This window comes from Runella sp. R5_40 (genome assembly GCF_057652295.1).
The window spans coordinates 413917-471587 of record NZ_JBYFCH010000004.1; the positions used below are offsets into that span (position 1 = coordinate 413917).

General features: G+C 43.7%; 46 protein-coding genes (1 of these 46 running past the window's edge). 30 read left to right on the plus strand and 16 right to left on the minus strand.

The window, feature by feature from the left end; genetic code table 11:
• Positions 1-260: 260 nt before the first annotated feature.
• Entirely contained in the window at positions 261-2369 is a 2109-nt protein-coding gene (locus tag AC23N5_RS11050) for a peptidylprolyl isomerase (RefSeq protein ID WP_183976700.1), read from the minus strand.
• 161 nt (positions 2370-2530) lie between these two features.
• A complete protein-coding gene (locus AC23N5_RS11055; RefSeq protein WP_487755615.1) occupies positions 2531-5095 on the minus strand; it encodes a T9SS type A sorting domain-containing protein in 2565 nt (854 codons plus the stop codon).
• Between the two features lie 203 nt (positions 5096-5298).
• Between AC23N5_RS11055 and AC23N5_RS11060 the strand changes: the two genes are divergently transcribed.
• Together AC23N5_RS11060 and AC23N5_RS11065 are read left to right on the plus strand one after the other, a co-directional pair.
• A complete protein-coding gene (locus tag AC23N5_RS11060; protein ID WP_183976703.1) occupies positions 5299-7062 on the plus strand; it encodes a DNA polymerase III subunit gamma/tau in 1764 nt (587 codons plus the stop codon).
• A gap of 81 nt (positions 7063-7143) precedes the next feature.
• Positions 7144-8229 (plus strand): Gfo/Idh/MocA family protein, encoded by a 1086-nt coding sequence (locus AC23N5_RS11065; protein WP_472486461.1) that lies wholly within the window; start codon positions 7144-7146, stop codon positions 8227-8229.
• 127 nt (positions 8230-8356) lie between these two features.
• Here AC23N5_RS11065 and AC23N5_RS11070 read toward each other — a convergent pair whose 3' ends face one another.
• From AC23N5_RS11070 to AC23N5_RS11085, 4 genes are read right to left on the minus strand one after another with little or no spacing between them, the layout of a single operon-like run.
• A complete protein-coding gene (locus tag AC23N5_RS11070) occupies positions 8357-8548 on the minus strand; it encodes a hypothetical protein (RefSeq protein WP_028526947.1) in 192 nt (63 codons plus the stop codon).
• A gap of 56 nt (positions 8549-8604) precedes the next feature.
• On the minus strand, positions 8605-9738 hold the full coding sequence (locus tag AC23N5_RS11075; RefSeq protein WP_487755616.1) for a hypothetical protein: 1134 nt from the start codon (positions 9736-9738) through the stop codon (positions 8605-8607).
• The gene (locus AC23N5_RS11080) at positions 9738-10394 is read right to left on the minus strand and encodes an ABC transporter ATP-binding protein (RefSeq protein WP_487755617.1); all 657 of its coding nucleotides are present in this window, start codon (positions 10392-10394) and stop codon (positions 9738-9740) included. Before AC23N5_RS11080 ends, AC23N5_RS11075 begins: the two co-directional genes overlap by 1 nt.
• Before the next feature lie 14 nt (positions 10395-10408).
• A complete protein-coding gene (locus AC23N5_RS11085) occupies positions 10409-11746 on the minus strand; it encodes a vanadium-dependent haloperoxidase (protein WP_487755618.1) in 1338 nt (445 codons plus the stop codon).
• Between the two features lie 198 nt (positions 11747-11944).
• Here AC23N5_RS11085 and AC23N5_RS11090 point away from each other — a divergent pair, with 198 nt between their 5' ends.
• From AC23N5_RS11090 to AC23N5_RS11105, 4 genes are all read left to right on the plus strand, one after another.
• Entirely contained in the window at positions 11945-12898 is a 954-nt protein-coding gene (locus tag AC23N5_RS11090) for a PhoH family protein (protein ID WP_028526951.1), read from the plus strand.
• A gap of 26 nt (positions 12899-12924) precedes the next feature.
• Positions 12925-14247, plus strand: coding sequence for a M43 family zinc metalloprotease (locus tag AC23N5_RS11095; protein ID WP_487755619.1), 1323 nt, complete (start codon positions 12925-12927; stop codon positions 14245-14247).
• Positions 14248-14309: 62 nt separating this feature from the next.
• Entirely contained in the window at positions 14310-16373 is a 2064-nt protein-coding gene (locus tag AC23N5_RS11100; protein ID WP_487755620.1) for a ComEC/Rec2 family competence protein, read from the plus strand.
• Positions 16374-16478: 105 nt separating this feature from the next.
• Positions 16479-16748 carry an ACT domain-containing protein gene (locus AC23N5_RS11105; RefSeq protein ID WP_183976716.1) on the plus strand — a complete coding sequence of 90 codons (270 nt, stop codon included), beginning with the start codon at positions 16479-16481 and terminating at the stop codon, positions 16746-16748.
• Between the two features lie 25 nt (positions 16749-16773).
• On the opposite strand, the gene AC23N5_RS11110 is transcribed toward AC23N5_RS11105, so the two are convergent.
• On the minus strand, positions 16774-17232 hold the full coding sequence (locus AC23N5_RS11110) for an FKBP-type peptidyl-prolyl cis-trans isomerase (protein ID WP_183976718.1): 459 nt from the start codon (positions 17230-17232) through the stop codon (positions 16774-16776).
• 175 nt (positions 17233-17407) lie between these two features.
• On the opposite strand from AC23N5_RS11110, the gene AC23N5_RS11115 reads away from it, so the two are divergent.
• From AC23N5_RS11115 to AC23N5_RS11130, 4 genes are all read left to right on the plus strand, one after another.
• Positions 17408-18694 carry an asparagine synthetase B gene (locus AC23N5_RS11115; protein WP_487755621.1) on the plus strand — a complete coding sequence of 429 codons (1287 nt, stop codon included), beginning with the start codon at positions 17408-17410 and terminating at the stop codon, positions 18692-18694.
• A 116-nt stretch (positions 18695-18810) separates the two neighbouring features.
• The gene (locus AC23N5_RS11120; protein WP_487755622.1) at positions 18811-19956 is read left to right on the plus strand and encodes a hypothetical protein; all 1146 of its coding nucleotides are present in this window, start codon (positions 18811-18813) and stop codon (positions 19954-19956) included.
• Positions 19957-19977: 21 nt separating this feature from the next.
• Positions 19978-20394: a DUF1801 domain-containing protein gene (locus tag AC23N5_RS11125; RefSeq protein WP_487755623.1), complete on the plus strand. Its 417-nt coding sequence runs from the start codon at positions 19978-19980 to the stop codon at positions 20392-20394.
• A gap of 99 nt (positions 20395-20493) precedes the next feature.
• Positions 20494-20862 (plus strand): DUF1304 domain-containing protein, encoded by a 369-nt coding sequence (locus tag AC23N5_RS11130; RefSeq protein ID WP_122930279.1) that lies wholly within the window; start codon positions 20494-20496, stop codon positions 20860-20862.
• A gap of 44 nt (positions 20863-20906) precedes the next feature.
• On the opposite strand, the gene AC23N5_RS11135 is transcribed toward AC23N5_RS11130, so the two are convergent.
• A complete protein-coding gene (locus AC23N5_RS11135) occupies positions 20907-21839 on the minus strand; it encodes a 2-hydroxyacid dehydrogenase (RefSeq protein WP_487755624.1) in 933 nt (310 codons plus the stop codon).
• A gap of 93 nt (positions 21840-21932) precedes the next feature.
• Here AC23N5_RS11135 and pdxA point away from each other — a divergent pair, with 93 nt between their 5' ends.
• Positions 21933-23018 (plus strand): 4-hydroxythreonine-4-phosphate dehydrogenase PdxA, encoded by a 1086-nt coding sequence (gene pdxA / locus AC23N5_RS11140; RefSeq protein WP_183976726.1) that lies wholly within the window; start codon positions 21933-21935, stop codon positions 23016-23018.
• Positions 23019-23067: 49 nt separating this feature from the next.
• Positions 23068-23955 carry a YicC/YloC family endoribonuclease gene (locus tag AC23N5_RS11145; protein ID WP_183976728.1) on the plus strand — a complete coding sequence of 296 codons (888 nt, stop codon included), beginning with the start codon at positions 23068-23070 and terminating at the stop codon, positions 23953-23955.
• A 50-nt stretch (positions 23956-24005) separates the two neighbouring features.
• Here AC23N5_RS11145 and AC23N5_RS11150 read toward each other — a convergent pair whose 3' ends face one another.
• A complete protein-coding gene (locus AC23N5_RS11150) occupies positions 24006-25169 on the minus strand; it encodes an aminotransferase class V-fold PLP-dependent enzyme (protein WP_487755625.1) in 1164 nt (387 codons plus the stop codon).
• A gap of 153 nt (positions 25170-25322) precedes the next feature.
• On the opposite strand from AC23N5_RS11150, the gene AC23N5_RS11155 reads away from it, so the two are divergent.
• The 5 genes from AC23N5_RS11155 to AC23N5_RS11175 are packed head-to-tail and all read left to right on the plus strand — an operon-like array spanning position 25323 to position 28950.
• Positions 25323-26204: a cell division protein FtsX gene (locus AC23N5_RS11155; protein ID WP_487755626.1), complete on the plus strand. Its 882-nt coding sequence runs from the start codon at positions 25323-25325 to the stop codon at positions 26202-26204.
• A gap of 30 nt (positions 26205-26234) precedes the next feature.
• Complete coding sequence (locus AC23N5_RS11160; protein ID WP_028523007.1) at positions 26235-26435, plus strand: DUF3098 domain-containing protein; 201 nt, start codon at positions 26235-26237, stop codon at positions 26433-26435.
• A gap of 35 nt (positions 26436-26470) precedes the next feature.
• Positions 26471-27265: an undecaprenyl-diphosphate phosphatase gene (locus AC23N5_RS11165; protein WP_487755627.1), complete on the plus strand. Its 795-nt coding sequence runs from the start codon at positions 26471-26473 to the stop codon at positions 27263-27265.
• 34 nt (positions 27266-27299) lie between these two features.
• Entirely contained in the window at positions 27300-27998 is a 699-nt protein-coding gene (gene truB, locus AC23N5_RS11170; protein ID WP_028523005.1) for a tRNA pseudouridine(55) synthase TruB, read from the plus strand.
• Positions 27999-28020: 22 nt separating this feature from the next.
• A complete protein-coding gene (locus AC23N5_RS11175; RefSeq protein WP_183976735.1) occupies positions 28021-28950 on the plus strand; it encodes a bifunctional riboflavin kinase/FAD synthetase in 930 nt (309 codons plus the stop codon).
• A gap of 50 nt (positions 28951-29000) precedes the next feature.
• On the opposite strand, the gene AC23N5_RS11180 is transcribed toward AC23N5_RS11175, so the two are convergent.
• The 3 genes from AC23N5_RS11180 to AC23N5_RS11190 form a co-directional block, all read right to left on the minus strand.
• Positions 29001-30425: an alanine/glycine:cation symporter family protein gene (locus tag AC23N5_RS11180; RefSeq protein ID WP_487755628.1), complete on the minus strand. Its 1425-nt coding sequence runs from the start codon at positions 30423-30425 to the stop codon at positions 29001-29003.
• 96 nt (positions 30426-30521) lie between these two features.
• On the minus strand, positions 30522-31319 hold the full coding sequence (locus tag AC23N5_RS11185; protein ID WP_122930269.1) for a queuosine precursor transporter: 798 nt from the start codon (positions 31317-31319) through the stop codon (positions 30522-30524).
• Positions 31320-31413: 94 nt separating this feature from the next.
• The gene (locus tag AC23N5_RS11190; protein ID WP_487755629.1) at positions 31414-33417 is read right to left on the minus strand and encodes a thioredoxin domain-containing protein; all 2004 of its coding nucleotides are present in this window, start codon (positions 33415-33417) and stop codon (positions 31414-31416) included.
• 141 nt (positions 33418-33558) lie between these two features.
• Here AC23N5_RS11190 and AC23N5_RS11195 point away from each other — a divergent pair, with 141 nt between their 5' ends.
• The 3 genes from AC23N5_RS11195 (at position 33559) to AC23N5_RS11205 (ending at position 36956) form a co-directional block, all read left to right on the plus strand.
• Positions 33559-35769, plus strand: a complete 2211-nt coding sequence (locus tag AC23N5_RS11195; RefSeq protein WP_487755630.1) for a heavy metal translocating P-type ATPase — start codon at positions 33559-33561, stop codon at positions 35767-35769.
• 2 nt (positions 35770-35771) lie between these two features.
• The gene (locus AC23N5_RS11200; RefSeq protein WP_122930266.1) at positions 35772-35981 is read left to right on the plus strand and encodes a heavy-metal-associated domain-containing protein; all 210 of its coding nucleotides are present in this window, start codon (positions 35772-35774) and stop codon (positions 35979-35981) included.
• 81 nt (positions 35982-36062) lie between these two features.
• Positions 36063-36956: an Rpn family recombination-promoting nuclease/putative transposase gene (locus AC23N5_RS11205; protein WP_487755631.1), complete on the plus strand. Its 894-nt coding sequence runs from the start codon at positions 36063-36065 to the stop codon at positions 36954-36956.
• Between the two features lie 28 nt (positions 36957-36984).
• On the opposite strand, the gene AC23N5_RS11210 is transcribed toward AC23N5_RS11205, so the two are convergent.
• The gene (locus AC23N5_RS11210) at positions 36985-37482 is read right to left on the minus strand and encodes a GNAT family N-acetyltransferase (protein ID WP_122930265.1); all 498 of its coding nucleotides are present in this window, start codon (positions 37480-37482) and stop codon (positions 36985-36987) included.
• A 242-nt stretch (positions 37483-37724) separates the two neighbouring features.
• Between AC23N5_RS11210 and AC23N5_RS11215 the strand changes: the two genes are divergently transcribed.
• The 4 genes from AC23N5_RS11215 (at position 37725) to AC23N5_RS11230 (ending at position 42784) form a co-directional block, all read left to right on the plus strand.
• Positions 37725-38501, plus strand: coding sequence for an ABC transporter ATP-binding protein (locus AC23N5_RS11215; RefSeq protein ID WP_487755632.1), 777 nt, complete (start codon positions 37725-37727; stop codon positions 38499-38501).
• Positions 38502-38529: 28 nt separating this feature from the next.
• A complete protein-coding gene (locus tag AC23N5_RS11220; RefSeq protein ID WP_487755633.1) occupies positions 38530-40197 on the plus strand; it encodes a hypothetical protein in 1668 nt (555 codons plus the stop codon).
• Positions 40198-40289: 92 nt separating this feature from the next.
• Positions 40290-41282: a formylglycine-generating enzyme family protein gene (locus tag AC23N5_RS11225; RefSeq protein WP_487755634.1), complete on the plus strand. Its 993-nt coding sequence runs from the start codon at positions 40290-40292 to the stop codon at positions 41280-41282.
• A gap of 155 nt (positions 41283-41437) precedes the next feature.
• Positions 41438-42784, plus strand: a complete 1347-nt coding sequence (locus tag AC23N5_RS11230) for a Gfo/Idh/MocA family protein (protein ID WP_487755635.1) — start codon at positions 41438-41440, stop codon at positions 42782-42784.
• Positions 42785-42876: 92 nt separating this feature from the next.
• On the opposite strand, the gene AC23N5_RS11235 is transcribed toward AC23N5_RS11230, so the two are convergent.
• From AC23N5_RS11235 to sufB, 3 genes are all read right to left on the minus strand, one after another.
• On the minus strand, positions 42877-46647 hold the full coding sequence (locus tag AC23N5_RS11235) for a putative Ig domain-containing protein (RefSeq protein ID WP_487755636.1): 3771 nt from the start codon (positions 46645-46647) through the stop codon (positions 42877-42879).
• A gap of 200 nt (positions 46648-46847) precedes the next feature.
• Positions 46848-49154 (minus strand): FdhF/YdeP family oxidoreductase, encoded by a 2307-nt coding sequence (locus AC23N5_RS11240; RefSeq protein WP_487755637.1) that lies wholly within the window; start codon positions 49152-49154, stop codon positions 46848-46850.
• Between the two features lie 92 nt (positions 49155-49246).
• The gene (gene sufB, locus AC23N5_RS11245) at positions 49247-50692 is read right to left on the minus strand and encodes a Fe-S cluster assembly protein SufB (protein ID WP_183976760.1); all 1446 of its coding nucleotides are present in this window, start codon (positions 50690-50692) and stop codon (positions 49247-49249) included.
• A gap of 274 nt (positions 50693-50966) precedes the next feature.
• On the opposite strand from sufB, the gene AC23N5_RS11250 reads away from it, so the two are divergent.
• From AC23N5_RS11250 to AC23N5_RS11275, 6 genes are all read left to right on the plus strand, one after another.
• Positions 50967-51692: a hypothetical protein gene (locus AC23N5_RS11250; protein ID WP_487755638.1), complete on the plus strand. Its 726-nt coding sequence runs from the start codon at positions 50967-50969 to the stop codon at positions 51690-51692.
• Between the two features lie 541 nt (positions 51693-52233).
• A complete protein-coding gene (locus AC23N5_RS11255) occupies positions 52234-54123 on the plus strand; it encodes a DUF4365 domain-containing protein (RefSeq protein ID WP_487755639.1) in 1890 nt (629 codons plus the stop codon).
• Between the two features lie 160 nt (positions 54124-54283).
• Positions 54284-54766, plus strand: a complete 483-nt coding sequence (locus AC23N5_RS11260; protein WP_487755640.1) for an SMI1/KNR4 family protein — start codon at positions 54284-54286, stop codon at positions 54764-54766.
• Between the two features lie 778 nt (positions 54767-55544).
• Positions 55545-56078: a hypothetical protein gene (locus AC23N5_RS11265; RefSeq protein ID WP_487755641.1), complete on the plus strand. Its 534-nt coding sequence runs from the start codon at positions 55545-55547 to the stop codon at positions 56076-56078.
• A 465-nt stretch (positions 56079-56543) separates the two neighbouring features.
• A complete protein-coding gene (locus tag AC23N5_RS11270) occupies positions 56544-57587 on the plus strand; it encodes an SDR family oxidoreductase (protein WP_487755642.1) in 1044 nt (347 codons plus the stop codon).
• On the plus strand, positions 57584-57671 hold the start of the coding sequence (locus tag AC23N5_RS11275; RefSeq protein ID WP_487755643.1) for an NAD-dependent epimerase/dehydratase family protein. Its footprint extends 557 nt past the window's final position; 88 of the gene's 645 nt are visible here — the first part of the coding sequence; the start codon lies at positions 57584-57586; its stop codon lies beyond the right edge, outside the window. The genes AC23N5_RS11270 and AC23N5_RS11275 overlap by 4 nt, the downstream gene beginning before the upstream one ends.

A 57671-nucleotide genomic window follows, 5' to 3' on the forward strand; every position in this document is an offset into this window, starting at 1 on the left:
ATGTTGCGCCTCTGCCGAGGCTCTTTGGATGCTGCTAAAACTCTTGATTAATCTACAAATGTTGCGCCTCTACCGAGGCTCTTTGGATACTTCTAAAACGTTTGATTAATCTACAAATGTTGCGCCTCTGCCGAGGCTTCGTTGGATGCTTCTAAAACGTTTGCTTAAATACCACAAATACCAATGCTTAAAAATAGACGCATAAAAAAATCCTCGCTTTCTCAAGCGAGGATTTTTTTATGATTTTGGCTGATTCTTTCTTAGAAGAATTTCGCGCGGTTATCTACTACTTTCGCATTTTCGCGGATTGCCTCATTCAACAAGTAACTTGCTTGAAGGTTCTTTGATTGCAAATTGGCTTTGTACATAGAGTAATCGGCAATTGCTGGTGCTGGCGTATCAGAAACTTTCTCCATGATAAACACACCGTTTTCTCCCGTAAATACTTTTGATTTCTTGCCAGCTTTCAAACCGAAGCCTTTTCCAAGCGCAATTGGATCTAGTCCTGCACTTGTCAAGAAACCTGTCGCTAATGAGATTTCATTTGCAGCTTCTACCAATGCACCTGCACCGTATTTTTGGGCAATCGCCTCAAGCGTTCCACCTTGGATACCGCTCAATTTCTTTGTGATTTGCTCTGCTTTAACTTCATTGCGTACTTTCAAAGTAAGTTCGTCACGGAAGTCGTTGATAGATGGGCTGTCTTTTGATGACTTTCCTGTCAAAATAGCCACCACATATTGCTCATCTGTTTCAAACACTGGAGAAACTTGGTCAGTCTTGGTATCATCGTTAAATGCCCAGCGAACAATTTCACGCGCGTTTTGAATCGTGTTCACGTTGCTCGCCGATTCTGGGATACGGTTGGCCGTTTGAACAAGCAAACCTTTATCTTTTTTCACGTTCTCATCAAATGCTGCCTTTGATTTAGACTCAATTGAGAATTGGTCCGCTTTCGCATAAATCGCATCACGTGTTGCTTGACTTGGCGTCATTGTCTTACCAATTGCCGCAATTTTGTAAAGAACGTTCGTTTTAGGCTCTGTTACTTTAATAATGTGGAAACCGAAATCTGATTCAATCAAACGACCAATCAAACCTGTACCACTCATTGCAAATACGGCGTCGTTGAATGGCTTCACCATGGCACCTTCACTGAAGAAGCCTAAGTCACCACCACGCTGTGCCGAACCTGGATCAGCGCTGTTTGCAGTGGCCAATTGCTCAAAATTAGCACCACCTTGCAATTGCTTCAACAAATCAGCAGCTTTGGTACGCGCCTCTGCTTTGGCAGAATCGCTTGTTCCTTGCGTACGAATCAAGATGTGGCTGGCACGTGCTGTATAGGCGGTGTCAATTTTAGTACCGCCGTACTTATAGATAAAATACGTATTTCCTTCGCGATAAGGGCCATTTACACTACCTGGAATAAATGACTTCACCGCCGACTTCAACTGATCTGGCATGTCTGAATACGACCAGTAAAGTTTTGTAGGTACGTCCGAATTTACACGAGCGTAAGTAGAGTCGCTAGTTGCGGTTGCCAATCCACGCGCCAATTCTTTAATTTTATTGTACATTTCCACGCTATCTTCTTTGGTAGCAATAATTGGGAAAGTTACGTATTGAATGGTGCGAGAGTCAAAGCCTTTGTATTCGTCTTTGTGCTTGGCCAAATAATCTTGCAATTGCGAATCTGTTACCTTAATCGTCGTGTCAACCACTGAATAATAAGGTACGTACAAATAGCGAAGTGATGCTTTAGCCGTTTGTGCTTGGTATTCTTTCTCTGCTTCAGCACGTGTTACGTAGCTTCCAACGCGGAGTAAGTTTTCGTATTTCTGACGAAGACGATCTTCGGCCAAGCTCTTCTCAAAATTTTGCCAAGCTTGTTGTTGCTCTACTGGCAAGTTTTTAAGGTTTTTGAGGTAGCTTATCACTTGAGTTTTGTCAAAAACACCCGTTTGAGGGTTAGTAAATGACTGTTGAACGGCTGGGCTCACATTGTTCCCTTGTACCATATCAACTAACTCGTCGCTACTTACTTTTAGTCCCAAGGCATCGTATTCTTTTTTGTAAGCATAGTCGATGATGTACTGATTCCAAACCTGCTCACGAAGGCTTTGTTGTTCTGGTTCGGTCGCAGCGCGACCACTTTGAGCTTCAAACGCCTGACGGGCTTGGTCTAATTTGAGTTGGAAATCCTTGTAACTAATGGTTTCACCTGCGATTTCACCGACGTTCTGATTGTTTCCAAACAATGCCTGCGAACCTAAAATGTCACCTCCGACAATAAATAGAATCAAACTGGCGGCAATAACCACTACCGCAATACCTGATCGCTCCCTGATTTTGTTGATTAACGCCATAGTTGCTTGCGCGTTATTAAGTTTAAAGTTAATTGTTTAATTAAATGTTCTAAGGAAAAGAAAGGGTTTCCAAAAATTGACCCGCAAAATAACATCATTTACTGGTACATTCCAACACTGATTCATTCTTTGTCAATTTTCGTGCCAAGGTTTTCTCGTTTTTAGCGGATTACAAGCAGTTTTTTGGTAACTATTGGCTTCCCAAAACTACGGACTTTCAGCAAGTACGTGCCCGAGGGCAGCGGTGTTAGCCGAAGGGGTTGTGAGTTTGACAACAAGGGGGTTTCTTGTTCCAACATCAATTTCCCATTCAAATCCATTACTTGCATTTTTACGTCGGTCAAATCTTCAAAACTTTCCAAAAGGAAAACCCCATCTAAACTTGGATTAGGATATACATTCACTCCATTGCCCGACACATCCAAAACGAAGTCAAAAGGCTCAGAAGTCAGGGATGAACAAGCCCTGCCTGGTTCTAAGAAATAAAAAGCGGTTACGGTGTATGGTCCTGATTTTTGAGCTTTGAGGTATTTTTCTGCAGTAATGGTTTCTTCTGCCCCATAATTCCACTTAAACTGAATGTCTGACAAATAATCTCCTTTCACGTTTAGAATATAATTACCCGTTTTTTCAATGCTAGGCTGCGTAGGAATGGGGCTTACTTCTACCTCTACTTCTTTCGATGGAGCAGAGACGCACCCGTGCTCATTAGTCGCAATAACACTGTATTTACCCGATTGCCGAACCAGTAAGTTAGATGAGGTTGCACCATTGTTCCAGAATACAGATGATGACGTATTAGCATACAAAGTCACGGCTTCACGCTCGCAGAAACGAACCAAACCGCTTGGCGAAATGACGGGAGTTTCGGGAATTGGATGCACCGTTACTGTTACTGGAACCGAAAACTGAGAGAAGCAATTGTATTGATTGACTGTTCTTGCAGAAAAACGTCCTGATTCACGAACAGTAATGGACGTGGCATTTTGCCCTGAATTCCACAAAAAGCTATTGGTCGTTGAAAGAGTAGTTCCATTTTCAATCTCTAGCACGACATTTTTATCGTTACAAAATTCCAACGGTCCTTTGGCAATAATGGTTGGGACGGATGGTCGAGGGTTTCTCACTGTGGAAGTAACTGCTGAATACCCAGACCAACACTCGTTTGCATCTTTTATTCGTACGGTATATTGATTTGTCTCCGATACGTCGATGGTTCGGCCGTTGGCACCGTTACTCCACTGATACGCTGAAGCTTCGGGTGCTGAGAGCGTAATTTGATCTCCTTCACAAAAAGAAGTACCTCCACTCGCCGAAATGATGGGAATCGCTGGTTTTGGTAAAGCTTCAAACGTCTGTTGATTAATTTCAACAGTGGGAGAATACACAAAATTTCCATTAAAATCCCTCACCTTTACCCGATACGTCCCATTCTCAACCGTAATTTCTCGCGAACCTCCTCCCACTTGATTCCAATTTACTTCTGGGTAATTAGTGGCTTGAATGGATAACTTTATCCGATTTTCTCCCGCACAGCTTACTTTAAAGGTAGGTATTGGAAAAGGATTCCGAGGCTGTGAACTTTGGAAAAACGAATCGGTCAGCGAATTGTTCCACGCCTCTCCCAACAAATTCAATCCAGTACCTTGCATGTGAACGCCATCAGGTCGAGGAATTTGAATATTGTCCGTAACTGGCCCTGCAAAGACATTATATACCGACCCAATGACTCGGTTTTGAGCATTAACGACCGAAACATTGCTTCCCTTTTCGCTAAACGAAACCCGTGATACTACCCAACTCAAATTATGTCCAAAATCATTGCGACTTTGTCCAATAATTTGTTGGAGATTACTCACAATTTCATCTTCGGGGATGTTAAAGCTCGTATCAGACTCCCCTTGATGCCATAAAATAGCCCTAATTCCCGTTAAACTCGCAAATTCGCGAAGTGTCACCCGAAGCTGAGAATAGGGCAATTGGTTTCCATAAAAACCACCCACGTATGGATTACTTGCATTTCCGTAGAGGCTTTCGCGCCATGCACGGCTTGTAGTACCTTCTAAAGCTGCATTGTAAAACAAAATTGGAACGTTAAGCCTTCTGACCAACAAATCCCCCAATACCCCCCAAGACCAAGCAGAATATCCATAAGGTGCAATGTAACTATCGGCATTTAAGTGCGAAAAAGTGGGTTGTGGTAGCTCATTCGGTTCAAAATTGGAATTTAAGTAATTAAAACAGCTCACTCGGTCATCTATTGCTGCCGAAGCTCCGTAGTTTTGAATCCCACGCGCATTGGATTGGCCTGCTACCACAAACACCTCGCCTATTCCTACGCGGTCAACTTCGGCCGTTTCAGCTACTTGCCCATTTCTAACCAACCGTACTTCTAACTTATACCATCCTCCTTCTGCTGATATTTCTCCTGAAAAAATACCACCTACTGGCGCATTTTCAAGCACCTGCCAACCAGTAGCCGTACCTTGACCCGCATTGAGAGGTGTCAAAGCCGCTTCAACTCTTTCAGGAATGGACTGTTTGTATGTCCCAGTGACGACAAATGATGCCTTATTGGCTTGTGAGCGTTGAAAAACAATGCGAGATGTTGGAAAACTAACGGTTACTTGAGAAAATGCGGGCAGAGCGGTTAAAATAAAAACGACCACCCTTACACAATGGTGCCTCAAACTTCCAAACACTCCGTTAACGTAGGGCTTTGGCATTCGATAATGAATAGGTTACTCCGAAAAAGCTGCAAAATTACGCATTTGCCGCATGAAGGCCAAACCGACAAATCAATCAGTCTCGGTTTTAATGGTATTTCAATGTTTTTTGTGGGTTTGTTAACTTCCTGATTTACCCTATTTTAGAAATTAGCGGGCATTTTTCTGTTTGATTTGACCGTCGCTCTTGCTAACTTGCGGCCATGGCAGACAATTTTGTAGTTTCGGCGCGGAAATATCGCCCCATTACTTTTGACTCAGTTGTTGGGCAGTCACACATTACGACTACCCTCAAAAACGCCATTCGTACCAACCACCTCGCCCAAGCGTTTTTGTTTTGTGGGCCACGTGGCGTAGGAAAAACAACCAACGCCCGTATTTTGGCCAAAACCATTAATTGTCAAAGCCTTACTGACGAGATTGAGCCTTGCGGAGCGTGCGAAAGTTGTGTGGCTTTTCAAAACAATGCTTCATTTAACGTTCACGAATTGGATGCTGCCTCCAATAACTCCGTGGATGATATTCGTAACTTGATTGATCAAGTACGCTACCCGCCCCAAACGGGTAAGTACAAAATATACATCATTGACGAGGTGCACATGCTTTCGTCGTCGGCTTTTAATGCTTTTCTAAAAACGTTGGAAGAACCGCCGAGCTATGCCATTTTTATTTTGGCAACTACCGAAAAGCATAAAATCCTTCCAACGATTTTGTCGCGTTGCCAAATCTTTGATTTTAACCGCATTCAACCACGCGACATTGCCGATCATCTTGAGCACATTGCCCAAAAAGAAGGGATTTCGACCGAACGAGAGGCACTCGAACTGATTGCCCAAAAAGCGGATGGAGGGCTTCGAGATGCCCTTTCGATGTTTGACTTAAATGTCACTTTTTCGACAGATGATACTGTTCGGTATAAAGATGTTCTCGAAAATCTTCACATTCTTGACTACGACTATTATTTCCGATTGACAGATGCCCTACTTACAAGTGAAGTTTCGCAAACGTTGTTGATTTTTAATGAAATCATCAAAAAAGGTTTCGACGGACACTTGTTTGTGGTAGGGATGCTGGAGCATTTCCGTAATTTGCTGGTAGCCAAAGACCCTGCAACAGTTCAGCTGCTCGAAGTATCAGAAACGGCCAAAAACAAATACCTAGACCAATCGGCGCGGGCTTCCGTATCGTTTCTTCTTTCTGCATTAAGCGTTGGAAGTCAGTGTGATATAAATTACAAAGCGGCCAAACAGCAGCGACTGCACGTGGAAATATGCCTGATGAAACTGGCAAAAATCCCTGAAGTTTTGGATTTGAATACGCTATCGGGCGACGAAAAAAAAAAGCCTAGTCTGACCGAAAATAGCCAAGTAGCAGTTCCAACGACTGCTACTCCAAAGCCCATTGCGTCCCTTCCAAGTCCTAGTGTTGCGGCCGAAACACCTCCTCCTTACCCTCAAAATGGCTTACCAGGTGCCTTGGGCAAACTCCGTTCGACGGTCAATATTTCTGCGCAACCCCAGCCAGTAGAGGAGACAAAACCAGTAGCAAAAACCCAAGAAGACCCAACGGTTACGGCAGATTTGCCAACAAATTGGAAGGACCAACCTTTTACGACCGAAGAACTTCAGCAAACGTGGGATGCCTTTTCTCGTTTTCGGGAGCAAAATGGTGGTGCCGTCAGCGAGCAAATTATGCTTAATCGTGAATTTAAAATTGAGGGAACCACGATTGAATTAATTTTAGACAACCTTCACCAAGAGGTTCTGCTCAACGATGTGAAACCCGAATTGCTGGGGTATTTGCGTCGCCATCTTAAAAATCGGCAAATTCAAATTTCTTACCGCATTGCGCCCAACGAAGTAAAGCGCAACCCCTACACACCGCTCGAAAAATTCAACACCTTAGCCGAGAAAAACCCTTCTCTTCTCGACCTCCAGCGCCTCCTTGGTTTGGATGTTGATTTTTAAGGAGTACTTTAGAGTATATTGTCACCCGAAAGTCATATATTAGGAAACAGTATCACTTCAAAACCCAAACCTTCACATCTTATGTTCACGCGTCGTGATTTTCTAAAAAGCACTGCCATCGGTGGGGCTTCTTCTTTGATTTCGATAAATCCACTTTTGGCGGCGACTCGCCCCAAAAAAGATAAATTAGGAATCGCCTTGGTGGGTCTCGGTTATTACAGCACCGATTTGCTCGCACCTGCCCTTCAACTTACCAAAAACTGTGAGCTGATGGGCATTGTCACAGGGACTCCTTCCAAAGCAGAAACGTGGCAAAAGAAATTTAACCTCAAGGACAAAAACATCTACAATTATCAGAACTTTGACCAAATCGCCAACAATCCTGATATTGACGTAGTGTATGTCGTACTTCCTCCAAGTATGCACCGCGAATTTGTCGTTCGGGCTGCCAAGGCTGGAAAACAGGTATTTTGTGAAAAACCCATGGCACCTAGTGTAGCCGATTGTGAAGCAATGATTAAAGCCTGTGCCGATAACAAAGTAAAACTCGCCATCGGATACCGCTGTCAACACGATCCAAATACGCAAGCTTACATGAAGTTTGCCAAAGAAAAAACGTTTGGGAAAGTTCGTATGGTGACATGTGGCGCAGGGTATTTTGACGCCCGTACGACCCATTGGAAACAAAACAAAGCCCTTGGCGGTGGCGTAATGGGCGACATGGGTGTGTATGCCATTCAAGGTGCGCGCTTGGCCGTAGGTGAAGAACCAACGTCGGTTTCGGCTCAATTCCACACAACTCGCCCAGACATTTACAAAGAAGTGGAAGAAACAGCCACGTTCCAATTGGAGTTTCCGAGTGGCGCCTTAGCCGCTTGCCATACCAGTTTTGGTATCAATATGAACTACTTGCAAGCGAACTGCGAGAAGGGCTGGTTTAAAATGGAACCGTTTTCGAGCTACACGGGCAACAAAGGAAGCAGTCCTCAAGGGCCAATTGATTTCCCTTTACAAAGTCAACAAGCCAAGCAATTGGACGATGATACAGACGCACTTATCAAAGGTATTCCACTAATAGCGCCAGGTGAAGAAGGGCTACGGGATATTCGCATCGTTGAGGCCGTCTATAAGTCGGTGGCAAATGGTGGGAAGAAGATTACCATTTAGTGTTTTTCCACACAGAACGGCACGGATTAAATGCACACAGATGACAGAGGAATAATTTCTGCGACATCTGTGGGTTGTTTAATCTGTGCGCATCTGTGTGAAAGTTTTACCTGTTGTAGAGAAGCAATTAATCAGCCACTTTGCCCAATAAATTTACCCCAACTAATAAAAAGAGCACACCAACCAAAAAAGGAACAATAGTTTCCCATTTTGTAAGGGTGAAGCCTATCACCGCCTTGTCTGACATAAAGGCGATGCAGGCAAAAAGAATAAAAATAACGCCAATTCCCGTTAAAATACTTCCAAACGTACGTTTCATGTGAGCGCGAGGTTTTATATAGGTTGCAAAACTACCAATTTATACAAAAAATTATCCTACTCTTCGGGTCGGATTTTAAGCCCTTCTTGATGAATAATATATTCGGAGGTGTAATAAAATCGGTGGCATAGCCAAAGCCCAATCCCCCAACTTCCCAAAGCTAGTATCAAGGTCGGGACTTTGAACATTATCAAGAAAAATCCCATAAAAAAGGCGTAGAACCCTTGGCGAAGCAACGTATCCATCACATAATGCTTTTGCAAAAATCGCCCAAAAAGCAAAAACAGCATCCCAATGACTAACATTGACCATTCCAAAATATACCCCCAATTCAGACCAATTGGCATGTAGCGAACGAGAAAAACAATTTCTGGCAACATCATGAGGACAAAAAGCAGTCCGTATTGCTGTAGGCGTTGTCCCATTTTCATTGGCATATTTCGCAACAAAGGCAACTGTAAATGTTCAAATTCGTAGAGGTGTAACATCAGCACCGAATGAACCATCCCAATCGTCAGCGCTCCCAACGAGAACAAGCGCTCATCGTAGCTGTCGGTGGGGTAAATTTTGCAAATTCCCACGACAACAAAACAGGAAAAGCCTTTCGTCAGAAACAATAAAACGGGGTTTTCGGAAAACAAATACAGAATAAAATACGACCACTGAGGCTTGTTAAATCGTCGGTTTAAGTACGTAGTAACTATACTCAAACGGGTATCAGGGTTAGGCCGTTGTAGGCGATATTCGTAGGCCGCAACCCCCGTTACAGGCACCAATAGGAGGTAAATCATCGTTGCAATAACTGACAATCGTTGCCCAGTCCACCAGCCATAATACCCCACAAAAATCACGTACAGCGCCACAGGCAACCAAAGCATCCATTGTACGTACAACCAAGCCGCCAAACGGTAAGGTTTGGCAATTAACAATAAGTTATAGAGAAAACTGTGGGAATCCCACAAGAGCCTTTGGCGAACAAAAAAAACCGTTTTGAAGTGATACAAAGCAAATACAACGCCCATTAGCGCCAACAAAAATGGGGATGCAAACACATAAGAGGCCAGAGCGATGTGGTCTTCGGGGCGTAATATACCGAAAGCAAACATGGCAACTAAGAAGAGAAAGCCAGTATTGAGTCGGTAATATTCGGTAACGAGGGTTTTGCGGAGAATGTGGAGTACGGCTAACATCAGTGGCGGTCATTTTCGCCCCGAGGAGGCGGCAGTTCCGTGATTTTTTTGTCTTTTACTTCAAACAATTGCTTGATGGGAAGGGCTTCAAATCGAAAATCTTGGTGCGAAGAAAGTAAAAAAGTTACACCTTGGGCATGGTACTTTTGCACAAGTTCATACACCTTTTGGACGGTTGCATCATCAATCGTAATCAATGGTTCATCCAAAATAATCACTTTGGGTTGCCCCAAAAACGCAACTGCCAACGATGTCTTTTTAAGCATTCCGCTCGAATACGTTCCTGATGGTTGGTACAAAAAGGGCTCAATACCAAGCAGCTCAATCAACTCATCCACTTGTTTTTGGGACGCTTTTTTGGCCTTTGCCACAAATTGAATCAAATCATTGGCGGTCAAAAACTCAGGATAATCAGGTTCAGCTTCACCATAATTGATGTGCAATCGGTAGTCAATGGGGTTTTTACGAATATCCCACGTACCCATTTTAATTTCACCCTCAAAAGGCAACATACCCGCCAACGTCCTAAAAAATGTCGTTTTCCCCGACCCATTCGCCCCTTTAAACCAATGGATTCCTTCTTTTAAAAAGAGAGAGGGCACCTGAAGTACCAGATGCCCTCCGTAAGATTTGTGTAGATTGGTAATTTGAAGCATACCTTCTTTACAACTTATTTTCTTGTTTTAGCCACGCTTAATACGTGTTGGCCAATTTTAGTTCCTGCTTTATTGCCTTCATCACAACCCGAACGGTAGTGAATACCTCCATACAGGCGACTGACATTCACACTTAGCGCTGCTTCTCTAAACGACTTAAAGGACATTACGCCGTGTCCATGTTTGTGTTCCGTCGAATCTGTAAATGCGATATTATCACCGTGTACAAACGTCAATACTTCCGCAGAAGCGGCCGAAATTGTACTGTGCCCACTGGTATATTCGGGGAAAGGTGGGGTTTGCAAAAACGGTTGCCATTTTGGGTCAATGTCTGAGTTGATCACCGTTTCTGGACGTACTTTACGGCTACGGTATTTTTCTTCCCAACAACCGATAAATCCGTCTAATAATGCGATAGACGTCAGGGTATATCCTTCAACACTTCGATCAAATGGGGCTTTTTGGTTACGGCTCACCGTTGAATGAATGGCCAACCAATGACCACCAGGCGTCATTTTTTTATTGGCAAACATCACGTGCCCAACTACATTCATCACAAACGGGTTGTCATCCCAAAACCAAGCCGTACGCTTTTGTTCTTCCGTCAAGTTTTTGCCTACTTCATACACCTCACGCGTTTCGTCCCAAAACTTAGAGTTCTTGTTTTTAGTCCACATGGGAGGAGGCGGAGGTGAAAATTGGCGTGCCGAATCCAATGACAATGAGCGGATTTTGTGCCATTCTGGTTCACACGCATCGGCATAGGCTGGTGGAGTTGGCACCCAAGTGCCTGGCTCATTTGTTACCGTAAAACGAACCCCACGGGTCTGTTTGTACTTGTCACCCGTTGAGTACTTGATCACGTGCGCAGCCACACTGTCGCCGTAAGCCATCGAACGCTCAATTACGTCTGATGGGACACCCATATCTTCGTATTTTTTGTAGAACGTTTTTTCGTATTCATCAAAAAAACTAGCCGAAAAAGTCAGGGTTCTCGCTACTTTCAAAAAAGCACGGGTGCTGGCCAAAGGAAAGCAATATTCTTTGCCTGCTTCTGGCTGTAGGGGCGTCTTAAAGCCGTTTAATTTACCACCCAACGATTCGTAGGCAGGGAAGCCCGGTACCATGGCCTCATAGCCTGCCAAGTTTGAATACGCATAAATTCGACTTGCAACGGGTGGTTTGAAGATGTCATGGATAATTACCTCAGTCAACAATTCCACCGATTTATGGTATAATTCAGGATCAGCTGCTTTGGCATTATACTCTTCTGGTTTAGCTTTGGGCTTGCACGAAACCATCCAAAAAGAAATACCAGCGACCAACACAAAAAGAAGTTTCTTTTTCAGCATAAGTTTCAAATTTGAAAAACAATTGAATTAAAAAATATCCTAAGAAAATGCAAATGTAAAAAACCACACCATCAAAAAATTGATTTCCATCAGTTATTTTCCCTCGTCGAGAACCATCCCACGGGCTTTTAATGTTTGTTTTTTGTAATTTTAAAAGAATAGCGCTATTTTTCCACAAACTTAAACTCTTTAAAGCATTTGGTCGAAAAAGTAATTTCCTTAGAAAATGTGTCGCTCTTAGACTTTTTGGGCGTTGAAAACAACCACATTAGAGAAGTAGCCGCCGCCTTTCCGATGAGTAAAATCATTTCGCGCGGCAACGAAATTAGGGTGATGGGCACTCCCCCCGAAATCCTTCGCATTAGTGATATTCTTGAGTCATTGATTCAGCACTACCAAAAGTACGGCAAAATTACCCACGAAAACGTACGTCATTATCTTACTGCTAATGGTGGCTCCATTGCCCCCCCCCACGTTCTTCAAGACGAGAAAGATGTGATTGTGTATGGAACGCGTGGGATTGTGGTACGGGCCAAAACTGCCAACCAGCAACTGATGGTGGAAAAAGCAGCCCAACACGATTTGATGTTTGCCGTTGGCCCAGCAGGTACAGGAAAAACCTATACCGCCGTGGCCCTTGCTGTTCAGGCCCTGAAAGAAAAAAAAGTCAAAAAACTCATCATTACTCGTCCTGCGGTAGAAGCTGGAGAAAATCTTGGGTTTCTCCCAGGTGACCTCAAAGAAAAAATAGACCCTTATTTGCGGCCTATTTATGATGCCTTGGAAGACATGATTCAAAGCGAGAAGCTGAAGTTCTATTTGGAAAACAATATCATTGAGATTGCCCCGTTAGCCTACATGCGGGGGCGTACGCTCAATAATGCCTTCATTCTTTTGGATGAGGCCCAAAATACGACTCCTTCGCAAATGAAAATGTTTTTGACACGGATGGGCCCTAGCTCAAAAGTCATCATTACGGGAGATAAAACGCAAGTGGACCTTCCTAAAAACCAACAATCAGGTTTACGGGATGCCCTTGAAACCCTCCGCCACGTCAAAGATATTGCTTTTGTAGAGTTGGACGGACGCGATGTCATTCGCCACCGTTTGGTGAAAGACATTTTGGATGCGTACGAAAAGAAAGAAAAATAATTGTTTTCTCGTTTGCATTGACAACTATGATTCAAAGTGTACGGTGGGTTGCCTGTTGGGCCTTTTTGTGGTTTAGTTTAGGTATTTTTGAGGCAAGTGCGCAACGTTGCTCAGCAGTTCAGTACGATTCGGTACTGGCCAAACGGTATCCTTATTGGAAACTAAAACGCCAAATGCTCGAAGATTCTGTTCAGACTTTTTTGCGATTGCCAAAGCGTGCGGCCCGTTTAGGAGCCATTTGTTCAACCATTCGGATTCCTGTGGTAGTGCATGTTGTGCATTCAACGGCTACAGGGGCGATTGGGGGCGCTGGAAATGGCAATATTTCGGACGAACAAATCAAAGAACAAATCAGAATACTCAACGAAGACTACCGCCGCAAAGCTGGTACGCGGGGCTTTAACACCAACGCCGTAGGAGCAGATACAGGCATCGAATTTTATTTGGCCAATATCGACCCCGATGGTAAATCAACCAACGGAATAACGCGTCATTATTATGCTCAAAAAACAAATTTTGACGTTTTTAATGACGACCAACTTTTGGCCGACATCACTACCCAACAAAAAGAATGGCCCACCGACCGCTATTTAAACATTTGGGTGACTCGGTTTGCCAATAATTACCTCGGAATTGCCCAATTTCCGTCTGTTACGGGCGTGAATGGCCTCGATAACAGTACAGAACTACAAGTACGTACCGACGGGGTATTTATTGATTACCGCGTTTTTGGCGTTGGCCCAACTGTCACCAGTCGTCTGTATAATTTGGGACGCACCACCACCCACGAGGTCGGTCACTGGTTAGGGTTAATTCATACGTGGGGAGACGACAACTGTGGCAATGATTATTGTGACGATACCCCTCGTTGTGAAAGCGGCAATCAATCTACCAATTGCGGCCCCGTGTTTTCTTTTTGTTCGGGTGTTCGTACCCAAAACATGACCGAAAACTACATGGACTATTCACCTGATTCTTGCATGAATGTTTTCACCAAAAATCAGACCGAACGAATGATGGCCGTGATTGAAAAATCAACCCGACGAAACAGTTTGGTCAAGTATTGGTGTTCGCAACTCCCCTTTGGCAACAACCTCGCCATTGAGATTGCCCCCAATCCTGCCCAAAACGTTGACGTTACGTATGTGAGGGTTACTTTAAAGGAATTTAGTACGTTCACGGTTGAATTGTTCACGCTAAGTGGCCAGCTCTTGCACCAAAAAGCATTTGAAAACTATCCGAGCTGGGATGTCCCCATCTCCACGGTAGATATACCACCAGGAACTTATTTAATACGGGTCAAAACCAAAGATGAGACCGTCACCCAACGCCTTGTTGTAATTCGATGATAAAAAAATGTCAGGTTGCTCCCAATCTGACATTTTTGTTTTAAAACCCAACGCCAACAACCATGAATCCACTTTTGCGCGTCACCATTGCTTTTGTTATCGGTATATTAGTTCCACAACACTGGCCACTGCCAACGCCTATGCTATGGGCTTTGGGGACATCATTAGGCATTCTTTGGTTTATTGGCTTGGCTCGGTTACACAATCGTTACCTACTCGGCGCTACCACTTTTGGGGTATTTGTCTATTTGGGCGTGCTGGCAACCACCTTAAAAAACGAATCCCTCGCCCCTACCCACCTTGTACATTTTCGTTTGGACAGTATCCAAGCTTATCGCGGACAAGTAATCACGTTTCCCGAAACACGAGGAAAAACGCACCGCGCCGTTTTGGAGATAACCCACGTTAAATTAAACCATCATTGGCGAGCAGCGACAGGAAAAATTCAGGTATATATTGATAAGTCAACCCCACGCCCTGCTTACGGTGCGGAGTTAGTTGTGCTTGGCGCACCGCAGCAAGTAGCACCTCCTTTAAATCCAAATCAATTTGATTTTAAGCAATTTTTGGCGCATAAACAGATTCACTTCCAACATTATTTACGCCGCACCGATTTTGCGACAACTGGTAACAATTTTGCACAATGGTACACCCGTTGGCCTTATCAGTTAAGTCAGTGGAGCGACGACGCCCTGAAAAAACTCGTCCCTATCGAGCGTGAATATGCCGTAGCGAAAGCCATGATTTTGGGACTGCGCGACGATATGGACTCCGAACTTGTACAAGCCTATTCGGCGGCGGGCGCCGTTCATGTGCTTTCGGTATCTGGCTTTCATATTGGCGTATTTGTGGCGATTATTGCCTTTTTACTCCAAAAACTCAAAGCCCACCGCCGAGGACGTTGGCTGTACGTGGCGCTAACTTTTGGAATACTTTGGTTTTATGCCATCCTTACTGGACTCTCAGCACCTGTTGTTCGTTCGGCATTAATGTTCAGTTTGTTTCTTTTGGCCGAGCCACTCGGTAAAAAACCAAACGGGGAAAATGCGCTTTACGGTTCTGCCTTGATTTTACTGGCCTACGACCCTTTCCTTCTCTTTTCGGTCAGTTTTCAACTATCTTATGCTGCGCTTGCGGGAATTATTTTTTGGCAGCCAACGATTTATCAATGGGTGGCAGCCAAGGATTGGTTTTTAGACAAACTTTGGGCAATCACCGCAGTTGCACTTGCTGCTCAGTTGGCCACCTTTCCCCTGTCAGTTTATTATTTTCATCAATTTCCCACCTATTTTTTGGTGGCGAATCCCCTCGTTGTAGCGCTCTCTACCGCCATGATTCCCGTTGCGTTGGTAGCGTTGGCGCTCTCCGCTGTACCCTTTGTTGGATCCGTAATCGGTTGGGTTTTAACAGGAATTACGTGGTTGCTCAACCAATCCGTGGTTTGGATTGAACAGCTTCCAAGCGCGACCCTCACTGGTATTACTTTTGGTAAATTGGAAGTAGCGATTGTCTATGCTATCATTGGGATACTTGCTTATTGTTGGTATCAAAAAGAAGTTTTTTTGGTAAAGGTAGCCTTGGCAATGAGTGCCATTATCGTTGTGATACAAGGCATTCATTTGTACGAAAACAACACCCAAAAGCTCTTTATTGTACACGACATACCCAAACAAACGGTCGTCAGCTTCATTGAAGGCACACGTGCTATTCTCGTGGCTGATTCGTCGTTTTTTGCTTCCAATCAACAGCCTTTTTCATTTTATCTTAAAAACTTCTATGACCTCCACGGGATACGCGAAATCACAAACATTTCGTTGGACAAAGCCACCAATTCAGGAATGGTCCGCCCCCTTCCTTTTGGAAAACTTATTGTGTGGAAAGGTCAGGAATTAATCATTGCCGAACGGCCAATTTCTACACTGCCCGCTCATTTTACCTCTTCAATCATCGTACGAAAGGGAGCCATCAAAAGCATTCAGAAAAATGCTTACTTTGAGCAAGTTCCCCTCATTTTCGACAGTTCGGTTTCCTCTTATTACCTCAAATCTCTTGCCCAAAAGTCACCTTCCAGCCTTCATTCTTGGTATTTTACGTATCAAAAAGGCGCTTATATCCGTAAAATTTAAGGCTTTTGCCAAAATTAGTCCCCTGAAAGTTTGGCTTGAAAGAAAATAAGGGCCTATATTTGCATAGTTAATCAATAGATATTATTCTAAATTATTTTCAACGACATGAAACCAGCTATTACACCCAATTTTACCCTTACTCAACTTGAAATATTAGGATTTGACCGTGTCGGTTTTGTAGAAGAGGTGACGAGATTTGTCTCTGCCTATGGTCACATTGTTAGCGTACGATTTGAAGCTGACGGCGTGCGCTCGCAAGGATTTCTCAAAATTAAACTAGACCAGCTCGAACGACTCGAAAGTCTCTTGGTTCGACTCAAGGCTATTACAGGTCTGGTACGCGTCAAAAAAGTGGAGGCAAGCCCTCATAAGTAAGGCTATTTGCCTCCACTTTTCAGGTTTATTTGGCAGAAACTACTTCGATTTCAAACAAAAGTGGGGAGTTTCCTGGAATATCTGCCCCCGCTCCTCTTGAGCCATATCCCAACGAAGAAGGAAAAATAAGCGTTGCTTTTTCACCAACTTTCATTTTCGCAATGCCTTCATCAAAACCCTCAATCACCTGACCAGCTCCTAAATAAAAACTAAACGTGCCCGCATCAAACGTACGGTCGGTGAGTAGTTTTCCCGTGTATTTGACAGTTACCGATTGCCCTGATTTAATACTTGCCCCCGTAGCATTGGCCTTGGTTAAAATATAGCGCAGTCCCGTAGCTGTCTTTTCCGTGACTACCAAGTTGTTATTTTTGATGTAATTCTCAATTTGTTGCTCTTCAGTTCCCGATAAATCTTCTCGGTTACAACTTACTACCAAGGCAAAAACCGCCAAGAATCCAACCAAACGAAATAAAGCTTTCATAGATACATGTAAAAAGTAAGCGACAAAATTACGCAAGATATTGGCGCAATTTGCATATTTGACCAAAACGCTAAAAAAGCCTCCCAACAAATACGGACAACTCCTTGACAATCTGAATCTTTCTGCTAATTTTGTTTTGCTTACTGATTCCACCCACTCTTTGACTTTTCAACTTATGAATGCTGTTCTTACCAAAGCGCATCTTTTCAGAATTGTGTTGTTTTTTATTGTCAGTTGCACAACGTCCCTGGCGAATTCTATCCTAATTACCATGGACGATAAGCAAACCAATCACCTCAAAGCCTACGGGGTGGCATATTGGGAACTGAAAGCCGACCGCGAAGTGGATTGGTTGCTCAACTACCGAGGTGGAAGTTTTATGATGAACTATTCAAGCGCCCTTGAGCGTGAGTGTCGGCTGCGTGGGGTGTCGTATGAGGTCATTTCAGATGCCAACGTAAAGGCTATTTTAGCCCAAATTGCCCACCCTGATGTCAACATGGATGCTGTTAAACTTCACAAGGCTGCCCGAATTGTGGTGTATAGCCCCATCAAAGTCAGCACTTCATCCTTTGAAGATACGGATGCCGTTTTACTGGTGTTGAAGTACGCAGAAATTCCGTTTGAAATCGTCTATGACGAAGAAATCTTAAAAGGCGATCTCGCCAAATACGACTGGCTGCACCTTCACCATGAAGATTTTACGGGGCAATTTGGCCGAAACCGCCGCCGTATGACCGTTGCCGATGTGCAAGCCCAAGAAAATATTGCCAAAAAATACGGTTACAAAAAAGTGTCACAGCTCAAGCTCGACGTCGCCCGAAGCATCAAAGGTTTTTGCGCGGGCGGTGGGTATTTGTTTGCCATGTGTTCGGGCGCAGAGTCGTTGGATGTCGCCCTCGCAGCCGAAGGGGTTGATATTGTTCCTTCTATTTTTGACGGAGATGGCGTAGATCCTAAAGCCCAATCTAAGCTTGATTTTGGTAAAACTATTGCCTTTGAAAATTTTGTCCTCGAACTCAACAATGACGACGATTACCGTGGTGGTGGTATGTCGTTTTCGAGCATCAACTCTTCTTCAGGACAAGGCTGGGGCGACGAAACCACTAACTATTTTTCGTTGTTTGACTTTTCGGCCAAATGGGATGTTATTCCTTCTATGTTGGTTCAAAATCACGAAAACCTTATCCGTGAGTTTTTTGGGCAAACCACGGCTTTCAACAAAAAAACAGTCAAATCTAGTGCTTTGGTCATGGGTCAAAGCAAATCGTCGGATCGTTATATTTATGGTGAGTTAGGACGCGGGCAGTGGACTTTTTACGGTGGCCATGACCCCGAAGGACAACGCGGTTTTCATCGGATGCCGACCGACCTCAACCTCCACCCGCATTCGCCTGGATATCGGCTCATTCTTAATAATGTTTTGTTTCCGTCGGCAAAAAAGAAAAAACGCAAAACCTAACATTCACACGGTTCATAAACCCAAAACGACATTTCAAAACCTTTGCTTAACCATTGGTAGAGTTAGGCAAACCTTCGCATCAAAGGCGTGTAGTTTTGTTCAAAAAACGTACGCCAATGAAAAAATCCCCCCTCATTACCTCGGTTGTATTTGCAGCAGGACTACTTACCAGCCAAGCCCTTTTTGCGCAAAAGTTTTTGCAGAAAATCAAAGAAAAAGCGCAAGCCGCTACCGAAGGACTAAATGGCAGCTCGTCGTCCCGTCCAACCAAGGCATTATACGAAAAACAACAAGCTGATGCCGCTAAAACTATACTAGAAGAAAAAACCATTGCCAAAGATTCTTACGGACTTGGCGGTATTTATTATACACGGGAATTGTTTGTGTGTGGCAGTGAAACCAACAACCTCGACAAAGCCATCGGAAAGTTTTTGGTAAGTTTTGAAAAACAAACCAACGCCGTAAAGTTAAAACTCACGCCAAGTTACGAGGCGGAGGGCGTTTCAAGTCTAGTATTAGGGAGAGATGACTTCCCTGCCGACTTAAATTTGAAAGTCAGTGCGGCCATTAAACAACCTCGTTTTGACGCAACGCTCAGTAAAGGAGCCTATTATGGATTTTATGCCAAACAGACGCAGGTAGAAGACGGTAAAGTTGTCAAAGACACCAAAGAGACACTCCGCGATTGCTCGGTCATGCACATCGTGCTTATTGAGCCAGGTATTTTGTTGATGACCAATGGCAGTGGCCTCTATTACATTCCCAAAGGTGGACGAACTCCCGACGACGTTGCCAGAGAGAAACTTGACCCCGTGGCGGTGTTATATACCAAAGACAAAGAAAGTAAAGCCAAAAGCCTGACCGATGAGCAATTGTATGACCTACTCGTTACCCATCAAAAGGCGTTTCAAAAACGATACGATTTACAGATTGATGGTCAAAAAGAAGCTTTAAGAGAGCTGGAGGGTGCAACCACGCCGCGCACCAGTAACAACGGCGGAAGCAATACCAGCACGAGCACAAATAAAGAAAAACCAGCAAAAACTACCGAAAAAACGTTTAAAATTGAATTACAAAACTTAACTTCGGAAGATGTTTATTTCACAGTAAAAGGAATGAGTAATTCGCTACAACGAATTGGAAGCAAATTCATTAGTAGTGTATATGTAAAACCTGGGGTAACGATTGTTACCAAAAGTGGCAAGCTTATTGCAACCATCACCGAAGATACCAAACCAAGTACCCGATTTAAAATTGAGTAATGCTTTTTACCATTCAGCATCATGTCAAAAAATAAAACTACCGAAACCAACGCCAGTGTCAGCGACTTTTTAAACGCCGTCAAAGACGAGACCAAACGCGCTGATAGCTTCAAGTTGGTCGAACTGTTCGAGTCAATTACGGGCTCACCCGCCAAACTTTGGGGGCCAAGCATTGTTGGTTTTGGTAGTTACCATTACAAATACGAAAGTGGGCGAGAAGGAGAAGCACCCTTGGTGGCTTTTTCTCCACGAGCGGCGGCGCTTACGGTCTATTTTTCTTCATCATTTGACCAACGAGAAGAGCTTTTATCTCAGCTTGGTAAGTATAAAACCGAAAAAGGCTGCATTTATATCAAAAGGCTCAGCGAAGTCAATCTGGATGTGTTGGAAGAATTAATTATCAAACAAATCGAACACACCCAGCAACTTTACAATTAAGTACTCAGGCACCATTAGCCGTTATCAGGTCAAAATCAACGAATTAAATCAAAAACGCCCTAAATACTTTGCTTTGTGAGAAGCAAAAACAATTCATTCATGCAAATTCTTGCCACAATCGCCATCGTCCTCGTTGCAGTAGAGCACCTTTACATTTTGTATCTTGAAATGTTTGCGTGGGAAACCCTCGGCAAAAAGACGTTCAAAGGTTCATTGCCAGACGAACTGTTTAAACCTACCAAAACACTGGCGGCCAATCAGGGGCTTTACAATGGCTTTTTAGCCGCAGGACTTTTATGGAGTTTGACCGTTTCAGAACCCGAATGGAGTAGCAAAATCGCCATTTTCTTCCTCTCGTGCGTCATTGTAGCAGGAGCCTATGGTGCCTTCAGTGCCAGCAAAAAAATATGGTTTGTGCAAGGTTTACCCGCACTTATCGCCCTAGGACTGGTACTTTGGTCACGCTAAACAGGCAAGTTAATTGTTTGCCTCATTTAATTCGGCTTTGTTAATCAAGCCTTAACCAGACTCCGAATTTGCTTCATCAATGCTTCATTGATTTTTACGTAGCTTTCTTGTGTCCAACCCGCCACGTGCGGCGTAAGAATGACGCGATTGGAAGCCCGTAAATAATCAAAAGCTGCTTGTTGTGCTGGCGTAAGTGTTTTTAATTTTTCATTTTCTAGCACGTCCAAACAAGCTCCGCGAATTTTTCCGCTCTCCAAACCTCTTACAACGGCCTCAGTATCCACGATTTCGCCCCGTGCCACATTCATCAAAAAGAATGGACGAGCTACGTCTGCCACAAACGCGTCGTTTACCCAATGCCTGGTTTCTTCCGTCAGCGGTACGTGAAAGCTAATTACGTCGGCTTGGTTCTTAATCTCATTGAGGGTTGCTTCTTCCGCATGAGCATTTCCGTAGTTGGTCAAATACTTATCGTAGGCCAGCACACGGCACCCAAAACCGCTCAACCGCTGGGCAGTAGCACTGCCGTTAAACCCAAAACCAATCAAACCTACGGTCTTGCCCATCAGTTCAATCCCACGGTTTCCTTCTCGGTCCCATGTTCCCTGTCGCACCTCGCGGTCAGCTTTGGCAATGTTGGCAAACAACCCCAATAACATGCCCAATGCGTGTTCGGCCACGGCATCGCGATTGCCTTCGTTGGCCGCAAACACCTGAATATTCCGCCGTGCGGCGGCCTCCAAATCAATCAGGTCAAGCCCCGCCCCTGCCCTTGCAATAAAACGCAATTTTGGTGCTTTTTCTAAAATTTCTTCGTCGATGTATGTTTTACTTCTAATGACTAACCCTTCGTATTTGGCAAGGTTTTCGAGAATGTCGGCACGTTTGAAAGTAGGTTCATAACAATAGGATACGCCAAGCGTAGTGAGCATATCGAAGAGGGAAGGATGAATGTCGTCGGCAATTAAAATCGTCATATCAAAATGTCAGCGTGAGTCTGGTTACAAAAATAGTGCGCTTTATTCGTAAATTGCGGCACATTGCACAAATCTCATTTATTATTTTGAATCATGAGTGAATTACTTTCTGATAAACCAGTCATTGGAATTACGTTAGGAGACTACAATGGTATTGGCCCCGAAGTCATTCTTAAAGTATTACATGGCAACCAACTTAATCGTATTTGTACGCCTGTCGTATATGGTTCGATGCGCATCTTGAATCGTTATCGTAACCAACTCGAAATGAAGGATTGGAACCTATTTGGGGCGCAAAAAATCGACGTGATTAACCCCAAAATGACCAACGTAATTACGTGTTGGCAAGACCCACAAGAGGATATTCAGCCTGGAAAAGTAACTCCCGAAGCGGGAAAAGGGGCCTATGAATCGCTAAAACGCGCCGTTGAAGACCTGAAAGAAGGCCACCTTGACGCGATTGTTACGGCACCTATCAACAAAAATAACATCCAAAACGACGAATTTAACTTCCCTGGGCATACCGAGTACCTTGCCGAAGCGTTTGGCGTAAAAGAGCCGTTGATGTTTATGGTGAGTGATATTTTGCGGGTGGGCGTTGTTACTGGCCACATTCCCCTTGGCAAAATCGCCGAGAATATTACCAAAGAAAAAATCATGGTGCGATTGCAGGCCATGTTAAAGTCGCTGCGGGTCGATTTTGGCATCCGCAAACCACGCATTGCAGTGCTGGGACTCAATCCCCACGCTGGTGAGGGCGGCTTGCTTGGAAGCGAAGAAAACGAAATTATAGAGCCTCTCATCAAAGAAATGCGCGCCAAAGGACAGTTGGTTTACGGCCCCTATCCTGCCGATGGCTTTTTTGCAGCTCAGTCGTACCGCAAGTATGATGCCGTGTTGGCCATGTATCACGACCAAGGTTTGACGCCTTTCAAAACGATTGCGTTCAATGATGGGGTCAATTTTACGGCAGGTTTGCCCATCGTTCGTACCTCGCCCGACCACGGTACGGCTTACGATATTGCGGGTAAAAACATAGCCGACGAAACATCCATGCGGCAGGCGATTTTTACGGCGATTGATGTCGTCCGTCAACGCAAGGAACAAGCCGAACTAGAAAAAAATGCGTTGAAGAAAAACCCCGTTGTGGAGAAAATGACTTCGCAGGAGGAGAAATAGTGCGCTGTTTTTAAATTAGCACATTGCCAAATTTTTAAATAATTGTAAGATGCTCAAATCAATGACGGGCTTTGGGAAAGCCACCATCGAATCTGATACGCTTTCGGTCACTGCCGAAGTCAAATCATTGAATTCTAAGTTTTTGGATATATTTTGCCGTATTCCAAGAAATTATTCGGAGCGTGAAATTGAAATCCGCAACCTCATTACGCAGTCGTTGGAACGCGGTAAGGTGGAGTTTACTATGACAGTTACTCCCATTGGCGACAACAGCGCGGGAACAGTTGTCAACCGAGCATTGGTAAAAGCTTATTTTAAAGATTTGCACCAAACGGCCGAAGAACTTGGCTTTGCCCCCACGCCTACGGAGGTATTGCGGATGGCGCTTCAAATGCCCAATGTCTATTTGGCGGACGCCCCTACCGAAGACCAGCAAGCCGCTGAAAGTATTCAAATTCAACAAGCAGCGCTCGAAGCACTTAAAAAATGCAACGAATTTCGCCAACAGGAAGGACGTGCCTTGGCAAAAGTGTTTCGGACTTCCATTCAAAAAATCGCTGACTCGCTTTTAGAAGTAGAAGAGCTTGACAAAACGCGCATTCCTTCGGTTCGGGAAAGGCTACGCAAAAATGTCCGTGATTTGATTCAAGACGAAGCATTTGACGAAAATCGTTTTGAACAAGAATTGGTCTATTTTATCGAAAAATTCGACATTTCGGAAGAGAAAGTACGCCTCAAAAACCACCTTTCCTACTTCATCGAAACCATGGAAAGCCGCGAAAGCAACGGCAAGAAATTAAACTTCATTGCCCAAGAAATTGGGCGTGAAATCAATACGATTGGTTCCAAAGCCAACGATTCTTCCATTCAGCACGTGGTGGTTCAGATGAAAGATGAATTGGAAAAAATCAAGGAGCAAACGGCAAATATTATCTAGTTATCTTTCACCTTCCCGAAAGTCTGAAACTTTCGGGAAGGTGAAAGATACTATCTCAATGCCTCGCGAAGCGCCGATACCAACGCCGCCATGTCCTCCTCCGTATTATACAAATGAGGCGAAACCCGAATACCTTGTCCACGGGCGGCTACAATCACTTTTCGGGAAGCTAGTGCCTGTTGCACTTTCATTACGTCAATTCCCGCAGGCAATCGCAGTCCCATTAAATGGTGCGCTCGCTCGGCTTCGGGTTCAAACAATACCCCCAATTCCTCCAACGCAGGCGATGCCCCCTTCCAAAGTGATTGGCAGTGCGCTTGAATGCGCTCAGTTGTCCATTCCAATTTTTCTCGAAGGGCCACTTCCAGCATCGGCATTTGGATGAAGTGTGAATGTTCTCCCACATTATAACGAAACGCCTTGGGTCGATACTCGTCTTGGTAATCCGTCAGTTGGTTGAATAAATTGCTCTGCTTTCGGGCCATCCACGTTTCTTCCAGAGGCACACCATCGTCAAAAAATTCACCAAAATACGCCAATCCCATCGAATAAGGCCCCATCAGCCATTTGTAAGCTACCGCAATCAGGGCATCTGGTTTGACGGCTTGCACATCAAAAGCCAACGCACCCAACGATTGCGTAGCATCAATCGCCAAAAGCGCCCCAAACGATTTTGCTTTTTGGGAAATGGAGACCAAATCAAATTTTATTCCGTACTGCCAATGGACGTGTGGCACAATGACCAAGGCCGTTTGTTCAGAAATAGTTGCCAAAATTTGTTCGTTCCAAACTTGCCCTACCTTCTCGGCATCTGGCATTGGAATTGTTTTGATGACCAAGCCCAACTCTTCACAAACGCGCTGCCAAGGATAGACATCGCTCGGAAATTCGTCTCCCACGAGTAAAATGTGTTGACCAGCCCGCAGCCCTTTCTTCCGATGTAGGTTTCGGGCGACGATTCCCATGCCATACGAAACCGATGGAATGATGGCAATCCGTTCGCGGTCTTGGGCATTGACAAGTTGGGAAAAAAGTGCTCTAACTCCCCATACTCCTTCAAAAAAATCATCGGGTCGAATTTGATGAATGGATGGCGTAAAAGTGGAAATAGCGTTGATGCCTGCTTGTTCTACCGCTTTAGAAAAAGGCCCACGAGTGGCGCAGTTGATGAAGTGAACGTCGGACGGTAAGTTGAATTGAAGTGAAGGTAACATCTAGGTTCAAAATGGTTTTGTCAAATTAAACCAAAATTTGGTTAAAATTCTTTAAAAAAGCCTCACTCGCTTTCTTCCTTGGTTCGTTATCGAAATAAATAGCTATTTTTGCGACGTTCCGTTCAATAAACACAAACCGTACTGTCATTACGTATGCCTTTAAAAAAGAAAAAAGTCGGTAGCTATCCAAACGCAATGATCATCGCCAGTTTGACGGCGGCGTTGTTTTTGATTGGTTTTTGCGGGTTATTGGTAATGCAGTCCAAAAAGCTCATTTCCATTATCAAACAAAACATCGAAGTAAGGGTAATGCTCGACAAAGGTTTGGATTCAAATCAAGTAACGAAGGTATATAAAAGCATCGTTGCTCGTCCATTTGTGCTTTCGATAGACGGCAAACCACAAGTTACTTTTTTCTCCAAAGACGAGGCTGCCAAGGAATTTATCGCCGACACCAAAGAAGATTTTTCTACGTTACTAGGCGACAATCCGCTGCACGACAGTTACCGTGTACGTTTGCAAGAAGATTATTTTGAAGATACCAAGCTCAAACAAATCAAGGCCGAACTTGAAAAAAATGATGGCGTTTTTGAGGTCGTTTACCAAGAAAATTTGGCAGACCAAATCAACAAAAACCTCACCAAAATTTATTTGATTCTGGCCACGTTTGCCGTTATCATGCTCGTTATCATCATCTTGCTCATGAATAACACCATTCGCTTGGCGCTCTATTCGCAGCGATTTTTGATACGGAGTATGCAATTGGTGGGTGCTACAAACGGCTTTATTCAACGTCCGTTTTTGAAAAATGGGGCTGTTCAAGGACTCATCAGCGGGTTGATTGCCGCAGGTTTAATCGTAGCACTTCAGCAACTTGCCCTTCACCAAATCGAAGGACTTCATCTTCTTCAAGAATATGACAAACTTAGCTTTTTGCTCGCTGGGGTTATCATTTTGGGAGCGCTGATTGGAATTGCAAGTACTTTTCAAGCCTTGGCCCGTTATTTGCGCATGGCTTTAGATGATTTATACTAAACTACCACATTTGATTTTAAATAACATAACATGAAAAAGAACGCATTACCTTTTGGAAAAAATAACCTTACGCTCATGATCGTGGGCATCGTCCTTGTACTCGGTGGTTTTGTCCTGATGAGTATGGACTCTGCCGAATTTGGTTTTGGAACACTTGGACTTACCGTAGGCCCACTCGTGGTCGTGTCTGGTTTTATTGTTGAGTTTTTTGCCATTTTACGTAAGCCCTAATCGGCTTTTATCTTGTCCCAATTACAATTTAGTAGATGAACCTTCTTCACGTACTTATTTTAGCCATCATTGAGGGCATCACCGAATATTTACCTATTTCATCCACTGGCCACATGATTTTAGGCTCCTCTTTTATGGGGATTGCTTCGGATCCTTTCGTGAAATTTTTCACAGTGGCTATTCAATTAGGTGCTATTTTGTCGGTTGTAGTTTTGTATTTCAAGCGTTTTTTTAAAAGCATTGACTTCTACATCAAACTATTCATTGCCTTTATTCCAAGTGCCATTTTTGGTGTTTTATTCAGCGATGCCATCGACGCCCTGCTCGAAAGTCCGCTCGGAGTAGCCATTTCGCTTCTTGTCGGCGGTATCATTCTTTTGTTTGTTGACAAATGGTTTACCAAAGCTTATATTGTTGATACCGACGAAGTTGACTACCTCACAGCATTTAAAATTGGATTTTTCCAATGTATCGCCATGGTTCCTGGCGTTTCCCGTTCGGGAGCAACCATTGTAGGTGGGATGTCGCAACGCCTCTCTCGCAAAGCTGCCGCCGAATTTTCGTTTTTCTTGGCCGTTCCTACCATGTTTGCCGCAACCGCCAAAAAGGCGTACGATTATTATAAATTGGGCTTCGTCCTCAATGAAGAACAAATCAAACTTTTGGCCATCGGAAACGTAGTGGCTTTTATTGTCGCCATGTTGGCCATCAAATTCTTTATTGATTTTCTGACCAAATACGGCTTCCGTTTATTTGGTTGGTACCGTATTATTGTAGGCGGCATTATCCTTGCGTTGCTTTTGGCAGGATATAACTTACAAATAGTTTAAACACAGGTTGCGATTTGCACCTTTTATTTCGTACATGACAGACATTACACCAACCTCTCCCGAAGAAGGAGAGGTAATCTTATTAAATAAGCCCCTGACGTGGACATCATTCGATGCCGTCAACAAAATCAAAAAATCGTGTCAGGTCAAAAAAATTGGCCATGCAGGTACCCTCGACCCCCTCGCCACAGGTTTGTTGATTCTTTGTACGGGCAAAAAAACCAAGGAAATCGACTCGTACCAAGGAGCAGAAAAAGAGTACACGGGTAAAATGGTACTTGGAAAAACTACCCCTTCGATTGACCTTGAAACGGCTTTTGATGCCGAATATCCCACTGACCATATTACGCACGAAGCCTTAATGAAAGCGGTTCAGCAGCTTACGGGTACCATTGAGCAGTTTCCACCCATTTATTCGGCCGTAAAAATAGGGGGCGAACGCCTCTACAAAAAAGCACGCCGAGGCGAAGCCGTGGAAATAAAACCCCGTACGGTTACTGTGTCACTTTTTGAGATTGATGACTCTCATTTTCCTGAGATATACTTCCGAGTTGTGTGTTCTAAAGGCACGTACATCCGCAGTTTGGTGCGGGATGTGGGGATATTGGTCGAATCGGGCGCCTACATGAGCGAATTATGCCGAACCCGAATCGGTAAATTTTGGTTAAAAGATGCAGAAGAGATTGAAGGATACGTTGCTCGAAAAAGAGCTGAATTAGGTCTTTCATCATAACAGTTCAGTTAAGACGTAGTTAATGCAAGTTTACCACGATATAGCAGATTTTCGTCCGTTGAGTAACGCCGTTGTGACCAGCGGGACGTTTGACGGTGTTCATTTGGGACACCAAAAAATCCTGAGTCGCCTTCGTGAAGCTGCCCAAGCCTCGGGTGGCGAAACGGTGGTGATTACCTTTTGGCCCCATCCCCGCATGGTGGTTTCTAACGACAGCCAAAATCTTCGGTTGCTTTCCACAATTGACGAAAAGATTGAATTGCTTCGTCAAAATGGCGTTCAGCACCTCGTAGTCGTTCCTTTCACCCGCGAATTTAGCGAGCTAACGTCCGATGAGTTTATTCAACAAATTTTGATTGATACCATCGGCACCAAAAAATTGGTCATTGGCTATGACCATCATTTTGGCAAAAACCGAGAAGGGAGTTTCGAGTATTTACAAAAAAATGCCCACCGATTTGGCTTTGAAATTGAAGAAATTCCACGCCAAGAAATTGACCATTTGACGGTAAGTTCCACCAAAATTCGGCAATCATTGGTTGAAGGAAAAACGTCAGTAGCCAATGAACTGCTCGGGCGCATCTATACTTTTACGGGCGTGATTGTCAAAGGTCGCCAACTGGGTCGGACCATTGGTTATCCAACTGCCAACGTTCAGGTGCTTGAATCCTACAAACTCATTCCCGCTGATGGCGTTTATGCCGTTCGTGTGCATGTGCGTGGGCAATGGCTCAAGGGCGTCATGAGTATAGGTTTTCGCCCCACTGTCAACGGCATCGGCCGAACCCAAGAAGTATATATTTTTGATTTTCAGGAGAATATTTACGGAGAAAAAATGACCGTTGAAAACGTTGCGTTTATCCGTCCTGAGTTAAAGTTTGATGGTCTTGAAGCACTCAAAAAAGCCATCGACGACGACTGTACGGCTGCTTTAGCTCTGTTAGAAGCCTAAAAAAAGGTGGTTTGGAATCAATCCACAACCACCTTTTCATCAGTACCTCTCTATCCTTCCCATTCGTCGGTATTTTCGATGCCCAACTTCTTAGGGTGGAATACAGGGTCAAGCCCTGCTTTACGTTGTTCTTCGTAATCTTTAAATGCCTTAAATGCTGGTTTTCGTAGCAAGAAAATGGCGATAATATTCAACCAAGCCATCATTCCTACCCCAATATCTCCGATTGTCCAAGCTAACGCCGCCGTTTTGATAGAACCGTAAAAAGTAGCGGCCATGATCATCACCCGTAGCGCTTGTACTAGCCACTTGTTATTACTATTTGACAAAAGATAGCTCAGGTTTGTTTCAGCAATGTAGTAATACGCCATGATGGTCGTAAAGGCAAAAAAGAGCAGCGCAATAGCCACAAAACCACTACCTAACGACGGAAAATGCGTGTTGATAGCCGCTTGGGTAAACTCTGAACCAATGGCAAGGCCAGGTACATTTTCGACGATAAACCCTCCTACTGGATTGACAACGTTGTACTGTCCCGTAAAAAGAATCATCAAGGCAGTAGCCGTACAGACAAACAACGTATCAACATATACTGAAAAAGCCTGCACCAATCCTTGTTTTACTGGGTGGCTGGTTTCGGCAGCAGCAGCAGCGTGCGGAGCCGTTCCTTGGCCTGCTTCATTGGAGTAAATACCACGTTTTACCCCCCACGAAACGGCCATACCAAAAATTCCCGCAAAGGCTGGTTCGATGTCGAAAGCCGAACGAATGATTAAGCCAAGTACGGCTGGTACTTGGGTGATGTTAAGGGCAATAACCACCAAGGCCATCAGAATATAAGCACCCGCCATAAATGGCACCACTACTTCTGCCACTTGGCCAATACGTTTTACGCCCCCAAAAATAATCAGTGCCAACAGGGCTGTCACCGCCGCTCCCGTTATTTCTACAGGAATGTCAAAAGCAGCTTTGGCACTAAGTGCAATGCTATTGCTCTGAACACCAGGCAAAAACAACGCTGTACTCAAAATGGTAGCCCCCGCAAAAAGCAAGGCGTACCAGCGCATTCCGAGCCCTTTTTCGATGTAAAAAGCAGGGCCTCCACGGTATTGCCCATCTTGTACCTGCTTGTAAATTTGCCCCAAGGTTGCTTCAATAAACGCCGAAGACGCGCCCAAAAACGCGATGGCCCACATCCAAAATACTGCCCCTGGCCCTCCCATGGCGATGGCAGTGGCCACCCCTGCGATATTCCCAGTCCCGACCCTGCCCGAAATGGCAATCGCAAAGGCTTGAAACGAACTCACACCCTTGTCAGAGGTTTTTCCTCCAAACAGTAGTTTTACCATTTCTCGAACGTATCGAACTTGCAAAAAACGGGTTGTAACCGAAAAATAAATGCCCGCACCTAAACAAAGTAAGATGAGGGCATTACTCCAAATAATGTCGTTAATGAACGTAACTGTGGATTCCATGTAGAGTTTTGTCTTATGAATAAAATAGGGATTTTCGGCCAAGTTACCACTTTTTCGCTATATATTCCTTCATTTTATTCATTGACTACCGCTATTTTACATGGGTGTAAAACTCGATGCAGCAGCTTCGTTGGCCAGTTGGTGGGCATTTTCTTTGCCTAAATATTGGTCAATTAAGTAATGGGCACCGTACAATACGGGGGTTGTTAAGAGGGCTATGCAACCTTTATAAATATAATTGATTGTCCCTACTTGAAGAATTTGGGTCACGGACCAATTCCCAAAAAGGTAGAAGGCAATAAAAATCACGACGAAGCTGTCAACCAGCTGCGAGAAAAGCGTCGAACCCGTAGCCCTCAGCCAAATGTATTTTCCTCCCGTACGACGCCGTAACCACGAAAATACCGTGACATCGAGCACCTGTCCGATAAGAAACGCAACGATAGAACCCAACATAATACCTAAGCCTTGGCGGAAAATTTGGTTAAAAGCACCATCAATATTCATGGCGTTTCCGTGGCTATCTTGGCTATTTACTTCTAACCAAAACTGAGCAGGTGGAAGCGATGTGGTTGCATAAATCACAATGTACATATAAGCAATAAATCCTGCCGTAAGGTACGATATGCGTCTCACCCCTTTTTTTCCAAAATACTCATTAATAATGTCAGAAGTAATAAAAACGATGGGCCAGTTCACGACCCCTGCCGACATATTGAAATCGAGTTTTGTGCCAAAAATGTCAAGTTGAGCGGGGCTTGTCCCCAACAATGTCTCTACCGAAAAAATCTTTACTCCAATAATCTCGGCAATGAGTGCATTGGTTAAAAATAATCCGCATAAAAACAGAAATAAAAACTGTTTCTTCTGCTCGAACGTGTTTGAAGTGGGCATGTCAAGAACGAATTTTGGGTTTACAGTTTGGGTTTTGTGAGTTTGTTGGTTATGGCTTATTTGCCCGCCGCCAATTTACCTTTTTGTGATCATTTCAACTTACACTGACGGCTAGTTGCTGCAGGGCTTCTTCTACAGAGTGAACGGGTAATTGGCACGTTTTGTTAAAACAAACATATACCGTTGTGGTATCCGTCGAAGATAACCTTCCCTCCAAAAGCGGTAAGTCTGAGGTAGTTTTGGCCCCAACAACAATTTTATTTGGCCAAAAAGTTGTCTCTAATTCTTTTCTAAAGGTGTCTATTTCTGGGCCAACCAGTACTACTTCGGCGGTAGGTTGTACGCGCATCACGTATAGTGCCGCCCAGTTTGTCACCCATTGCACATCGGTCATCATCGAACGTTTCAATTTTGACAACATCCAATCGGCCAATTCAATATACTCATCGTAGCTCACGAGCATCCCTAAACTGTATAGGTTATGCGCCATTAACGAGTTAGAGGCAGGAATAACGTTGTCAAAAATTTCCTTTTTACGGGCAATCAAGTCGTCAGATGAGCTATCTGTAAAGTAAAAAAGTTCATCTTCTTCATCGTACAAATGTTCAATCGTATAAGCAGTCAATTTGAGGGCTTCGTCGAGCCATTCTTCCTCAAACGTAATTTGATACACCCCAAGGTACGCATCAATCACCGAGGCGTAATCTTCCAAAAATCCAACAATCGTGGCTTTTCCTGCTTTATAACTGTGCCAAAGGCGGTGATTTTCGTTGGTCATTTTGGTTTTGAGGAAGGTCGCATTTTGCAACGCTAATTCTCTAAATTGTTCATCCCCAAAAGCACGATACGCATCCGTCAATCCCTTCAATGTCAACCCATTCCACGAAGCCAAAATTTTATCATCCAATCCAGGACGCACCCGTTTCTCTCTCACTTCAAAAAGTTTGTCCAGCGCCGCGCGGTATTTTTCAGTAAAAACAAGGTTCCAATCTGCCTGAGGAGTCAAGTGCAAATGATTATAGCCGTGTTCCCAGTTTCCTGCGGTACGGATGGAATACAATTTGGAAAACCAGTCAAAATCGTCGCCTAAAATTGATTGCAATTCGGCTTGTGTCCACGTATAAAACTTCCCTTCTACTCCCTCACTATCCGCATCTAAGGCCGAATAAAACCCGCCGTCTGGACTTAGCATTTCCCGACGCAGCCAGTCAACCGTTTCATACACCCGACGTTTGTACAGCTCATTTTTGGTCAACGTATAAGCTTCCGAATACATACTCAAAAGTTGTCCGTTGTCGTAGAGCATTTTTTCAAAGTGCGGAATAAACCAGTCTTCATCCACCGAATACCGCGCCCATCCACCACCTACGTGGTCGTAGATTCCTCCCAGCGCAATCCGATTCAAACTCAGCTCGATTTGGCGCAGAGCTTCGGGGTTTTGCGAAAGGGCATAATAGCGCAATAAAAACTTATAAATTGAAGGCATCGGGAATTTGGGGGCACGCTCCATCCCTCCTTTTTCTAAGTCAAAACTTTGTTTGATATGCTCAAACATTTCATCCAAATCCTCCTGACGAAATTCCGTCGTTGAACCGTCCAAATGGTATTTATTGGACTCTTTCATGAGCATATTTTCAACAAAACCTGCTGCCGATTTTTCCAATTCATCCCGATGATTCACAAAAGCATTTTGTACGCTATTGAGGAGGTTCACCCAATTCCGTGGCGGCATGTAAGTCATCCCATAAAAAGGCTTGGCTTCGGGCGTCAAAAATACGTTCAACGGCCAGCCGCCTCTCCCACCCATGGCATGAAGCGCATCCATGTAAATTGAATCGACGTCGGGGCGTTCTTCACGATCTACTTTTATACACACATAGCCTGCGTTCATAACTGCCGCAACTTGTTCATTTTCAAAACTTTCTCTTTCCATTACGTGACACCAATGGCAAGCCGAATAACCAATACTTACAATGATGGGCTTGTCTTCGGTACGGGCTTTGGTCAGGGCTTCTTCTCCCCAAGGGTACCATTCCACTGGGTTGTGAGCGTGTTGAAGCAAATAAGGCGATGTTTCTTCGATGAGGCGGTTTGGCATAAAATGTTCTTTTAAATGGTAAAGACCAACGATAATACAAAAGTTTCCAGACTGACGAAAATCCTGTAATCCTTTTTGAAAATCGTGTAACTAGCTTCCCGATTTAAGCCACTACTTTTGTAACGACAAATGAATAGCGCAATGGAAACCGAGATTAAAACTGATAATCAACAACTTTTGGTACCCGTCACGGGGATGACCTGTGCGGCTTGTGCCATGAGTGTTGAAAATATACTCAAAAAACAGGAAGGAGTGCTAGCATGTGCCGTCAATTTTGCCAATGAATCAGCCAGCATTTCTTTTGACACGACCCAAACCAATCCTGAAGCCCTAAAACATGCACTTCAAGCGGTAGGATACGATTTATTGCTCCATCCTGAAAACGCCCAAGCACAACAAGCTGAACAAAAAGCGAATCAGCTACTTACGCTACAAAAACGTTTACTTTGGGCGACCACACTGACGTTACCCGTGGTGGTGTTGGGCATGTTTTTTATGGAACTCCCTTTCGTCAACTGGATTATGTTGGCACTGACGACGCCCGTATTGGCTATTTTTGGTCGTGATTTTTTTATTCATGCGTGGAAACAGGGCAAATACGGTCAAGCCAATATGGATACGCTAGTGGCACTGAGTACGGGAATCGCTTTTATATTCAGCCTTTTTAATACCGTCTATCCCGAATTTTGGCACCACCGTGGACTTCATCCGCACGTATATTTTGAAGCATCTGCAGTGGTTATTGTGTTTATTATGGTAGGCAAATGGTTGGAAGAAAAAGCCAAAGCCAACACCTCAACCGCCATCCAAAAACTGATGGGATTACAACCGCGAACGGTGTGGATTATTGAAAACGGGGAAGAAAAAGAAATTGACATTTCAGCCGTACGGGTAGGCGACCGAATTGTGGTAAAACCTGGGGATAAAATTGCGGTCGATGGGAAAGTGCTTTCGGGTACTTCTTACGTCGATGAAAGTATGATTTCGGGAGAACCTGTCCCCGTTGAAAAAAACAAAGGCAGTAAAGTATTTTCAGGCACGGTCAATCAGCAGGGGAGTTTTCGTTTTTTGGCCGAAAAAGTGGGCGAAGCCACGCTCTTGGCCCAAATCATTCGGATGGTTCAGCAAGCTCAAGGCAGCAAAGCCCCCATTCAGCAACTGGCCGACAAGATTGCAGCAGTATTTGTGCCCATCGTCATGGCCATTTCAGTACTTACGTTTGTTGTCTGGTCAAGTTTTGGTGGAGAAAACGCCCTCACCCAAGGTTTATTAGCCGCCGTCACCGTCCTAGTGATTGCTTGTCCCTGTGCGCTGGGTTTGGCTACGCCCACCGCCATTATGGTAGGAGTCGGGAAAGGAGCAGAAAACGGCATTTTAATCAAAGATGCCCAAAGCCTTGAGTTGGCACACCGAATCGATGCGGTTGTACTAGATAAAACAGGCACAATCACCGAAGGGAAACCAACAGTAACCGACACGTACTGGGCTTCCGACGAACCCGCGTTCAAATCCATTGCCTTGGCACTCGAAAGTCAATCGTCGCACCCTTTGGCCGCGTCCATTGTGCAAACGCTCAAAGCCGATGGCATCAAAAGCGTTCCGATATTACAATTTGAAAATGTAGCAGGGAAAGGCGTCAAGGCTTTTTTTGAAGGGAATGAGTACGTGATTGGAAGCGTATCTTGGATAGTAGAACGTGGGTTGTCTTTTGCCAATTTACCGATTAATACTTGGCAAGAATCGGCCAAAACAGTAGTCGTATTTGCCAATAAAAAAGACGTGCTGGCAGCGTGGGCCATCACTGACCCCATCAAGCCCACCTCAGCGCAGGCCATTACTGACCTTCAACGTGAAGGAGTAGAAGTATATATGTTGACGGGCGACAACACATTTACGGCCCAAAAAGTAGCCCAAGAGGTTGGAATTAGTCACTTTAAAGGACACGTACTTCCAGCAGATAAAGCTGCTTTTGTTGAACAACTTCAGCAAACAGGGAAAATCGTGGCGATGGTCGGCGACGGTATCAATGATTCACACGCCTTGGCACAAGCCGACGTAAGTATTGCCATGGGAAAAGGCTCCGACATTGCCATGGATGTTGCGAAGATGACGCTTATTTCCAGCGATTTACAAAAAATCCCTCAAGCCATCCGACTTTCAAAATGGACGGTGGCGGCCATCCACCAAAACCTTTTTTGGGCATTTATTTACAACCTCATTGGAATTCCGCTGGCGGCGGGAGTGTTGTATCCCATAAATGGCTTTTTACTTAACCCCATGATTGCGGGGGCGGCGATGGCACTCAGCTCAGTATCAGTCGTAGCAAATAGCCTCAGGCTTAATAAATCATAAAAATGGAGACATTACAATTCAAAACCAACATCAACTGCGGAGGCTGCATTGCCAAAGTAACGCCGTTCTTAAATCAAGTTGAAGAGATTGAAGATTGGCGCGTTGATACTGCCAACCCCGATAAAATTTTGACCATCAACGGTGAAGAATTATCAAGCGAACTTATTCTAGAAACAATCGAGAAAGCAGGGTTTACGGCCATACAAGTCTAGTCTGTCGGTTCAACACTTCTAGCGGAAGTTATGCTAGAAGTGTTAAAAAGTTATTCGTAGCTTTGTTATAAACTTTTCAAAATGACCCGTACTCTTATCAGCTTCGATTGGGCGCTAAAAAGGCTCCTCAGGCAAAATCGGAGCGCCGCCCGGGCCAACTTTGCTATTCTTGAAGGTTTCTTGAGTGTCTTACTCAAACGAGACATCGTCATTATCAACCTCCTAGAAAGCGAATCTAACGTGAACGACGATGAACAAAAAATAAATCGCGTGGATTTGTTGGTTGAAAACGAGCAAAAAGAACGACTCATTATTGAACTCCAATACAGTAAAGAATTTGACTTCTTTCAAAGAATGCTTTTTGCTACTTCAAAACACTTAACTGAAACCCTTCAAAAAGGTAAACCCTACCAAGAAATCAAAAAAATATTCTCCATCAACTTGATTTACTTTGATTTAGGACATGGCACTGACTATGTTTATCATGGTAAAACTGAGTTTAGGGGCATCCATCAAAACGACATTTTAGACCTTTCAGAAAAACAAAAAGAGCTTTTTCACAAAGAAGCCCTTTTTGAAATTTATCCCGAATACTATGTCATCAAAATCAACAATTTCGACGACATAGCCCGCGACAACCTCGATCAATGGATTTATTACTTTAAGAACAACGAAGTAAAGGACGAGTTCAACGCACGCGGTTTGGCCGAAGTAAAAGCACAACTACAATTTGATGGGCTTTCTGAACAAGAGCAACTGGCCTACGAAAGGCACGAAAAAATGTTCCTTTCAGAACGAGGTATAATCGCTACCGCTCGCATTGAGGGAAAAGCTGAAGGAAAAGCTGAAGGTCTCATTGAAGGTGAACAACAAGCACGTTTGGCAATGGCCATCAAAATGAAAGCGAATGGCTTTGCAACTGAAACCATTGCCGAAATGACTGGGCTATCTGTTGATATTGTCAGCAAACTTTAGTTCCCCACTCTTCGTAATCGTTAGTTTCCTAAAGCGGTTTTGCCATGATGTAATCTTGCATTAGAAATCCATCTCCAATGTCAATATCTTCACTTCCTACGATGTTAAAGCCCATTTTTTCGTAAAACCCAACCGCTTTATTATAACGGTTGACGTTGAGTAGTAGCGCCGAATTGTTATTCTCCGTAGCAATTTCGGCTACTTTACGAATCAAAGCAGCTCCCGCCCCTTTGCCCTGACTTGCGGGTAGCAGGTAAATTTTATGAATCTTCGTGTTGGGTTCATTTTTGTAATTGAGTTCGTACGAGACGTACCCCAAACACGCTTCGTTCTCTTTTATCAACAGAAAAACGTGCCCTTTTTCCTCAATTTGCGCTGTTAACGACGGAATGCTGTACATCCAGTCAAGCATGTAATCAATTTGTTTGGGCGACAAAATATCCCCAAAAGTCATGGGCCAGGTCTGATAAGCGATGCGCTGAATTTCGGGCAGTTCTGCCGTAGTTACGTTGCTAATTTCTAACATTTGTCTTTTTAATAATTGATAGACTTTCCAAGTTGTTCATCAAACTTGGAAAGTCTGCTGCTAAATTAGGCGTTCTGAGCTAATTTCAAATGCTATCTTTTCAAAAATTACACAAAAAGACATTTTAAACCGTTCATCTATATTTTAGTTTAGAAATGTGAACTTATTCGTTATTTAACGTCTCAATGGCATGGGGGCACAACCGCCTTGCTATTTCTTCACAAAACCTAAACGAATTTAACATGGAAAAACAGCCAGTCGTAAGTTTACGCGGCTTAAAAAAATCGTATGGCCGCGATTTAATCCTCAAAGGAATTGATTTGGACGTATATGCGGGTGAAATCATTGGGTACATTGGCCCCAATGGCGCGGGAAAAAGTACAACCCTCAAAATACTGATTGGGATGCTTCCCGATTTTGTAGGGGAGGCCAAGGTGCTCGGGTACGACATTCGAGAAAATGCCCTTGAAGTCAAGAAACGCATCGGTTATGTGCCCGAAAATGCCATGTTATACGAAGTTCTGACACCCATGGAGTACTTGTTGTTTATAGGCAGACTACACAAAATGGAGGACGAACTCACCGAACGTCGGGCGTTGGAATTACTCGAAATTTTTGGTCTAAAAACCCACGCAGACGTGAGAATGAATACTTTTTCCAAAGGAATGCGGCAAAAGGTGTTATTGATTTCGGGGCTTATTCACAACCCAGACGTCATCTTTTTGGACGAACCTCTTTCGGGACTGGATGCCAATGCCGTGATTTTGGTAAAAGAAGTGTTGGCAAAATTGAAAGCCGCTGGTAAAACCATTTTTTACAGCTCCCACATCATGGACGTGGTAGAAAAAATCTCCGACCGAATTGTGATTATTAACCAAGGAACCATTATCGCCAACGGTACTTTTGAAGAACTCAAAGCACAGGCGCAGTCGGGTTCGCTGGAACTTATTTTCCAAGGACTGACGGGCGACAACGAGAATAGCCACCGCGCCGAAGATTTTTTACAAGCATTGAAGTAAAGTCCAAACCACTTAACGAGTCTCCCCAATGAGCAACGCAGTTTTACGAATTCTCGACCTGATGCAAGGCGTATTTCGGTGGTTAGGTGCCGATTACGACATTTTACGAACAATCGTTGAAGTGAAATTCAAAATGCAAAACCGTCGGCCAATGGCGTCGTTTTCGCAATACAAATCTTATAACAACGACCAAGACACCAATAATTCCTTTTGGATGATGGTGGGGTTACTTTCAATTTTTGGCGGATTGATGGGCATTAGTATTTTCTTCATCGACAAACCCTATTACGCTTATGCCTTACCTTTTGGGTATATCATGATTATGTCGGTGCTTACGTTAGTCACCGACTTTTCGTCCTTGCTGCTCGATACCACCGACAATGTGGTGCTTCTTCCACGGCCAGTCACGGGACGTACCATTTTATTGGCCCGATTGGTTCATATTGCCTCCTATGTCCTTATTCTTTCCTACGGAATTGCCCTTTTGCCGCTTATTTTTACTCTTTTTAAGTACGGCATTTTAGCGTTTTTGGCCTTTGGATTGGCCGTTTTTGTTTTAGCTATGTTGTCGGTTTTCTTTACCTCGCTCCTCTACATGCTTTTAATGCAATTTACCAGCGAAGAACGATTAAAAGACATCATCAGCTACTTCCAAATTGTATTCACACTTTTGGTAACGGCTGGTTATCAAATGGTAGGGCGTATTTTCACTTGGCTCGACCTCAATACCACGGCAGTCGCCATTCGTGGGTGGCATTACGCCCTTCCTCCGCTCTGGTTCAGTGGTTGGATGCAATTTGTGATTAAAGGAGCCCCTAATTTTTGGATTTTATCCTTCCTATCTTTTGGTATTCCTCTTCTTGCCATGTGGATTTTGATACGATATTTGGCTCCACAATTCACCCAAAAAATCGCTCAATTGGGTGTGGGCGACGGGGGAGGTTCTGAAAAAGTCATTACACAAAAACGCGGTGGTTTTGTTAGCCGATTAGCTTCCTTAATGACCAGAAGCCACCTTGAAAAAGCCATTTTTGAACTTTCGTGGAAAATTACTGCCCGCGATCGCAAGTTTAAGATGCGTACTTACCCCACTTTTGGGTCGTTAATTCCGTTGGTATTTGTTTTTGGTAAGGAGCTTTTTGATCCCCAAAAATGGTCAGAGATGGCGCAAGGTTACCTTTATTTAATGTTGCTTTATATGGCACATATCATTGCAGGTACGTTTCAATCTCAAAGTCATTTTAGTGAAGATTTTAAGGCTGCATGGGTTTATTTTGCCACGCCCACCGATTCCCCCCGCGACGTAGTGGTAGGCAACATCAAAGCCATTCTTCTTAAATTTTACACCCCATTTTATTTGCTACTTAGCACCTTTGTTTTGACGATTTGGGGCATCAAAGCACTTGATGATTTATACTTAGCCTTTGTGGCTTCGGTGTGTTTATCCATGATTGAGAGCAAAATTGGCTCCCAAAATCGCCTTCCGTTTTCCAAAAGCCTGGCTACGATGAAAGAAGCAGGGCAAACTTCTCAGTTTGTCATTTTTATGCTTTTGCTTCCCATTTGTGGTTTTGGACATTGGGGACTGACGTTCATCCCATTTGGCGTGCCAGTTGCCTGTGTTTTTGCCACCTTTATCGCTTATGTTTTGTACAAACAATTCGACAAACTGACTTGGGAGAGCTTTGACTTATAGAAATCTTTGGCGCTCTATTCGTGAAAATCATTGGATTGCGGTATCTTTCGGGCTCTAATCTTTTTTAGCTCATTTCTATTATCAAAACATCAATGCAGTTCGTAAAAAAAACACTCCTTCTTTGTGCTTTCTGCGGAACGGCCTTTGCCCAGCAGAAATTCGAGAACTACGCGCAAGCCATTTCGGGAAGTAACATTAAATACGATATGGTTGCCATCAAAGGTGGCGATTTTATGATGGGTAGTCCTGCCAAAGAAAAAGACCGTAAAGAAGACGAAGGTCCTCAACACAAAGTAAAAATTGAGCCTTTTTGGATGGGTAAGTACGAAATTCCTTGGGATTTCTATGATCTTTTTACCACCAAAAATATCGAAATTGAAATGGCAAAGCGTTTTCCAGATACCGAAAACAGCCTATCCAAAACCGATGGAAGTACGCGTCCAAGTGCTGCTTATGTTGATATGTCATTTGGAATGGGACGCGGTGGTGGTTATCCAGCTGTCAACATGACCCAATATGCCGCCATTTATTTTTGCAAGTGGCTTTACGAAAAAACAGGGGTGTTTTACCGCCTTCCTACCGAAGCCGAATGGGAATATGCTTGCCGTGCGGGTACCACTACCGCATACTCGTTTGGGGATGATCCAAAACTACTCGATGAATACGCTTGGTACAAAGCCAACAGCGGCGGTGGTTACAAAAAAACGGGTACAAAAAAGCCTAATCCATGGGGATTGCACGACATGCACGGAAACGTGATGGAGTGGACACTCGACCAATACGCCAAAGATTATTATACCAAAAAAGCGGGTGGCCAAGCCAAGGAAGCGTTTTTGAAAGTAACCGAATTGTATCCAACGTCAGTTCGGGGTGGTTCGTGGGACGACGATGCAAGTGTATGCCGCAGTGCTACCCGTATCCCTTCAGTTCCTGATTGGAAAATTATTGACCCTCAGAGTCCAAAAAGTGAGTGGTGGATGACTAGCGCTTCATTCGTTGGTTTTCGCGTAGTTCGTCCCGTTAAAACCCCTTCAAAAGAAGAAATTGCCGCTTACTACAACCCGCCTTTGATTGAGGACTATTAATAAGTATTTGACCTTCAACATAAAAATTACCCGTAGATTCATTCTTTACGGGTAGTTTTCGCTTTTTAGGCACTTTTATAAGCTGACAGACACATTGATTTTAGGTCGCTAAATCAACGACATCCACAATTTCCAACTTAAACTCTTTTCTAAAAATGGAAACTAATCGCCGAGAGTTTCTCAAATCGTCTAGTTTATTAACAGGAGGTGCTTTGCTAAGTAGCCTACCTTTTGCTTCATACGGATTTCATTCGTCAAATGATGATACCATCAAAATCGCCCTTGTTGGCTGTGGTGGTCGCGGAACGGGTGCAGCAGCCCAAGCCCTTAGCACCAAACAAAATGTAAAAATCGTAGCCATGGCAGATGCGTTCCAAGATCGCTTGGACGACGCATACACCGCCTTGACCAAACGCAAATACAAAGATGATGCTGGTGTAGAGATTGATGTTAAATCAAAAATTGATGTACCAAAAGATCGGATGTTTGTGGGCTTTGACGGTTACAAACAGGCTATCGCTTTGGCAGATGTTGTTATTTTGGCCACGCCTCCTGGTTTCCGCCCAATGCACTTTGAAGAAGCCATTCGCCAAAATAAGCACGTATTTATGGAAAAACCTGTAGCAACCGACGCGCCAGGTATTCGTAAAGTGCTTGCAACGGCCGAAGAAGCAAAACGCAAAAAATTGAACGTAGTAGTTGGGCTTCAACGTCACTATCAACGCAACTACCGTGAAGCAATGAACCGCATTCACGACGGAAAAATTGGCGATATCGTTGGTGGAAGTGTGTATTGGGTTTCGGGTGGCGTATGGAATAACCCTCGCAAACCGAATCAAACTGAAATGGAATACCAAATGCGTAACTGGTACTATTTCAACTGGTTGTGCGGCGACCACATTACCGAACAGCACGTTCACAACATCGACGTAGCAAACTGGGCAAAACAAGGCTATCCTGTTTCGGCACAGGGCACGGGTGGACGACAAATCCGTAACGGAAAAGAATTTGGAGAAATTTTCGACCACCATATCGTGGACTTCACTTACGCCGACGGAACGCTTATCAACAGCCAATGCCGCCACTATGAAGGAACTTACAGTAAAGTAGATGAGCAGTTTTTGGGCACCACAGGCCGCATCGACAGCTTCAATGGCAACAACACCGTTTTGAAGTCATACCAAGGCGGAAAAGTCATTTATGCCCACGAAGGAAAAGGCGACCGTAACCCATATCAAGTAGAGCACGATGAGCTTTTTGCAGCCATTGCGAAAGGTGAATACAAATTTGCTGATGCCGAAAACGGAGCAAAAAGTACCCTTACTTCTATCATGGGACGTATGGCTACGTATTCTGGTAAGTTAATAAAATGGGAAGAAGCCCTCAATTCAAACATTAGCCTTTTCCCTGATCAAATTGCGTGGGATGCTAAACCAAAAATTTTACCACTTGCCGATGGATTCTATCCTGTCGCAGTCCCTGGTAAAACCATCACCGTTTAATCAGGTTTTGTCCTAAAATAATTTTCCCCGTCACCTTTGCAAATTGCTTGGTTGACGGGGAATTTCATTGTAGGGTAATTGACGTTGTGCTTTTATTCTTGTTTCAGTACCTTAATCACTTTAGTCGGCATGTCAGGATGCGACGTTTGGAGAAGGTACGTACCTTTTGTCAACTGCAACGGTGCCAGTTCCAATTCGGCCTCAAGTCCCTGCCAACGAACCTGCGGCACTGGCATCATAAAGCCCGCAAGCGTTACAATTGAAAATGTCGTAGATTCTGGCTTGTAGGTATCGGGAAGGGTCATTTTTAAAACCGACACAAACGGATTCGGATACGCACTCCATACTTCCACTACCTCAGCTTCCTCCTCACCTATTCTGGCATTACCAGCTATCAGCGTAAATGTAATCGTTGCTTCCCCAATTACCTTGTCGGCCTTTATTGCTTTGGCTGTTAGTTTATAAGTTCCTAGCTCAGCACTAAAACCGCCATTGTCATCAAATAACCCATAAGGAGCAGCTGCGTCTGAAAAAGACTGCACTTTTGTCCCAGTCATACTAAATTCGATTCGATCCACTGCCTGACTTGATTCCGCAAAAATGTTCACAAAAGTTGCAATGGTTTGAACCGACGAAAGTGAAATCCTGTCCCCATCACGCAGGGTGCGAATAAACCTTCTTGATGACGAACCTCCTGCTTTGTACAAACTAAAAACAAGATTGGCAGTCATTGGCGTACTTTCACTGACTTTAATGACAAAAAACTCGTCAACAATCGCTCCTTGGTTATCTATGGCACGAACAGTTACCGTATAATTTCCAGCAGTTGTTGGTGTTCCTACAATACTCCCACCTTGGAATGACAAGCCTGGAGGCAAGTTCCTCACCAAAACACCAAACAAAATACCATCTGGGTCGCGGAAGCCATTCACGTCAATGTTCAGTGAAAAAGCTTCTCCAACGACGGCTTCTTGATCGGGGATTTGAGTAACGATTACTGGCGGAATATTTCCATTACTCAACGTTACCCACAACGTGAGGGTTGTTTCTCCAAATGCACCCAGGCCATCATAGCCTCGCACCACAATTTTATACTCGCCTGCCACGCTTGATGTTCCGATGATTGCCCCATTGGCATACACAAATCCAGATGGCAGGTTGCTTACTTCTAACCGAACCGTTCCACCCTCAGGGTCACGGAAAAGCCCTTGCGGCAGCGTATATGAAAACGGATTACCCACCACGACCCGTTGGGTAGGCAAAGTTGTCGTTGCTACTGGTGGCAAATTCGAGGAAATACTTCTAACAGATAGCTGAAAGGACGTTTCAACCGAAGCATTTTCATTGTCAATTCCCCGCACAGTCACTTTATAATCACCCGCTGTTACGGCTTTCCCCGAAAGTTTGTTGTTGGCATAGGTAATTCCTTGCGGCAAATTTTGCACCAACACCCGCACAATATATCCGTCATTATCACGGAAAATGTTAGGCGTAATTTCGTACTCATACGCCTGTTGCACTACCGTTACTTGATCAGGAATGGTCGTCACAACAATCGGGCTTTGGTTCACAGATAATACTTTTAGTAAAAACTGGGTTTTGACCGACGCATTTTCATTGTCAAAAGCCTCTACTGTCACCGTAAAATTTCCTGCTACCGTCGGAGCGCCGCTAATCACACCACTGTTTGCCACCATTCCCGCTGGTAGTCCAGTCACAACAAGCCTTGAAATTTGTCCGTCTTTGTCTTGAAAAGTGCTGGTAGGAATGATAAAGATAAAATTGCGGTTGATGGTGGCCTGTTGATCAGTAATTTTTGTGACTACAACTGGCGCTTGATTGACCCGCAGATTTGCCACGACAAAATTAATGGTCGTTCGACCTACACCATTGGCGGGTACAATTGACGTTGAATTATACGCTTCAAGTACCAATTGATAATTTCCCAACTTTAGGGTTGTTCCTCCATCATCCCCAAATAGTGCAAACGGAACATCTGTTTCGGTACGGGTCTGATTCACAGGCCCTGTCAGTTTCATAATCACTGCTTTGGCTGACGCATCGGGTGTTGCTATAAAATTTGTAAGGAAGTTGAGGTCATTCAAATTAAGGGTATCTCTATCTTTTACATTGCGTAAAAATGTACGATTTAGGTAATTACCCGCTTTAAACAAGGCCAATGTAGAAGGTTTCTGAGCCACTACTTTGAGATTGAACGTAGTGCTGGTTGAAGCATCATACATATCAGTTGCAGTAACCGTAATTTTATACGTACCTACAATCAACGAATTACCACGAATCGTTTTTTTATCAAAATAAAAACCAGTAGGTAGGCCGCTTACTGCATACGATTCAATGCTGCCATCGGGGTCTTGAAATGAACCTTCGGGTATGGTGTAGGTCGCATCAAAACCAGCTGTAATGGTATAATCTGAGAGTGCGGTTTTTACCACAGGGGGCTGATTGACTTCTGGTTCGCCGAGCAAATCCTCTACCAATTGAATTTCAACTGGGCCGCTTACGCGCTTTTCTTCCCAACGATTGTTATAACCTGGAATACCGTAGCTCCCTGTTCTTACCAGTTCTGACAGTTTAACCACCATTTTTTGTTTATTCACAATGGGGGTCATGGGTTTAGATAACCAGTTGGTCGCTACACTTTTAATCATGGGGGCAAACCAATTTAAGTCCGCCGTGTTGTTGATTACGACGTTGACCAACTTACATCCACGTTCAAAATGTTGGCCTAGCATTTGCTCCATGCCAAACTGCGACAAATCGGGTTCACGGAACGCTTCATTCATAATCCACTTATCACCCATGCTTCCGCGCAATACGTCCGCACTAAAATAATGATTGTAGTACTGCGAGTCATTGATTTTAGTACCGTCAACGTTACGGGCTAAATCCTTGAAAGCCAATGTCCCACGACGAAAACTTAGCCCATCGTGTACCGACCCAAAATCATTGATAACCTTATAATTAGCATTCACTCCTTTAACAGTGCTGCTTACCCCGTCCAAAAAGTTTTTTAGAAGCGTATGTCGATAAATATACCAATCAGCCCAACGTTTATTTTCTGGGTGGCTATAGTCGGTTGTGATTGGTTGAATATCTCCAATGGCGCTGTAGTCAGATTTCCAAGCATCATTAATTCCTTTTAAAGAGCCATATTTAGCAGCCAACCAGCTTTGATAACCCGTAAGCATTGTGGGAGTATAATCATACAACGATAAGTAAGGGTCTCCGTAGCCTATGTTGCCATTCGGAATATACCCTTCGTAGTGGTAGCCCGCTTCTTGGGTTGTCGTGGTTGTCGCGGCAACGCACAAAACGCGCCCTTCTTGCAAATACGAAACATACCTTTGGCTTACTTCTTTCACAAAACCGAGGGCTTTGGTGACAGAAGGCTGGTGCGCCATGCTAAAAATTTCTTTAAACACGCGGCCTTGTTGGTCTTTAGAAGCTTCGCTTTCAGTCCAAAAGCCTTCGTTTCGGTTACAGCAGCGTGCCAAGTGAATCCGAAAAAAAATCTTCAACCCTAGCTCTTTGCACAATTTCACTTGGTTATCGAATTGCACCCAGTTGGCTGAACTTGATACCTGTGGATACACAACATCCCAGCGTACCGTAATCATGGCAGCATTACAACCTTGTTTGGCGGCTTCGCGTATGACATTGAGGCCATGCTCGGCTCCTTCGGTGGTATTTAGTAAAGCAACGCACAAATAGCGTTGATTGTCATCTGCGACAAAATGGTGCGGTTGAGGTGAAGTGAATGGGTCAGAATTAATCTTTGCGCTGGTTTTTAAAGAAACCACCCATGCCAGTACACACAAAATTCTTGCTACACGTATAATCATTTGGGACATGTTTTTGATAAAGGGGTAATCTGATATACCTGTATCAAAAACCGTGCAAAAAAGCACCCTATAGGGCTATTAAGCACTTTTTTTTATAAATAACCTCTCTTTAAACCGATTAATATTGGGATACAAACCACTTTAAGACCCTCCCATTTACAAATTTGCTTATGGCATGGTTTTTGACGAACGAGGTTATTTCAATTTTTCTTCTCTTTACAGATAATTTCAATAATTACTGCTTTAGACGTAGGTGTCATACTTCGGTCAGCATAACTATTGATTGGAACGAGCGTATTTGCCTCGGGAAAGTACGTCGCTACGCAACGCTCAGGCAATGAGTACGGTACAACGACAAAGTTAGGAGCTGTTCTGGTTACGCCACCGTGATAATTGCATAAATCGACCCTTTCGCCAGCCACCAACCCTGCTTTTTGGATATCGTTTTGGTTCATTAAGATAACGCGCCGTTCGTTGAAAATTCCACGGTAACGGTCATCTAACCCATAGACTGTCGTGTTAAATTGATCATGGCTTCTTATGGTCATCATCAAATATTCGGTATCACTTAACACAATTGGGCTATACCTGTTTATTGAAAAAATGGCTTTCTGGCTCACGGTTTTAAACTCTCCTTGGCGAGGGCCATTCGGCAAGTAAAATCCGCCTAATTGGCGAACACGTTGGTTATAATTTTCAAAACCTGGAATCGTTCGCTCAATCGCTTCCCGTGTATGGTCATAGTGTTGTACCAAAAAATCCCAATTTACCTTTGATGTATTGCCCAAGGTAGCCTTTGCCAACCGTCGAACAATGTCGGGTTCGCTCAACAAATGTGCCGAGACAGGCGGTAGTTTGCCCATAGATTTGTGCACGACACCCATCGAATTTTCGACAGTTACAAACTGAGGCTCATCTCCTTGAACGTCGCTGTCTGTACGTCCCAAACAGGGCAGAATAAACGCTTCCTCACCCGTCACCAAATGACTTCGATTGAGTTTTGTCGATACGTGCGCTGTTAGCTGACACTTACGGAGGGCTTGAGCGGTAAAAGACGTATCGGGGGTTGCCGAAAGGAAATTTCCTCCCATGGCAAAAAACAGCCCAACTTTACCTTCGTGCATTGCCTTAATAGCCTCCACGGTGTTATAGCCGTGTTTGCGAGGAGGATCAAACCCAAATTGCGCTTGTATTTTATCTAAAAATGCTTGCGGAGGAGCTTCCCAAATCCCCATCGTTCGGTCGCCCTGCACATTGCTATGACCCCGAACAGGGCAAGTTCCTGCGCCAGGCTTTCCAATCGACCCTTTTACTAAAAGTATATTTACCAGTTCGCGAATGGTATCTACGGCGTTTTTATGCTGCGTCAGCCCCATTGCCCAGCAGCCAATGATGTTTTGGGACGATTTTATCAATTCCGCCGCCTCTTCCACCTCCTTTAGCTGTAGGCCACTATCATGTATCAATTGTTCAAAATCATGTTGTTCAAGGTCTTCCAGCAGTGCTTCAATGCCCTGCGTTTTTTCCTTAATAAACGTCCAATCAAACACCTCTCCCGTCGTTTTTTCGGCTTTGTACAAGTACTTTAAAAACGCCTTAAACAACGGTACATCGCCATTGATGCGTACTTGTAGGTACTGGTCGGCCAAGGCCGTTTTTGCGCCCAATAAGCCTCCTACCGTTTGCGGATTACTAAACGCCACCAACCCCGTTTCTTTCAATGGATTAATGGCCAAAATTTTTGCCCCGTTTTTCTTCGCTTTTTCCAGCGCCGACAGCATCCGTGGGTGGTTTGTGCCTGGGTTTTGACCCGCAATGATTATTAGATCTGCTTTGTAAAAATCATCTAATTTGACCGACCCTTTTCCTATCCCTAAAGTCTCGTTGAGGGCTACCCCACTCGACTCGTGGCACATGTTGGAGCAGTCAGGAAAGTTGTTGGTTCCAAATTCCCTTACAAAAAGTTGGTACAAAAACGCTGCTTCGTTGCTCGTTCGCCCTGACGTATAAAAAACAGCATCATCGGGAGAAGCAAGGCTTTTTAGGTGCGTGCCAATTTTCAAAAAAAGCTCGTCCCACGAAATGGCTTGATAATGGGCTGCTCCTTTGGGCTTAAACAGGGGTTCGGCCAAACGGCCTTGTTGACCTAATTCGTAATCGGTCCACGTTCCTAGTTCTTCAATCGAATGTTTGGCAAAAAAATCGGCCGTCAACCGTTTGGTTGTTGCTTCATCCGCAACGGCTTTTGCGCCATTTTCGCAGTACTCCCCTATCCGCGAACGCTCATCATCGGGGTCGGGCCAAGCGCAACTTGGGCAATCAAAACCGTCTTTTTGATTGAGGTTCAACAAGGCTTTTACGCCCCGCCCCACGTCCATTGCGCCAAACACATGACGCATTGCGCTTGTTACGGCAGGAAGTCCGACGGCCACTGCTTTGGGTGCTTCGAGCGAAAGTCCCGTTAGTTTTTCGGGGGTAAGTTCGGTGGAATGGGGCGTTTTTTTCATCTTTTTGCCAATAAAAAACGGTATGACTTTCCTTAAAAAGCCATACCGTCGTAGTTGGTTACTTTATCTAAAGCGGTAAATTCTGTAGAAAATTATCCTACCGAACCTTCCAAGCTGATTTCTAACAATTTCTGAGCTTCTACCGCAAACTCCATTGGAAGTTGGTTTAAGACCTCTTTCACATAGCCATTGACAATCAACGCCACGGCTTGTTCGGTTGGAATACCGCGTTGGTTACAATAAAACAACTGGTCTTCGCCAATTTTTGAGGTAGTTGCTTCGTGTTCTACCGTCGCACTTGAGTTTTTCACTTCGATGTACGGGAAGGTATGCGCTCCGCACGTATCACCCAACAACAACGAGTCGCACTGTGAGAAGTTACGCGCGTTTTCGGCACGTTTAAATACTTCTACAAGTCCACGGTAGGAGTTTTGGCTTTTTCCTGCTGATATACCTTTTGATACAATACGGCTTTTGGTATTTTTTCCAATGTGTATCATTTTGGTACCCGTATCAGCTTCTTGCATGTTGTTGGTCACAGCCACCGAGTAAAACTCCCCAATCGAGTTGTCCCCTTTTAAGATAACCGAAGGGTATTTCCACGTAATGGCCGAGCCTGTTTCTACCTGCGTCCAAGAGATTTTAGAATTAGCGCCTTCGCAAAGACCACGCTTTGTTACGAAGTTATAAATCCCTCCTTTGCCGTCTTTATCTCCTGGGTACCAGTTCTGAACGGTACTGTATTTTACTTCGGCTTTTTCGTGTGCAACGATTTCTACTACCGCCGCGTGCAACTGATTTTCGTCGCGCATGGGTGCCGTACAGCCTTCCAAATAGCTCACGTACGAACCTTCGTCGGCAATGATAAGCGTACGTTCAAACTGCCCCGTTCCCGCCGCGTTGATACGGAAATAGGTCGAAAGCTCCATCGGACAACGCACGCCTTTGGGGATATAGCAAAACGAGCCATCCGAGAAAACGGCTGAGTTGAGCGCTGAATAAAAGTTATCTTTGGCAGGAACTACCGAGCCTAAGTATTTACGAACCAAGTCAGGGTGCTCTTTGATGGCTTCGCTGATAGAACAGAAAATAATTCCTTGTTTTTTTAGCTCACCTTTAAAAGTTGTAGTGACCGAAATTGAGTCAATAACGGCATCGACAGCCACTCCCGACAGACGTTTTTGCTCGTTGAGCGAGATGCCCAAACGCTCAAAAGTACGACGCAACTCAGGGTCGATTTCGTCGAGCGAGTTGACCGTTTTTTTCTGTTTTGGGGCCGAGTAATATTTAATGACTTGGAAGTCGATGGGCGCGTAATGAACGTTTGGCCATGTGGGTTCTACCATGGTTTGCCACGCGCGGAACGCCTTCAAACGCCATTCGGTCATCCATTCGGGTTCTTCTTTTTTTGCTGAAATCCAACGAACTGTGTCTTCGGAAAGTCCTGGTTCCGCTTCTTCGGCTTCAATGTCCGTCACGAAACCATATTTGTATTCCGAATTGGTTATTTCTTCTAACAATTCAACTTCTTTGCTCATCGCGTATAGATATGCGTTTATTCTAAATTTCCAACAAAAAACGGCAGAGTAATGTTCTATTTTGGGCGCAAATATATTTAAAAAAAATCTAAATAAGAACAAATAAGCCGATTCCCAACCCTCAGAGCTACCGCCACTTGCCTTACCCAAGCCGAAAAAACAACGCTTTTTTTTCGCCTCCATTCCAACCTTCCATTCACCATCCACGTCATTTCACTGATTTCCGAGGCCTTGGATTCACCATTATTCATTTAAAAAACGAAAAAAAACAGCAATGAAAGTAGCATCAGTAGCCCCCGTCAAAAACGTTATTTGGGTCTTTGGAACCGTTCTCGCCATGGGATTGAGCAGTTGTAACACCGAAAACGAAACGCCTGACCCGAACCCAACTTTCACCACCGACTTCAACAAAGGAGCGGATAGTTGGACGGCTGGTTTGGTCGATTACAACGAACAGCAAGAGGGAATCATGGAGTTTAGTTCTAAGATTGCGGCATTACCGACGGACACCCTCAAAAAATCAATGATGATTCAGAGTCACAACCGCAGCGACGATGCCTTTATGTATTTGACCCGTAAGTTGACAGGGTTGACGCCCAACCAAACCTATAAAATCGGGTTTGAGGTAGAATTGGCCTCCAAATACCCCCAAAACAGCGTTGGCATTGGCGGTTCGCCTGGTGGCTCCGTGTATTTGAAAGCGGGAGCCGCGGGAACTGAGCCTCAACGCGCCAAAGACAACACGGGACAGTGGAAGCTCAACTGGGACAAGGGCGCTCAAAGTGAAGGTGGAAAAGATGCCGTGCTCCTTGGCACGATTGGCATTGAAGGCGAGGACGTCAAATACCAACTCATCAAACGTACCAATAGCCAAACGCCTTTCTCGGCTAAGGCTAACGACAAAGGCGAGCTTTGGCTCATCGTAGGCACGGATTCGGGTTTTGAGGGACTAACCACCCTTTATTATACCCAAATCAAGGCGTCGTTGACCAAACAGTAGGTTATTATAAAGTACCAACCAAGCAGCACGGGCAATAGGCTCGTGCTGCTTTTTTTGTCTCTTCTTTTGCCTAAGCCTCCCCACCGATGCCCCAAGTCCCTACCCTGCTATACATGACTTGCGTATTTTGGCAGGCTTATAGCTTCTTCTCCTATTGACCATTCCACTTACCTGCACTCAGTGGAATTTCCCAGCTTGTGATACCATAACTCACCTTCGATTTTCCCAAATAAAATACTCGTTGAACTAGATGAGTAATTAAGCACTTCTTTTTTACTTTTGGGGGTAATTGTTTGCAATGTACTTGATAAAGGTGCAAACGGCAGCAGCGCGTAAGTGAAATTAGCCCCAAAAGTTGAATCATTTTGCGTACAAAAATTAGAAATAGACGCCATACTATACTAACCGACAACAAATACTTATAAGCGTTTGAAAACGATGAAGTGGCGTCTATCCACTCGTTAGCGGCAAGCTTTGGCGACAGTGCTAACCCAAACATTTCAATAAGTAACGACCAGAAAAAATCACCCTTGACGACATAATGAAGCGACCCCAACAACATATAATTGAAACTAAATCAAAAAAGCAATTTGAAGGACTAATCCCTGACACTTGGGTAGCAAGAGAATTAGGGGCTGACTATGGACTAGACTATTTAGTTGAGATTTTCAAAAGCAATAATTCAACTGGACAGTTGTTCTTTGTTCAGCTTAAAGGGACAGACAGTGAAATTGTAAACGACACAATTTCATATCAACTTTCACTGGACAATATTGAGTATTGGAATACAATTACTCTTCCAGTGCTTCTCATCTTTTTTAGTTCTCAAACAAACAAATTTTGGGGCGTGTGGACGAATGAAATAAAAGAGAACATTGCTCTAAAAAAAGACTCACAAAAGAAATACACAATCTCTCTTACCCATAAAAATCTTATTTCAGCAAACTTCTTTGTGGAGTTGGAAAATGCTTTTGCCAATAACTTGCCTTCAAAAATCAACATTGCATATCAAAGCAGCAACCCTGAAACCAAACTGCTTCATGAATGCCTTGTGAAATATTTGAAGCATTTTTTCACAGACGAGGTTCAATTTGAGAATCATCTATTGCCAAATACCTGCTTGTTAGAATATAAAACTACCCAAGCAGAGACAGTTGAAATTACAATTACCACTAAAGGCAAAACCCATCAACTGCAACCAGTGAAGCTTTTAGGAAATGAAAACTTTCTTTTCCTTCCCAACATTGACCCCGACAGTATTCCTAAAGCATTATCAGAGTGCTTACTGCTGTTTTCTCTACAGAACTGTGATAAGAACATCAAAGCATCAATAAAGATTATTCAAAACACTATTAAAGATTACACTGGTGATTATTTACCAATGGAATCTTTCGTTCATCTCACTCAAACAGCAATTCGTAACGACAAGACATCAGAGTTAAACGAACTTGCAAAAACATTCGTTTTAGCTGAAAAGATAAATGAGTTTCAATTCTTAAACAGCTCAATACTAATTCTGAACAAGGACAAATCACTAAATAGTCTTTATCAAGAAAATTTGATTTTTGCCATCGAGAAGATTGAAGATTTGCGCATGAAAGGTATGTTATCTTACAACTTGGCAAACTCATTTCGTTCATCAAGTAATTATTATTTGTCTAGCTTAAATTACCAAAATGCAAGAAAGTTTGAACCCAAGTATAAAGACCGACACTACTGGTGGTTTGAATACGCAGGCATTTTTTTCTTGACCGGACATTACAAAATTGCGGAAGCATTTTATCAAAAAAGTCATGCACTAAAAGATGACCAAAACATACCTTTAGTTTATGGATTGATAGGCGATTGTAAATTCTTTCAAGGAAAGTTTTCTGATTCAATGATTTATTTTGACAAATTGATTAGCCAACAAACCAAGCCTAATCCCTTTGCTTATGAGTTTATCTTGAAAACCATGATGGCAAAAACTTTAACGGATGAAAAACTTGACAATCTTAACATTGACCAAATTTTATCTGAAAAACTTGCAAGCGAGGGAATAGACAAAAAGGACGAACAACTTTTTTACGAGGCAATTCAAGTAAATCCATTAAATGGAATTGCATGGTTTAACTATGCTGTGTCATTAAACTTAAAAGGAGAATTGGAATCTGCATTGACTGCATTTTTAATGACTGCATGCGTTCAATCATGGGATTCAGAAGCATGGAGAAATTGTTTAGGTTTGGCAATAGCAACAAATCATCTTGACATTTTTCCAATCATTTATGGAGCAGCTTACAAAAGCATAGGAAGTGAATTTGTAAATCATTTTGCCCAATCAATATTGGACCAACCAACTTTACCAATGGATATTAAACAAGAATTAATCATAGCATTTGCCGACATGGCTAAACTTTACGATGAAAGCGATGACAGCATTGAACAATAAGCCAGCCGCTAACAGCACATTTGCAATAGGCGGGGTTTCGTGCTCCGCAGACAGTTTAGTGGTAGCCGAAAGTTTTGTGCTCCGCATAAAGTTCAGTGGTAAAAAGCCCGCCCATCGCAAATCTGCAAAACGTTATGCAACATTTTAAGACAGACCAAACATGACAATTAATAAAGCAGACTTTTGGGACAGCAATTATTACAACCATCCTCCGTTGACTGACGACTTGGTTACAACTGTTGAGACATTATTGAAAGTAAAACTACCGACACTTTTAATTGATTTACTCAAAATTCAGAATGGTGGTTATACCAAAGGGTTTGCCTATCCCATGACTGTAAAGACTACATGGTCAGAAAATCATGTTCCATTATCTGAACTTTTTGGCATTGTGACTGACCAAACAATTGAGACAGGACAGAATATCCTTGACACTGCATACCTGATTGAAGAGTGGGGACTTCCTGACAAACAAGTTTTATTAAGTGGTGACGGACATTGGTGGATAACTCTTGATTATCGACAAGGTGAAATTCCAACTATAAGATGGATTGACGTAGAGTGCGACCAAGACATTCACGTTGCGGACAATTTTGATGATTTTATAAACGGACTTGTAACTGAGGACACTTTTGCAGACTGAGGAAAAAAAACGTTGCATAATAACTAAGCTTTCGTGGTGGCCGAAGGCCAAGCCATGAAGTTCCCGAAAGCGTTCGGGATTGAACAAAACTCGGGCGGGCGGCCAGCCTGAGTGCTCACCAAACCCTTTTTTTTTGTTATGGATTATCGTCGGGTGGGCATCTACGCTGAGAGCAGGTTTTTGACCTGCTTTTTGTTTTAAGACTGCCCCCCCCGATGGCGCGAGCGTCCCCGCTTGCGACAACGATTACAAGGCTTCCAGCCTTTTTTCGCAACTTGGGCTAAAAGCCTAAAAATAATCAGCACGAGGCAGAACCTCGCGCTATCACGCAAAATGGTAGCTGTTGGCTTTACCGAATAAAAATTTCGTTCAACTACTTGTATATTTGTACTTAGGTCTTTTTATTTGAGAACGCTTGTAGGCAATGTAGCCCGCAAAGACTAAACGGGCGCTTGTATGTGTTGAACTTCTGATGGCGCGAGCGTCCCCGCTTGTGACAACGATTACAAGGCTTCCAGCCTTTTTCTGCAACTTGGGCTAGAAGCCTGAAAATAATCAGCACGAGGCAGAACCTCGCGCTATCACAATGTACTTGATGAAGGTGCAAACGGCAGCAGCGCGTAAGTGAAATTAGCCCCAAAAGTTGAATCATTTTGCGTACAAAGTAGAAATAGATGCCAGAGTATCCGATAATGAATACTTATAGTAGTATTTGAAAATGGTGAAGTGGCGTCTATTCACTCGTTATGTGCTTTTTTAGGACGATCGATTACAAACAATGACAGACAACAATTTTGATATAAAAATATTAGACCTTCATTGGATTAAGGACGTTGACGACCCAACAGACCTTTGTGCACACGGACACGTTTTTGTAAAAATCGGAGACGAAGTTGTTGCGGACAAAGACAGTTTAGACGTAACAGTAAGTTCAACTGCTCTGTATTTAATGCGGACAATAAAGGATAATTACAAAAAAGACGACTATGCAAGTCAACTACTTCCTTGTTGCGGACACTTTTTTATGGCTGACGAAGAAAGTGACTACGTTGCTATTATGGGTTGCCCAAACGGAATTGACTGGACAATTATTCACACAGACGATGGTAAAATCAAACACATAACAGACAGCGGACAAGAAGCAACAGTTGACAAAGAAGAATATAAAAAGGTGGTTTTGGACTTCGCAGACCAAGTTGAGAATTTTTATAAAACGAGTTTGCCAAAGACAATACCAACGGACGACTTCGACAAAAAAGGTTACTTGACATTTTGGAAAGAATGGCGAAACTTGCGAGACGAATGGAAATAAAAACAGCACACAATAACTAAGCTCTCGTGGTGGCCGAAGGCCAAGCCATGAAGCTCCCGAAAGCGTTCGGGATTGAAAGAAACTCGGGCGAGCGTCCCCGCTTGTGACAACGATTACAAGGCTTCCAGCCTTTTTCTGCAACTTGGGCTAGAAGCCTGAAAATAATCAGCACGAGGCAGAACCTCGCGCTATCACGATGTACTTGATAAAGGTGCAAACGGCAGCGCATAAGTGAAATTAGCCCCAAAAGTTGAATCATTTTGCGTAGCCATACTAACCGACAACAAATACTTATAAGCGTTTGAAAACGATGGAGTGGCGTCTATCCAATCGTTAGCGGCAAGTCTAAAACAAACATCTAATGACAGACAACTGAACTTTAGAACACAATAAAATTGGACTTTTCAACAAAACAAGCATTTCTTTTTGATGCGACCTTTGTGGTCGAATTTAAAAAAGAAAGAAATGGATAATTCAAACAAACACAAAACTGTTTTAGTAACAGGAGGTTCGGGATTTATTGCAGTGCATTGTATTCTGAAACTATTGCAACAAGGTTATACGGTTAGAACAACACTGCGTTCATTGAGTCGTATAGACGAAGTCAAAGAAATGCTCAAAAATGGTGGCATTACTTCATTTGACAATTTATCATTTATTGAAGCTGACTTGACAAGCGACAAAAATTGGAATGAGGTTATACAAGGTTGCGACTATATACTGCACGTTGCTTCGCCTACCCCAATCGTGGATTACAAACACGAAGACGAAATGATAATCCCAGCAAAAGACGGTGTGTTACGAGTTTTGAAAGCTGCAAGAAATGCAAAAGTAAAACGTGTGGTTTTAACTTCGGCTTATGGTGCTGTGGCAATGGGTCACAAAAACAGGACAACGCCTTTTACAGAAAACGATTGGTCAAATCTTAATGCAAAACTTCACGCCTACCAAAAATCAAAAACTATAGCAGAAAAATCAGCTTGGGAGTTTATTAGAACACAAGGTGGAAACCTTGAACTATCAACTGTTAATCCTGTTGGTGTTATGGGGCCAATTTTAGGAGCAGATTATTCTCATTCCAATCAAAGTATAAGAGGAATGTTAGAAGGCGAAATTAAAGCGTGCCCTAAAGTCTATTCTTGTTATGTTGATGTTCGTGATGTTGCCGATTTACATTTACTTGCAATGACAAGCCCCAAAGCCAATGGCGAACGATTTCTTGCAACTACAGGCGAACAATTAGCAATGCTTGAAGTTGCTAAAATCCTGAAACGAAATTTAGGCGATGAGGCTCAAAAAGTGCCGACAAAAGAAATTCCCAATTTTGTTATCAAATTGCTAGCACTTTTCAATCCGGCTTTGCGAATGGTTGCAACTTTGCTTGGGAAATATGCACAGGCAAGCAATGAGAAAGCACGAAAAGTATTAAATTGGTCTCCAAGAACTAATGAAGAAGCAATTTTAGCAACAGCAAAAAGTATGTTACAATTAGGATTAATAAAGAAATGAAAGTAATTATAACAGGTGCAACAGGCATGGTGGGCGAAGGCGTTTTATTGGAATGTTTGGAAAATTCAAACGTAACGGAAGTAC

Coding starts and splice junctions, on each gene's coding strand:
- AC23N5_RS11050 (WP_183976700.1), bottom strand. CDS start 2,369: ATGGCGTTAATCAACAAAATCAGGGAGCGATCAGGTATTGCGGTAGTG.
- AC23N5_RS11055 (WP_487755615.1), bottom strand. CDS start 5,095: ATGCCAAAGCCCTACGTTAACGGAGTGTTTGGAAGTTTGAGGCACCAT.
- AC23N5_RS11060 (WP_183976703.1), top strand. CDS start 5,299: ATGGCAGACAATTTTGTAGTTTCGGCGCGGAAATATCGCCCCATTACT.
- AC23N5_RS11065 (WP_472486461.1), top strand. CDS start 7,144: ATGTTCACGCGTCGTGATTTTCTAAAAAGCACTGCCATCGGTGGGGCT.
- AC23N5_RS11070 (WP_028526947.1), bottom strand. CDS start 8,548: ATGAAACGTACGTTTGGAAGTATTTTAACGGGAATTGGCGTTATTTTT.
- AC23N5_RS11075 (WP_487755616.1), bottom strand. CDS start 9,738: ATGTTAGCCGTACTCCACATTCTCCGCAAAACCCTCGTTACCGAATAT.
- AC23N5_RS11080 (WP_487755617.1), bottom strand. CDS start 10,394: ATGCTTCAAATTACCAATCTACACAAATCTTACGGAGGGCATCTGGTA.
- AC23N5_RS11085 (WP_487755618.1), bottom strand. CDS start 11,746: ATGCTGAAAAAGAAACTTCTTTTTGTGTTGGTCGCTGGTATTTCTTTT.
- AC23N5_RS11095 (WP_487755619.1), top strand. CDS start 12,925: ATGATTCAAAGTGTACGGTGGGTTGCCTGTTGGGCCTTTTTGTGGTTT.
- AC23N5_RS11100 (WP_487755620.1), top strand. CDS start 14,310: ATGAATCCACTTTTGCGCGTCACCATTGCTTTTGTTATCGGTATATTA.
- AC23N5_RS11105 (WP_183976716.1), top strand. CDS start 16,479: ATGAAACCAGCTATTACACCCAATTTTACCCTTACTCAACTTGAAATA.
- AC23N5_RS11110 (WP_183976718.1), bottom strand. CDS start 17,232: ATGAAAGCTTTATTTCGTTTGGTTGGATTCTTGGCGGTTTTTGCCTTG.
- AC23N5_RS11115 (WP_487755621.1), top strand. CDS start 17,408: ATGAATGCTGTTCTTACCAAAGCGCATCTTTTCAGAATTGTGTTGTTT.
- AC23N5_RS11120 (WP_487755622.1), top strand. CDS start 18,811: ATGAAAAAATCCCCCCTCATTACCTCGGTTGTATTTGCAGCAGGACTA.
- AC23N5_RS11125 (WP_487755623.1), top strand. CDS start 19,978: ATGTCAAAAAATAAAACTACCGAAACCAACGCCAGTGTCAGCGACTTT.
- AC23N5_RS11130 (WP_122930279.1), top strand. CDS start 20,494: ATGCAAATTCTTGCCACAATCGCCATCGTCCTCGTTGCAGTAGAGCAC.
- AC23N5_RS11135 (WP_487755624.1), bottom strand. CDS start 21,839: ATGACGATTTTAATTGCCGACGACATTCATCCTTCCCTCTTCGATATG.
- pdxA (WP_183976726.1), top strand. CDS start 21,933: ATGAGTGAATTACTTTCTGATAAACCAGTCATTGGAATTACGTTAGGA.
- AC23N5_RS11145 (WP_183976728.1), top strand. CDS start 23,068: ATGCTCAAATCAATGACGGGCTTTGGGAAAGCCACCATCGAATCTGAT.
- AC23N5_RS11150 (WP_487755625.1), bottom strand. CDS start 25,169: ATGTTACCTTCACTTCAATTCAACTTACCGTCCGACGTTCACTTCATC.
- AC23N5_RS11155 (WP_487755626.1), top strand. CDS start 25,323: ATGCCTTTAAAAAAGAAAAAAGTCGGTAGCTATCCAAACGCAATGATC.
- AC23N5_RS11160 (WP_028523007.1), top strand. CDS start 26,235: ATGAAAAAGAACGCATTACCTTTTGGAAAAAATAACCTTACGCTCATG.
- AC23N5_RS11165 (WP_487755627.1), top strand. CDS start 26,471: ATGAACCTTCTTCACGTACTTATTTTAGCCATCATTGAGGGCATCACC.
- truB (WP_028523005.1), top strand. CDS start 27,300: ATGACAGACATTACACCAACCTCTCCCGAAGAAGGAGAGGTAATCTTA.
- AC23N5_RS11175 (WP_183976735.1), top strand. CDS start 28,021: ATGCAAGTTTACCACGATATAGCAGATTTTCGTCCGTTGAGTAACGCC.
- AC23N5_RS11180 (WP_487755628.1), bottom strand. CDS start 30,425: ATGGAATCCACAGTTACGTTCATTAACGACATTATTTGGAGTAATGCC.
- AC23N5_RS11185 (WP_122930269.1), bottom strand. CDS start 31,319: ATGCCCACTTCAAACACGTTCGAGCAGAAGAAACAGTTTTTATTTCTG.
- AC23N5_RS11190 (WP_487755629.1), bottom strand. CDS start 33,417: ATGCCAAACCGCCTCATCGAAGAAACATCGCCTTATTTGCTTCAACAC.
- AC23N5_RS11195 (WP_487755630.1), top strand. CDS start 33,559: ATGGAAACCGAGATTAAAACTGATAATCAACAACTTTTGGTACCCGTC.
- AC23N5_RS11200 (WP_122930266.1), top strand. CDS start 35,772: ATGGAGACATTACAATTCAAAACCAACATCAACTGCGGAGGCTGCATT.
- AC23N5_RS11205 (WP_487755631.1), top strand. CDS start 36,063: ATGACCCGTACTCTTATCAGCTTCGATTGGGCGCTAAAAAGGCTCCTC.
- AC23N5_RS11210 (WP_122930265.1), bottom strand. CDS start 37,482: ATGTTAGAAATTAGCAACGTAACTACGGCAGAACTGCCCGAAATTCAG.
- AC23N5_RS11215 (WP_487755632.1), top strand. CDS start 37,725: ATGGAAAAACAGCCAGTCGTAAGTTTACGCGGCTTAAAAAAATCGTAT.
- AC23N5_RS11220 (WP_487755633.1), top strand. CDS start 38,530: ATGAGCAACGCAGTTTTACGAATTCTCGACCTGATGCAAGGCGTATTT.
- AC23N5_RS11225 (WP_487755634.1), top strand. CDS start 40,290: ATGCAGTTCGTAAAAAAAACACTCCTTCTTTGTGCTTTCTGCGGAACG.
- AC23N5_RS11230 (WP_487755635.1), top strand. CDS start 41,438: ATGGAAACTAATCGCCGAGAGTTTCTCAAATCGTCTAGTTTATTAACA.
- AC23N5_RS11235 (WP_487755636.1), bottom strand. CDS start 46,647: ATGATTATACGTGTAGCAAGAATTTTGTGTGTACTGGCATGGGTGGTT.
- AC23N5_RS11240 (WP_487755637.1), bottom strand. CDS start 49,154: ATGAAAAAAACGCCCCATTCCACCGAACTTACCCCCGAAAAACTAACG.
- sufB (WP_183976760.1), bottom strand. CDS start 50,692: ATGAGCAAAGAAGTTGAATTGTTAGAAGAAATAACCAATTCGGAATAC.
- AC23N5_RS11250 (WP_487755638.1), top strand. CDS start 50,967: ATGAAAGTAGCATCAGTAGCCCCCGTCAAAAACGTTATTTGGGTCTTT.
- AC23N5_RS11255 (WP_487755639.1), top strand. CDS start 52,234: ATGAAGCGACCCCAACAACATATAATTGAAACTAAATCAAAAAAGCAA.
- AC23N5_RS11260 (WP_487755640.1), top strand. CDS start 54,284: ATGACAATTAATAAAGCAGACTTTTGGGACAGCAATTATTACAACCAT.
- AC23N5_RS11265 (WP_487755641.1), top strand. CDS start 55,545: ATGACAGACAACAATTTTGATATAAAAATATTAGACCTTCATTGGATT.
- AC23N5_RS11270 (WP_487755642.1), top strand. CDS start 56,544: ATGGATAATTCAAACAAACACAAAACTGTTTTAGTAACAGGAGGTTCG.